The sequence below is a fragment of the Micromonospora psammae genome, assembly GCF_036902725.1.
Taxonomy (GTDB): Bacteria; Actinomycetota; Actinomycetes; order Mycobacteriales; family Micromonosporaceae; genus Micromonospora.
Map to the genome: position 1 here is coordinate 55,886 of NZ_JBAKHM010000016.1, position 55,127 is coordinate 111,012.

64 protein-coding genes and 1 riboswitch (2 of these 65 running past the window's edge) are annotated in these 55,127 nt (G+C 72.4%); of the genes, 11 read left to right on the forward strand and 53 right to left on the reverse strand.

The features are described from left to right. The 3 genes from V6U79_RS19295 to V6U79_RS19305 form a co-directional block, all read right to left on the reverse strand. Positions 1–190: the 5' portion of a type II toxin-antitoxin system PemK/MazF family toxin gene (locus V6U79_RS19295; RefSeq protein WP_334615370.1), read on the reverse strand. Its footprint begins 128 nt before the window's first position; 190 of the gene's 318 nt are visible here — the first part of the coding sequence; its start codon is at positions 188–190; its stop codon lies beyond the left edge, outside the window. Next, positions 156–413, reverse strand: coding sequence for a DUF6364 family protein (locus tag V6U79_RS19300; RefSeq protein WP_334529451.1), 258 nt, complete (start codon positions 411–413; stop codon positions 156–158). The genes V6U79_RS19295 and V6U79_RS19300 overlap by 35 nt, the downstream gene beginning before the upstream one ends. 101 nt (positions 414–514) lie before the next feature. Continuing rightward, positions 515–1,210, reverse strand: a complete 696-nt coding sequence (locus tag V6U79_RS19305; protein WP_334615371.1) for a class I SAM-dependent methyltransferase — start codon at positions 1,208–1,210, stop codon at positions 515–517. Between the two features lie 147 nt (positions 1,211–1,357). Between V6U79_RS19305 and V6U79_RS19310 the strand changes: the two genes are divergently transcribed. Genes V6U79_RS19310 through V6U79_RS19330 form a run of 5 tightly spaced genes read left to right on the forward strand, consistent with a single transcriptional unit; the run spans position 1,358 to position 9,027 of the window. Next, positions 1,358–3,571: a molybdopterin oxidoreductase family protein gene (locus tag V6U79_RS19310; protein WP_334615372.1), complete on the forward strand. Its 2,214-nt coding sequence runs from the start codon at positions 1,358–1,360 to the stop codon at positions 3,569–3,571. Continuing rightward, a complete protein-coding gene (locus tag V6U79_RS19315) occupies positions 3,568–5,004 on the forward strand; it encodes an FAD-dependent oxidoreductase (protein WP_334615373.1) in 1,437 nt (478 codons plus the stop codon). The genes V6U79_RS19310 and V6U79_RS19315 overlap by 4 nt, the downstream gene beginning before the upstream one ends. Positions 5,005–5,033: 29 nt before the next feature. Beyond that, positions 5,034–7,595: a nitrite reductase large subunit NirB gene (nirB, locus tag V6U79_RS19320; protein WP_334615411.1), complete on the forward strand. Its 2,562-nt coding sequence runs from the start codon at positions 5,034–5,036 to the stop codon at positions 7,593–7,595. Then, on the forward strand, positions 7,592–7,939 hold the full coding sequence (nirD, locus tag V6U79_RS19325) for a nitrite reductase small subunit NirD (RefSeq protein ID WP_334529439.1): 348 nt from the start codon (positions 7,592–7,594) through the stop codon (positions 7,937–7,939). Before nirB ends, nirD begins: the two co-directional genes overlap by 4 nt. Beyond that, positions 7,939–9,027 carry a uroporphyrinogen-III synthase gene (locus tag V6U79_RS19330; RefSeq protein ID WP_334529436.1) on the forward strand — a complete coding sequence of 363 codons (1,089 nt, stop codon included), beginning with the start codon at positions 7,939–7,941 and terminating at the stop codon, positions 9,025–9,027. The genes nirD and V6U79_RS19330 overlap by 1 nt, the downstream gene beginning before the upstream one ends. A gap of 74 nt (positions 9,028–9,101) precedes the next feature. Here V6U79_RS19330 and V6U79_RS19335 read toward each other — a convergent pair whose 3' ends face one another. The 4 genes from V6U79_RS19335 to V6U79_RS19350 form a co-directional block, all read right to left on the reverse strand. Next, on the reverse strand, positions 9,102–9,725 hold the full coding sequence (locus tag V6U79_RS19335) for a GTP-binding protein (RefSeq protein ID WP_334529433.1): 624 nt from the start codon (positions 9,723–9,725) through the stop codon (positions 9,102–9,104). After that, entirely contained in the window at positions 9,706–10,068 is a 363-nt protein-coding gene (locus V6U79_RS19340) for a DUF742 domain-containing protein (RefSeq protein WP_334529430.1), read from the reverse strand. Before V6U79_RS19340 ends, V6U79_RS19335 begins: the two co-directional genes overlap by 20 nt. A 91-nt stretch (positions 10,069–10,159) precedes the next feature. Beyond that, complete coding sequence (locus V6U79_RS19345; RefSeq protein ID WP_007465177.1) at positions 10,160–10,567, reverse strand: roadblock/LC7 domain-containing protein; 408 nt, start codon at positions 10,565–10,567, stop codon at positions 10,160–10,162. Further along, complete coding sequence (locus tag V6U79_RS19350) at positions 10,564–13,755, reverse strand: sensor histidine kinase (RefSeq protein ID WP_334615374.1); 3,192 nt, start codon at positions 13,753–13,755, stop codon at positions 10,564–10,566. The genes V6U79_RS19345 and V6U79_RS19350 overlap by 4 nt, the downstream gene beginning before the upstream one ends. 436 nt (positions 13,756–14,191) lie before the next feature. On the opposite strand from V6U79_RS19350, the gene V6U79_RS19355 reads away from it, so the two are divergent. Next, positions 14,192–15,373 carry an ABC transporter substrate-binding protein gene (locus V6U79_RS19355; protein WP_334615375.1) on the forward strand — a complete coding sequence of 394 codons (1,182 nt, stop codon included), beginning with the start codon at positions 14,192–14,194 and terminating at the stop codon, positions 15,371–15,373. A 40-nt stretch (positions 15,374–15,413) separates the two neighbouring features. Here the strand turns inward: V6U79_RS19355 and V6U79_RS19360 are convergent, their stop codons facing one another. Both V6U79_RS19360 and V6U79_RS19365 read right to left on the reverse strand, forming a co-directional pair. Next, positions 15,414–16,286 (reverse strand): ABC transporter permease, encoded by an 873-nt coding sequence (locus V6U79_RS19360; RefSeq protein ID WP_334528421.1) that lies wholly within the window; start codon positions 16,284–16,286, stop codon positions 15,414–15,416. 102 nt (positions 16,287–16,388) lie between these two features. Further along, positions 16,389–17,417 (reverse strand): ABC transporter substrate-binding protein, encoded by a 1,029-nt coding sequence (locus V6U79_RS19365; RefSeq protein WP_334528424.1) that lies wholly within the window; start codon positions 17,415–17,417, stop codon positions 16,389–16,391. A 265-nt stretch (positions 17,418–17,682) separates the two neighbouring features. Here V6U79_RS19365 and V6U79_RS19370 point away from each other — a divergent pair, with 265 nt between their 5' ends. The 4 genes from V6U79_RS19370 (at position 17,683) to V6U79_RS19385 (ending at position 22,584) form a co-directional block, all read left to right on the forward strand. Continuing rightward, the gene (locus tag V6U79_RS19370) at positions 17,683–18,468 is read left to right on the forward strand and encodes an ABC transporter ATP-binding protein (protein ID WP_334528427.1); all 786 of its coding nucleotides are present in this window, start codon (positions 17,683–17,685) and stop codon (positions 18,466–18,468) included. A gap of 2 nt (positions 18,469–18,470) precedes the next feature. After that, on the forward strand, positions 18,471–19,418 hold the full coding sequence (locus tag V6U79_RS19375; protein ID WP_334615376.1) for an LLM class F420-dependent oxidoreductase: 948 nt from the start codon (positions 18,471–18,473) through the stop codon (positions 19,416–19,418). Next, positions 19,415–19,717, forward strand: coding sequence for a cupin domain-containing protein (locus V6U79_RS19380; protein WP_334528431.1), 303 nt, complete (start codon positions 19,415–19,417; stop codon positions 19,715–19,717). The genes V6U79_RS19375 and V6U79_RS19380 overlap by 4 nt, the downstream gene beginning before the upstream one ends. Positions 19,718–19,782: 65 nt before the next feature. Continuing rightward, positions 19,783–22,584: a hypothetical protein gene (locus tag V6U79_RS19385; protein ID WP_334615377.1), complete on the forward strand. Its 2,802-nt coding sequence runs from the start codon at positions 19,783–19,785 to the stop codon at positions 22,582–22,584. Positions 22,585–22,673: 89 nt separating this feature from the next. Here the strand turns inward: V6U79_RS19385 and thiC are convergent, their stop codons facing one another. The 10 genes from thiC to V6U79_RS19435 all read right to left on the reverse strand — a co-directional run bounded on the left by thiC (position 22,674) and on the right by V6U79_RS19435 (position 32,275). Further along, positions 22,674–24,266: a phosphomethylpyrimidine synthase ThiC gene (gene thiC / locus V6U79_RS19390; protein WP_334528437.1), complete on the reverse strand. Its 1,593-nt coding sequence runs from the start codon at positions 24,264–24,266 to the stop codon at positions 22,674–22,676. Between the two features lie 17 nt (positions 24,267–24,283). Continuing rightward, positions 24,284–25,072: a bifunctional hydroxymethylpyrimidine kinase/phosphomethylpyrimidine kinase gene (thiD, locus tag V6U79_RS19395; protein ID WP_334615378.1), complete on the reverse strand. Its 789-nt coding sequence runs from the start codon at positions 25,070–25,072 to the stop codon at positions 24,284–24,286. After that, positions 25,069–25,704, reverse strand: coding sequence for a thiamine phosphate synthase (locus V6U79_RS19400; RefSeq protein ID WP_334615412.1), 636 nt, complete (start codon positions 25,702–25,704; stop codon positions 25,069–25,071). Before V6U79_RS19400 ends, thiD begins: the two co-directional genes overlap by 4 nt. Positions 25,705–25,847: 143 nt before the next feature. Continuing rightward, positions 25,848–26,627, reverse strand: coding sequence for a thiazole synthase (locus V6U79_RS19405; RefSeq protein WP_334615380.1), 780 nt, complete (start codon positions 26,625–26,627; stop codon positions 25,848–25,850). Further along, positions 26,624–26,824, reverse strand: coding sequence for a sulfur carrier protein ThiS (gene thiS, locus V6U79_RS19410; RefSeq protein WP_334528446.1), 201 nt, complete (start codon positions 26,822–26,824; stop codon positions 26,624–26,626). The genes V6U79_RS19405 and thiS overlap by 4 nt, the downstream gene beginning before the upstream one ends. Next, entirely contained in the window at positions 26,815–27,975 is a 1,161-nt protein-coding gene (gene thiO / locus V6U79_RS19415) for a glycine oxidase ThiO (RefSeq protein ID WP_334615381.1), read from the reverse strand. Before thiO ends, thiS begins: the two co-directional genes overlap by 10 nt. Next, a complete protein-coding gene (locus tag V6U79_RS19420) occupies positions 27,969–28,595 on the reverse strand; it encodes a thiamine phosphate synthase (protein WP_334528451.1) in 627 nt (208 codons plus the stop codon). Before V6U79_RS19420 ends, thiO begins: the two co-directional genes overlap by 7 nt. Then, positions 28,590–28,697, reverse strand: a riboswitch (TPP riboswitch). It overlaps the preceding gene by 6 nt. A gap of 222 nt (positions 28,698–28,919) precedes the next feature. Further along, positions 28,920–29,882, reverse strand: coding sequence for an aldo/keto reductase (locus V6U79_RS19425; RefSeq protein WP_334528453.1), 963 nt, complete (start codon positions 29,880–29,882; stop codon positions 28,920–28,922). A gap of 72 nt (positions 29,883–29,954) precedes the next feature. Further along, positions 29,955–31,631: an ATP-binding cassette domain-containing protein gene (locus V6U79_RS19430; RefSeq protein ID WP_334528455.1), complete on the reverse strand. Its 1,677-nt coding sequence runs from the start codon at positions 31,629–31,631 to the stop codon at positions 29,955–29,957. 41 nt (positions 31,632–31,672) lie between these two features. Further along, positions 31,673–32,275: a class I SAM-dependent methyltransferase gene (locus V6U79_RS19435; RefSeq protein ID WP_334528614.1), complete on the reverse strand. Its 603-nt coding sequence runs from the start codon at positions 32,273–32,275 to the stop codon at positions 31,673–31,675. 124 nt (positions 32,276–32,399) lie between these two features. Between V6U79_RS19435 and V6U79_RS19440 the strand changes: the two genes are divergently transcribed. After that, a complete protein-coding gene (locus V6U79_RS19440) occupies positions 32,400–33,509 on the forward strand; it encodes a hypothetical protein (protein WP_334615383.1) in 1,110 nt (369 codons plus the stop codon). Positions 33,510–33,665: 156 nt separating this feature from the next. Here V6U79_RS19440 and truA read toward each other — a convergent pair whose 3' ends face one another. From truA to fusA, 34 genes are all read right to left on the reverse strand, one after another. Next, positions 33,666–34,496 (reverse strand): tRNA pseudouridine(38-40) synthase TruA, encoded by an 831-nt coding sequence (truA, locus tag V6U79_RS19445; RefSeq protein WP_334615384.1) that lies wholly within the window; start codon positions 34,494–34,496, stop codon positions 33,666–33,668. Between the two features lie 67 nt (positions 34,497–34,563). Further along, positions 34,564–35,115, reverse strand: a complete 552-nt coding sequence (rplQ, locus tag V6U79_RS19450; RefSeq protein ID WP_334528463.1) for a 50S ribosomal protein L17 — start codon at positions 35,113–35,115, stop codon at positions 34,564–34,566. Between the two features lie 34 nt (positions 35,116–35,149). Further along, positions 35,150–36,172 carry a DNA-directed RNA polymerase subunit alpha gene (locus V6U79_RS19455; protein ID WP_007073009.1) on the reverse strand — a complete coding sequence of 341 codons (1,023 nt, stop codon included), beginning with the start codon at positions 36,170–36,172 and terminating at the stop codon, positions 35,150–35,152. 99 nt (positions 36,173–36,271) lie between these two features. Continuing rightward, positions 36,272–36,898, reverse strand: coding sequence for a 30S ribosomal protein S4 (gene rpsD / locus V6U79_RS19460; RefSeq protein ID WP_334528466.1), 627 nt, complete (start codon positions 36,896–36,898; stop codon positions 36,272–36,274). Positions 36,899–36,912: 14 nt separating this feature from the next. Further along, a complete protein-coding gene (rpsK, locus tag V6U79_RS19465) occupies positions 36,913–37,320 on the reverse strand; it encodes a 30S ribosomal protein S11 (protein ID WP_014440747.1) in 408 nt (135 codons plus the stop codon). 18 nt (positions 37,321–37,338) lie between these two features. After that, on the reverse strand, positions 37,339–37,719 hold the full coding sequence (rpsM, locus tag V6U79_RS19470; RefSeq protein ID WP_091079342.1) for a 30S ribosomal protein S13: 381 nt from the start codon (positions 37,717–37,719) through the stop codon (positions 37,339–37,341). A gap of 264 nt (positions 37,720–37,983) precedes the next feature. Next, complete coding sequence (gene rpmJ, locus V6U79_RS19475; protein ID WP_012015104.1) at positions 37,984–38,097, reverse strand: 50S ribosomal protein L36; 114 nt, start codon at positions 38,095–38,097, stop codon at positions 37,984–37,986. A 93-nt stretch (positions 38,098–38,190) separates the two neighbouring features. After that, entirely contained in the window at positions 38,191–38,412 is a 222-nt protein-coding gene (gene infA, locus V6U79_RS19480) for a translation initiation factor IF-1 (RefSeq protein WP_007073013.1), read from the reverse strand. A gap of 695 nt (positions 38,413–39,107) precedes the next feature. Then, the gene (map, locus tag V6U79_RS19485; RefSeq protein ID WP_334528475.1) at positions 39,108–39,959 is read right to left on the reverse strand and encodes a type I methionyl aminopeptidase; all 852 of its coding nucleotides are present in this window, start codon (positions 39,957–39,959) and stop codon (positions 39,108–39,110) included. Between the two features lie 94 nt (positions 39,960–40,053). Next, a complete protein-coding gene (locus tag V6U79_RS19490; RefSeq protein ID WP_334528477.1) occupies positions 40,054–40,707 on the reverse strand; it encodes an adenylate kinase in 654 nt (217 codons plus the stop codon). Beyond that, entirely contained in the window at positions 40,708–42,039 is a 1,332-nt protein-coding gene (secY, locus tag V6U79_RS19495; RefSeq protein WP_334528480.1) for a preprotein translocase subunit SecY, read from the reverse strand. A gap of 232 nt (positions 42,040–42,271) precedes the next feature. Beyond that, the gene (gene rplO, locus V6U79_RS19500) at positions 42,272–42,715 is read right to left on the reverse strand and encodes a 50S ribosomal protein L15 (protein ID WP_334528483.1); all 444 of its coding nucleotides are present in this window, start codon (positions 42,713–42,715) and stop codon (positions 42,272–42,274) included. Then, on the reverse strand, positions 42,715–42,897 hold the full coding sequence (gene rpmD / locus V6U79_RS19505) for a 50S ribosomal protein L30 (RefSeq protein ID WP_007073018.1): 183 nt from the start codon (positions 42,895–42,897) through the stop codon (positions 42,715–42,717). The genes rplO and rpmD overlap by 1 nt, the downstream gene beginning before the upstream one ends. Next, positions 42,897–43,511, reverse strand: a complete 615-nt coding sequence (rpsE, locus tag V6U79_RS19510) for a 30S ribosomal protein S5 (protein WP_334528488.1) — start codon at positions 43,509–43,511, stop codon at positions 42,897–42,899. Before rpsE ends, rpmD begins: the two co-directional genes overlap by 1 nt. A 33-nt stretch (positions 43,512–43,544) precedes the next feature. Next, positions 43,545–43,934 carry a 50S ribosomal protein L18 gene (gene rplR, locus V6U79_RS19515; protein WP_334615385.1) on the reverse strand — a complete coding sequence of 130 codons (390 nt, stop codon included), beginning with the start codon at positions 43,932–43,934 and terminating at the stop codon, positions 43,545–43,547. Beyond that, complete coding sequence (gene rplF / locus V6U79_RS19520) at positions 43,931–44,473, reverse strand: 50S ribosomal protein L6 (RefSeq protein WP_334528491.1); 543 nt, start codon at positions 44,471–44,473, stop codon at positions 43,931–43,933. The genes rplR and rplF overlap by 4 nt, the downstream gene beginning before the upstream one ends. Positions 44,474–44,489: 16 nt before the next feature. Then, positions 44,490–44,897 carry a 30S ribosomal protein S8 gene (gene rpsH, locus V6U79_RS19525; RefSeq protein WP_334528493.1) on the reverse strand — a complete coding sequence of 136 codons (408 nt, stop codon included), beginning with the start codon at positions 44,895–44,897 and terminating at the stop codon, positions 44,490–44,492. A gap of 118 nt (positions 44,898–45,015) precedes the next feature. Continuing rightward, the gene (locus V6U79_RS19530) at positions 45,016–45,201 is read right to left on the reverse strand and encodes a type Z 30S ribosomal protein S14 (RefSeq protein WP_007465272.1); all 186 of its coding nucleotides are present in this window, start codon (positions 45,199–45,201) and stop codon (positions 45,016–45,018) included. 1 nt (position 45,202) lies between these two features. Beyond that, on the reverse strand, positions 45,203–45,772 hold the full coding sequence (gene rplE / locus V6U79_RS19535; protein WP_334528495.1) for a 50S ribosomal protein L5: 570 nt from the start codon (positions 45,770–45,772) through the stop codon (positions 45,203–45,205). Beyond that, entirely contained in the window at positions 45,772–46,092 is a 321-nt protein-coding gene (gene rplX, locus V6U79_RS19540) for a 50S ribosomal protein L24 (RefSeq protein WP_334528496.1), read from the reverse strand. Before rplX ends, rplE begins: the two co-directional genes overlap by 1 nt. After that, on the reverse strand, positions 46,089–46,457 hold the full coding sequence (gene rplN / locus V6U79_RS19545) for a 50S ribosomal protein L14 (protein WP_007073026.1): 369 nt from the start codon (positions 46,455–46,457) through the stop codon (positions 46,089–46,091). Before rplN ends, rplX begins: the two co-directional genes overlap by 4 nt. A gap of 100 nt (positions 46,458–46,557) precedes the next feature. Next, positions 46,558–46,833: a 30S ribosomal protein S17 gene (rpsQ, locus tag V6U79_RS19550; protein WP_091608855.1), complete on the reverse strand. Its 276-nt coding sequence runs from the start codon at positions 46,831–46,833 to the stop codon at positions 46,558–46,560. Then, positions 46,830–47,066, reverse strand: a complete 237-nt coding sequence (gene rpmC, locus V6U79_RS19555; protein WP_013288628.1) for a 50S ribosomal protein L29 — start codon at positions 47,064–47,066, stop codon at positions 46,830–46,832. The genes rpsQ and rpmC overlap by 4 nt, the downstream gene beginning before the upstream one ends. Then, positions 47,066–47,491 (reverse strand): 50S ribosomal protein L16, encoded by a 426-nt coding sequence (gene rplP, locus V6U79_RS19560; protein ID WP_007465292.1) that lies wholly within the window; start codon positions 47,489–47,491, stop codon positions 47,066–47,068. The genes rpmC and rplP overlap by 1 nt, the downstream gene beginning before the upstream one ends. A gap of 3 nt (positions 47,492–47,494) precedes the next feature. Beyond that, a complete protein-coding gene (rpsC, locus tag V6U79_RS19565; RefSeq protein ID WP_088960256.1) occupies positions 47,495–48,364 on the reverse strand; it encodes a 30S ribosomal protein S3 in 870 nt (289 codons plus the stop codon). Next, a complete protein-coding gene (gene rplV, locus V6U79_RS19570; RefSeq protein ID WP_334528503.1) occupies positions 48,364–48,822 on the reverse strand; it encodes a 50S ribosomal protein L22 in 459 nt (152 codons plus the stop codon). Before rplV ends, rpsC begins: the two co-directional genes overlap by 1 nt. A gap of 40 nt (positions 48,823–48,862) precedes the next feature. Beyond that, a complete protein-coding gene (gene rpsS / locus V6U79_RS19575; protein WP_088647003.1) occupies positions 48,863–49,144 on the reverse strand; it encodes a 30S ribosomal protein S19 in 282 nt (93 codons plus the stop codon). 12 nt (positions 49,145–49,156) lie between these two features. Further along, positions 49,157–49,996 carry a 50S ribosomal protein L2 gene (gene rplB / locus V6U79_RS19580; RefSeq protein ID WP_334528506.1) on the reverse strand — a complete coding sequence of 280 codons (840 nt, stop codon included), beginning with the start codon at positions 49,994–49,996 and terminating at the stop codon, positions 49,157–49,159. Between the two features lie 12 nt (positions 49,997–50,008). Beyond that, complete coding sequence (gene rplW / locus V6U79_RS19585; protein ID WP_334528509.1) at positions 50,009–50,311, reverse strand: 50S ribosomal protein L23; 303 nt, start codon at positions 50,309–50,311, stop codon at positions 50,009–50,011. Then, positions 50,308–50,958, reverse strand: coding sequence for a 50S ribosomal protein L4 (rplD, locus tag V6U79_RS19590; RefSeq protein WP_334528511.1), 651 nt, complete (start codon positions 50,956–50,958; stop codon positions 50,308–50,310). Before rplD ends, rplW begins: the two co-directional genes overlap by 4 nt. Beyond that, on the reverse strand, positions 50,955–51,620 hold the full coding sequence (gene rplC / locus V6U79_RS19595; RefSeq protein ID WP_334528513.1) for a 50S ribosomal protein L3: 666 nt from the start codon (positions 51,618–51,620) through the stop codon (positions 50,955–50,957). The genes rplD and rplC overlap by 4 nt, the downstream gene beginning before the upstream one ends. 11 nt (positions 51,621–51,631) lie before the next feature. Continuing rightward, entirely contained in the window at positions 51,632–51,940 is a 309-nt protein-coding gene (gene rpsJ, locus V6U79_RS19600; RefSeq protein WP_007073037.1) for a 30S ribosomal protein S10, read from the reverse strand. 354 nt (positions 51,941–52,294) lie between these two features. After that, positions 52,295–53,488: an elongation factor Tu gene (tuf, locus tag V6U79_RS19605; protein ID WP_334528517.1), complete on the reverse strand. Its 1,194-nt coding sequence runs from the start codon at positions 53,486–53,488 to the stop codon at positions 52,295–52,297. 222 nt (positions 53,489–53,710) lie between these two features. Further along, positions 53,711–55,127, reverse strand: the 3' portion of a protein-coding gene (gene fusA, locus V6U79_RS19610; RefSeq protein WP_334528520.1) for an elongation factor G. Its footprint extends 680 nt past the window's final position; the window shows 1,417 of its 2,097 coding nt (coding positions 681–2,097); its start codon lies beyond the right edge, outside the window; its stop codon occupies positions 53,711–53,713.

The following is a 55,127-nucleotide window of genomic DNA, read 5'->3' on the forward strand; positions in this document are numbered from 1 at the left end:
GGCCCATCGGGACGGCCAGCGGGGAGTCGCGCAGCAACGACTCGTCGACCACCTCGACGACGATCACGATCGGCACGTCGGTGGAGTTGTAGACGTCGGAGCTGACCACCAGCCCGAGCCGTTCACGAGCGCCCTCGATGCGCCAGATCTCCCCCCTACGCAGCACGCGGCCGACCGCCGAAGAGGACATCGTCGACCATGCCGACCTCGCGGGCGTCGGCGATCGCGGCGGACTCCAGGTCCAGCCCGGCCCGGGCGACCGCCGCGGCGTGCGCGGTGAAGACCTCGCGGAGCGCCTTCTCCCGGGCCGCCTGGTCCATCCACGCGGAGAGGGAGAGCCCCTCGCGCTTGGCGAACCGGCGTGCCTCCTCGATCGTCTCGTCGGAGAACGACAGGGTCACCTTGGCAGTCATGCCGGGAAGACTACCCAAAGGTATGACCGCCAGTCATCCCGCTTCGCGCCGGTCGGTCAACGGCCCAAAACGCCTCGTCCGGAGCGGGCCGGCCGGCGGGCTCAGGCTCGCCGGCCGCCGAGGACGGCGAAGCGCCACGACTTGAAGAAGCAGTCGACGTCGACCAGCCCGGCCTCGGCGAGCCACCGGCACTGGTCGGCCACCGGCGCCGGCCGGTCGTGCCGCATCCGCTCCCGGGCGGCGGCCAGCTCGGCGTCCTCGGAACCGAGGGCGGTGGCCCGGGCCACCCAGACCTCGTCGTACCGGCGGTCGAGGGCGGGGGTGGGGCCGGCCACCTGCTCGGCGTTGACGAACACCCCGCCGGGCACCAGCGTGTCGGCGGCCCGCCGGTAGAGCGCCCGCTTGCCCGCGTCGTCGAGATGGTGGATGGCGAGCGCGGAGACCACCGCGTCGTACCGGCCCTCGGGCAGCGGGTCGGTCAGGTCGGCCAGCACCGTGCGGTGCGCCACGCCCCTGGCGGTCAACCGGTCGGCGGCCGCCGCGAGCATCCGCGGCGCGGCGTCCACCAGGGTCACCCGCACTCCCGGCACCGCCGCCGTCAGCAGCAGCGAGAGCAGCCCGGTGCCCGCGCCCAGGTCCAGCACCCACGGGGTACGCCCTGACTCCAGTGCCGCCCGCAGCGGTGGCGCGGCCACCTCGACCGCCGTGCCGTAGAAGTCGTCGAAGCAGGGCACGAGGCGCCGCCGCGCCTCGTCGTAGGTGCCCGCCACCGCGTCGAACGCCGCCGCCACATCCATCGGGGCCTCCCAGAATATGAGAAAACTGTCTCATATTGTAGGCCCCGCGGACCGGCCCCGCGCCCCCGTGAGGTGTGAGCCGCTCTTGACAGGACCGAAACAGCGGGGACCCGGAGCGGAAACCGCCCGGCGGCACGCTTCCCAGGCATGACAGAACGTGCCCGCTCCGCGACGCAGCCGGGGGTCGCACCCCGGGATGCGGAGACGCACTGCCCGTACTGCGCGTTGCAGTGCGGGATGGTCCTGCGGGACACCGGTGAGCGGGTCGAGGTGCTCCCCCGGCAGTTCCCCACCAACCGGGGCGGGCTCTGCCAGAAGGGCTGGACCGCCGCCGAGCTGCTGGACCATCCCGAACGGCTGACCACCCCGCTGCTGCGCGAGCCCGGTGGCGAGCTGCGCCCGGCCGGCTGGGACGAGGCGATGGCGCGGGTCGCCACCGGCATCCGGACCGTCCAGGCGGGACACGGACGGGACGCCGTCGCCGTCTTCGGCGGCGGCGGGCTCACCAACGAGAAGGCGTACGCCCTGGGCAAGTTCGCCCGGGTCGCGCTCCGGACCCGGCACATCGACTACAACGGCCGGTGGTGCATGTCCTCGGCCGCCGCGGCCGGCATCCGGGCCTTCGGCGTCGACCGGGGCCTGCCGTTCCCGCTGGCCGACCTCGGCCGGGCGCGGACCCTCCTGCTGGTCGGGGCCAACCCGGCGGAGACCATGCCGCCGCTGATGCGCCACCTGGCCGACCAGCGGCAGCGCGGTGGACGGCTGATCGTGATCGACCCCCGGGTGACCGCCACCGCCCGCCAGGCCGACCTGCACCTGCAACCGCTGCCCGGCACCGACCTCGCGGTGGCCAACGCGCTGCTGCACATCGCGCTCACCGAAGGGCTGGTCGACCGGGCCTACGTCGCCGCCCGTACCGAGGGCTTCGAGGAGGTGCGTCGCACGGTGGCCGGGTACTGGCCGGCCGAGGTCGAGCGGCTCTCCGGAGTCCCGGTCGCCGACCTGGAGGCGACCGCCCGGGCGCTGGGCACCGCCGACAGCGCGATCATCCTGACCGCTCGGGGCGCGGAACAGCACGCCAAGGGCGTCGACACCGTCAGCGCCTTCGTCAACCTGGCGCTCGCCCTCGGCCTGCCCGGCCGCCCCGGCTCCGGGTACGGCTGCCTCACCGGTCAGGGCAACGGACAGGGCGGCCGGGAGCACGGGCAGAAGGCCGACCAGCTGCCCGGCTACCGGAGGATCGACGACCCGGCGGCCCGCGCCCACGTGGCCGGGGTCTGGGGCGTCGACCCCGACGAGCTGCCCGGCCCCGGCGTGCCGGCGTACCGGTTGCTGGACTCGCTCGGCACCCCCGACGGACCACGGGCCCTGCTGGTCTTCGGCTCCAATCCGGTGGTCTCGGCCCCCCGCGCCGCCCGGATCACCGACCGGCTGCGCGGGCTGGACCTGCTGGTGGTCGCCGACTTCCTGCTCTCCGAGACGGCCGCGCTGGCCGACGTGGTGCTGCCGGTCGCCCAGTGGGCGGAGGAGGACGGCACGATGACCAACCTGGAGGGCCGGGTGCTGCGCCGCCGCGCGCTGCGCCCGCCGCCCCCCGGGGTCCGCACCGACCTGGCCGTCCTCGCCGACCTCGCCGCCCGCCTGGAAGCGGGGGCCCAAGGCACTCCCCTCGCGCAGGGCAAGGGCCCCCGGCCATCACCCCGCCCGGCCGGGGAGCCGGCGGCGGGCGGCGGGGCGGCAGCCGGCCACGGGCCGGCAGCGGAGCCGTTCCCGACCGACCCACGGGTGGTCTTCGCCGAGCTGCGCCGGGCCTCGGCCGGTGGCCCGGCCGACTACGCCGGGGTGAGCTGGGAGCGGATCGAGCGGGACGAGGGCGTCTTCTGGCCCTGCCCGGACCCGGACGGGCCGGACACACCTCGGCTCTTCGCCGACACCTTCCCCACCCCGGACGGCCGGGCCCGGTTCCACCCGGTGACCCACCGGCCCGCCGCCGAGGAGGTCTGCGCGGAGTACCCGCTGCACTTCACCACCGGGCGGGTGCTGGCGCAGTACCAGTCCGGCACCCAGACCCGGCGGGTCGACGCGCTGCGCCGGGCCGCCCCGGGCGCCTTCGTCGAGCTGCACCCCGACCTGGCCGACCGGCTCGGGGTGGCCGACGGCGACGAGGTGCGGGTCACCTCCCGCCGCGGCGAGCTGCGCGCGCCGGCCCGGCTCAGCACCGGGATCCGGTCGGACACCGTCTTCGCGCCGTTCCACTGGGCCGGCGCGGCCCGGGCGAACTCGGTCACCAACGACGCGGTCGACCCGATCTCCGGGATGCCCGAATTCAAGATCTGTGCCGTCCGGGTGGAGAAGGCATGAGCGGAAACGTGGTCATCGTCGGGTACGGCATGGCCGGCTCCCGGCTCGCCGCGGAGCTGCACGCCCGCGACGGCGACCGGAAGGTCACCGTGCTCGGGGCGGAACCGCACCGGGCGTACAACCGGATCATGCTCTCCACCCTGCTCGCGGGGAAGATCGGCGAGCCGGACGTGGAGCTGGCCGAGGTCGCCGGGCAGGGCACCGACGTGCGGACCGGGATCGCCGCCGTCGCGGTCGACCGGGCGGCACGCGAGGTCCGCACCGACGACGGCGACCGGATCTCCTACGACCACCTGGTGCTCGCCACCGGCAGCCGGGCCGTGGTGCCGCCGCTGCCCGGCCTGGACCCGGCCGACCTGCCGGAGCGGGTGGTCCCCTTCCGCACCCTGGCGGACTGCCGGCGGATCCTCGCCGCGGCCGAGGGCGCGCGCAGCGCGCTGGTGCTCGGCGGCGGACTGCTCGGGCTGGAGGCGGCCCGCGGGCTCGCCGCCCGGGGGCTCGACGTCGGCGTGGTGCACCCCCTGCCGTACCTGATGGAACGCCAGCTCGACCCGGCCGGCGCCGCCGTCCTGGCCGGCACCCTCGCTGGCCTCGGGGTGACCACCCACCTGGCGGTCGCGGCCACCGGGGTGACCGCGACCGGCAACCAGATCCGCCTCGACCTGGCCGACGGCCGCTCGCTCACCGCCGACCTCCTGGTGATCTCCTGCGGGGTACGCCCCGAGACCGCCCTGGCCGCCGCCGCCGGACTGGCGGTGCAGCGGGGGGTGGTGGTCGACGACCGGCTGCGCACCAGCGACCCGCACATCTCGGCGATCGGCGACTGCGCCCAGCACGACGGCGCGGTGAGCGGGCTCGTCGCCCCGGCCTGGGCACAGGCCCGGGTGGTGGCGCAGCTGGTCACCGGGGAGGACCCGGCGGCCCGGTACCGGCCCCGGCCGGTGGTGACCCGACTCAAGGCGGCCGGCGTCGACCTGGCCGCGATGGGCGACCCGACCGGTGGGCCCGGCGAGGAGCTGACCTTCACCGACCCGGCTCGGGGCACGTACGCCCGGCTGCGCATCCACGACGAACGGCTGACCGCCGCGATCCTGCTCGGCGACAACCCGTCGGTCGGCACGGTGGTGCAGCTCTTCGACCGGGGCGGACCGGTCCCGGCGGACCGCCGGGCGCTGCTGCTCGGCCGCTCCCTCGGCGCGACCGCGGCGGCCCCCGCCCAGTCCCCGGCGCTGATGCCGGACGCGGCGACCGTCTGCCAGTGCAACGACGTCAGCAAGGGCGCGCTGGTGGGCTGCTGGCGCGCCGGGGCCCGGACGGTCGACGACGTGGTCGCCTCGACCCGGGCCGGCACCGGCTGCGGCGGCTGCCGGGAGGCGGTCGCCGGCATCGTCGGCTGGCTGTCCGAAGTGGATTCCGTGGAGGTGACCGGATGACCGAACAGACACCCCGAGGAGGTGGCGCGATGACCGGCGGACGAGTGGTCGTCGTCGGCAACGGCATGGTCGGGCAGCGGTTCGTCGAGGCGCTGCGCGCCCGGGACGACCAGCGCCGCTGGCGGGTCACGGTGCTCGCCGAGGAGCGCCGGCCGGCGTACGACCGGGTGCGGCTCTCGGCGTTCTTCGACGGGGTCGGCGCCGACGAGTTGAACCTGCACACCCCCGACGACGGGGTGGAGCTGCGCCTGGGCGAGCCGGCCACCGGCATCGACCGGGCGCGGCGGGTGGTCACCACGGCCACCGGCGAGCACCGGTACGACGTGCTGGTGCTGGCGACCGGGTCTTACCCCTTCGTGCCGCCGGTGGAGGGAGCGGACCTGCCCGGGGTCTTCGTCTACCGGACCCTGGACGACCTGGAGGCGATCCGGGAGCACGCCCGGGGCCGGCGGGTCGGGGCGGTGATCGGCGGCGGCCTGCTCGGCCTGGAGGCGGCGAACGCGCTGCGGCTGCTCGGCCTGGGCACCCACGTGGTGGAGTTCGCGCCCCGGCTGATGCCGGTGCAGGTCGACGAGGCCGGCGGCGCGATGCTCCGCCGCTGGGTCGAGGAGCTGGGCGTCACCACCCACCTCGGGGTGGCGACCACGGCGCTGCGCCCCGGCCCGGACGGCGTGGTCGCCGCGCTGGAGCTCTCCGACGGCGGCACGGTCCACGCCGAGCTGGTCGTGGTGGCCGCCGGCATCCGCCCCCGCGACGAGCTGGCCCGGGCCGCCGGCCTGCCGCTCGGCCCGCGCGGCGGGGTGCTGGTCGACACCGCCTGCCGCACCGGGGACGGGCGGATCTGGGCGGTGGGCGAGTGCGCGGCGGTCGAGGGCACCTGCCACGGCCTGGTCGCCCCCGGGTATGCGATGGCGGAGGTGGTGGCCGACCGGCTGCTGGGCGGCTCGGCGACCTTCCCCGGGGCGGACACCGCGACGAAGCTGAAGCTGCTCGGGGTGGACGTCGCCTCGTTCGGTGACGCGCACGGCACCACCCCCGGCTGCCTGGACGTCACCTTCACCGACCCGGCCACCCGGTCGTACGCGAAGCTGGTCCTCTCCGACGACGCGCGGACGCTGCTCGGCGGGGTGCTGGTCGGGGACGCGAGCGCCTACCCGACGCTGCGGGCCAGCGTCGGCGGGCCGCTGCCCGCTCCCCCGCTGGCGCTGCTGGCGCCGGCCGGGGAGAGCGGCGGCGGGGTGGCCGCGCTGCCGGGCGCGGCGCAGGTCTGCTCCTGCAACGCGGTGACCCGGGACGACATCGACGCGGCGATCGCCGGTGGCGCCACGGACGTGCCGGCGCTGAAGGCGTGCACCCGGGCCGGGACGAGCTGCGGCTCCTGCGTGCCGATGTTGAAGCAGCTGCTCGACGCGGCCGGGGTGAAGCAGTCCGGCGCGCTCTGCGAGCACTTCGACGTGGGTCGGCAGGAGCTGTTCGACATCGTCCGGGTGCGGGGCGTCCGCACCTTCTCCCAGCTCGTCGCCGAGCACGGGCGGGGGCGGGGCTGCGACATCTGCAAGCCGGTGGTGGCCTCGATCCTCGCCTCGCTCGGCACCGGGCACGTGCTCGACGGCGAGCAGGCGTCGCTGCAGGACACCAACGACCACTTCCTGGCCAACCTGCAACGCGACGGCAGCTACTCGGTGGTGCCCCGGATCCCCGGCGGGGAGATCACCCCGGAGAAGCTCATCGTGATCGGTGAGGTGGCACGGGACTTCCGGCTCTACACCAAGATCACCGGCGGGCAGCGGATCGACCTGTTCGGGGCGCGGGTCGAGCAGTTGCCGCAGATCTGGCGCCGGTTGGTCGACGCCGGTTTCGAGTCCGGCCACGCGTACGGCAAGGCGCTGCGCACGGTGAAGTCCTGCGTCGGTGAGACCTGGTGCCGCTACGGCGTACAGGACTCGGTCGGGCTCGCCGTCGCCCTGGAGCTGCGCTACCGGGGCCTGCGCGCCCCCCACAAGATCAAGTCGGCGGTCTCCGGCTGCGCCCGGGAGTGCGCGGAGGCCCGCAGCAAGGACTTCGGCATCATCGCCACCGACACCGGCTGGAACCTCTACCTCGGCGGCAACGGCGGCTTCCGGCCCCGGCACGCCGACCTCTTCGCCACCGATCTGTCCACCGAAGCACTGATCACGCTGATCGACAGGTTCCTTATGTACTACATCCGCACCGCCGACCGCTTGCAACGCACCGCCGCCTGGATCGAGGCGCTCGACGGCGGCCTCGACCACCTGCGCGCGGTCATCGTGGACGACTCGCTCGGGCTCTGCGCCGAGCTCGACGCCGCGATGGCCGGGCACGTCTCGTCCTACTCCGACGAGTGGCGCGACGTGCTCGACGACCCGGAGCGGCTGCGCCGCTTCACCTCCTTCGTCAACGCCCCGGACGTGCCCGACCCGTCGATCACCTTCGCCGTCGAACGCGGCCAGCCGGTGCCCGCCGGCCGGGCCGCTCCCCCACCCCGCCCGAGCGCGCCGGGCGACCCGGCCGACGCGCCGCCCCGCCGCCGGCAACCGGTCACGCTGGGCCTGCCGGAGGTACGGCGATGACCGCGACGATGACGCTGACCTGGACGCCGGTCTGCCCCCTGGACCGGCTGGAGCCCGACCGGGGCGTCGCCGCCCTGGTCGACGGGGTGCAGGTGGCGCTCTTCCGCACCGGCGACGAGCTGTTCGCGGTCGACAACCTCGACCCGGTCGGCGGCGCGTACGTGATGTCCCGGGGCATCGTCGGCAGCCGCGGCGGCGCGCCGACCGTCGCCTCCCCCCTGCACAAGCAGGTCTACGACCTGCGCACCGGGCGCTGCCTGGACCTCGCCGAGGTGACCCTGCGCCGGCACGGGGTCCGCTGCCGGGACGGCGTCGTCGAGGTGCGGCTACGACAGGAGGAGTGATGCGGGACGAACTGGCCGGGTTCACCGTCGGGGTGACCGCCGACCGGCGGCGCGACGAGCTGGCCGCGCTGCTGGAGCGGCGTGGCGCCCGGGTGGTGCTCGCCCCGGCCCTGCGGATCGTGCCGCTGGCCGACGACACCGACCTGCGCGAGGCCACCCGGGCCTGCCTGGACCGGCCGCCGGACATCCTGATGGCGAACACCGGCATCGGGATGCGCGGCTGGCTGGAGGCGGCCGAGGGTTGGGGGCTGGCCGAGCCGCTGCGCTCCGTCCTCGCCCGGTCGTACGTGGTGGCGCGCGGGCCGAAGGCGCGCGGCGCGATCCGGGCGGCCGGCCTGCACGACCAGTGGTCCCCCTCCTCGGAGAGCTGCGAGGAGGTGGTCGACCACCTGTGCCGGCGCGGGGTGGCCGGGCAGGTGATCGCCATGCAGCTGCACGGCGACCGCCAGCCGGAGTGCACCGAGGCGCTGGAGGCGGCCGGGGCGACGGTGATCGAGGTGCCGGTCTACCGGTGGGCCCCGCCGACCGACCCAGCCCCGCTGCACCGGCTCATCGACCTGGTCGCCGGCCGGATGGTCGACGCCGTCACCTTCACCTCGGCGCCCGCGGCGGAGGCGCTGCTGCGGGCGGCCGGGGACCGCACCGAGACGGTGCTGGCGGCGCTGCGCGGGGACGTGCTGGCCAGCTGCGTCGGCGCGGTCACCGCGGAACCGCTGGTGCGGCGCGGGGTACCGGTCAGCGCGCCGGCCCGCGCCCGGCTCGGGGCACTGGTCCGGCAGATCGTCGACGAGCTGCCCCGGCGCGCGGTGACCGTCAAGGCGGCCGGGCACCTGCTGACCCTGCGCGGGCACGCCGCCGTGGTCGACGGTGAGCTGCGCCCACTCGCCCCCGCGCCGATGGCGGTGCTGCGGGCGCTGGCCGCCACCCCCGGCCGGGTGCTGTCCCGCACCGCGCTGCTGCGTACCCTGCCGCGCGGCGCGGACGAGCACGCGGTGGAGATGGCGGTGGCCCGGCTGCGGGTGGGCCTGCAGGCCCCCCGCGTCGTGCAGACCGTCGTCAAGCGCGGCTACCGACTCCGGGTCGAGTAGGACGGCCGGCCCGGCCCCGTCTCCGTGGCGGAGGCGGCGCCGGGCCGTCGACAGGTGCCCGGGGCGTGGGGCCGTCAGCCCACCGGCGCCGGGAAGCCGCGCCCGTGCTCGGCCTGGAGGCGGAGCATGGCGTGCTCGACCACCGTCACCAGCACCTGCTTGACCGACTCCCGCTGCCGGGCGTCGCACATCACCAGCGGCACGTCCGGCGAGATCGCCAACGCCTCCCGGATCTCCTCCACCTCGTAGTGCGGCGCGTCGTCGAACCGGTTCAGCGCCACCACGTACGGCAGGTTGCGGTTCTCGAAGTAGTCCAGCGGCGCGAAGGCGTCGGTGATCCGCCGGGTGTCCACCAGCACCGCCGCACCGACCGCACCCCGGATGATCTCGTCCCACATGAACCAGAAACGGGTCTGGCCCGGTGTGCCGAAGAGGTACAGGATCAGGTCCTGCGCCATGGTGATCCGGCCGAAGTCCATGGCGACCGTGGTGGTCTCCTTGCCCGGCACCTTCGACGGATCGTCGATGCCCACCCCGGCCGCCGTCATCAGCGCCTCGGTGGTCAGCGGTGTGATCTCGGAGATCGCCCCGACCAGGGTCGTCTTGCCCACGCCGAAGCCACCCGCGATCACGATCTTCGCGGAGATGATCTCCCGGCTGCGGTGCGCCCCGGCGGGGTCATAGTTCGCGAAGTCCACTTAGCACCCTTCCCAGCAGGTTCATCCGCTCCTCGTAGCCTTCGGCGGGAGCGGCAGTGTGTAGCGTCAGCAGGCCCTCGGCCACCAGGTCGGCGACCAGCACCCGGGTGACGCCCAGCGGCATCCGGGTGTACGCGGCGATCTCCGCCAGCGACTGTGCCCGGCCCTCGCAGACCGTGGCGATGCGGTACTTGTCGTGCCCGGCGAACCGCGATTCGGCGACCTGGGTGGGAGTCGCCGACAGCACCGCTTCCAGGGCGATGTCCCGGCTGGGCTCGGTCCGGCCCCGGGTGACCGCGTACGGGCGCACCAACGCCCCGCGCGGGTCCCGCCGTGGCTCCATCCGCGATCACCTCCTCCCCACCCGGGGTCACCGGCCCCGGAATTCGTCTCCCCGGCCGGGCGTGGTCACGCCCGGCCCCACCCGTCGTGCGCTACGAGCGCACCGCGTCCCGCGGCAGCGGGACCAGCGCGGCGCCCACCCGCTCGACCAGCAGCGCCATCTCGTAGCCGACCTGGCCCACGTCGCAGCTGCGGGCCGCGAGCACGGCCATCGACGACCCGTCACTGATCGACATCAGGAACAGGTAGCCGCTGTCCATTTCGATCACGGTCTGCAACACCCCGCCGGCGCTGAACATCCGGGCCGCACCCTCGGTCAGGCTCACCACGCCGGACGTGATCGCGGCCAGCTGGTCCGCCCGGTCCCCCGGGAGGTCCCGGGAGGAGGCGAGCAGCAGCCCGTCCGCGGACACCGCCACCACGTGGGCGATGCCCGCCACGCTGTCGGCGAAATTGGTGAGCAGCCAACCCATGTCCTGCATGGCCGCTGGCCTGTTCATCGGCTCGTCTCCTTGGTCGAGGTGCTGTTCTGGTCCGTACCGGCCGACCGACCGCGCTGCACGCCGCGGTGGTAGGCGGAGAGCAGGCCGCGTACTTCGTCGGGAGTGCGACGACTGCGGTCCCGGCCGCCCTTCGGTTCGATGCCGCCGGGTACGAGTTGGGCCTGCGGCACCCGCTTGGGCAGGCCGGATCGGGTGGTGCCGCCGGTGGCGGGCTCGGCGGCCCGGGTGGCCCGGGTCCAGCCCTCGTCCGCCGCGGTCCGCCACGCCTGCGAGTCCGGCGCCGCCGGCTGGGGGGCGGTCGGGGCCGGCGGCTCCGGCGTCGGGGCCACCGGCGGCGCGGGCGGCGCCGACGGTGGGACGTACGAGGGCGGCGGCGTGGCCGGCGCGGGCGTGGCCGGCGTCGTGCCGGCGGTCGCCGCCGCGGCCGGGACCCGGGTCGGCAGCGGCGCCCGGGTGGGCGTCGACGCGGCGGTGCTCTCCGGCTGGCGAGGCGCGGGGGCGGGCGGCTCGTCGAAGTTGGGCCGCTTGAAGATCGCGGTGGCGTCGTCGCCGTGGGAGCGGAACCAGACCGCCTCCATCTCCCGGAAGATCGGCGAGTCGGCCGGCGGGCTCGGCCGGGAGACCACCGGGGCGGCCGGCGGCGAGTACGACGCCACCGGTACGGCCGGGGCCGCGGCGAACGGCGTCGGGGCGGCCGGCGTCGGCGCCGCGGCGAACGGCGCCGGCGGTGCGCTCGGCGCCGCGGCGAACGGCGTCGGGGCGGGTGCGGGGACCATCGGTTCGGCCGCCACGCCGGCGACCGGCCCGGCCGCATGCACCCCGGCGGTGTCGCCGTTCGGGCTGCGCTTCGGCAACGGGGGAAGGGTGGGGTTCGCGGTGGTCGGCGCGTTCACCGAGAAGCCGTACCCGGACTCCGCCGGCCCGGACGAGGTGGGCACGGACGACGCCGGTACCGGGGAGGTCGGGGTGGCCGGCACGCCGGGAACCGCTCCACCGAGGTGCACCGCGCCGGCGGTGTCCCGGGCGTCGACCGGTGACTGCCACGGCGCCGAGGTCGGGGCGGGGGCGGGGGTACGCCACTGGTCGGTCAGGGTGGCCGCGCCGTTGTGCCCAACGGTCAGCGGATCGCCGTGGCCGGCCGGGGTCAGCGGGCCCTGCTCCACCGGCAGGGGTTGGCGCGGCCGGGACGGCACCTGGTCGCGGCCCCGGTTGGCCGGCAGCACCACGGTGGCGTTGGGGAGGGTCACCTGGGCGACCGTGCCCCCCTCGACGTTGCGGCGCAGCTCCACCCGGATGCCGTACCGGGAGGCGAGCCTGCTCACCACGGCCAGACCCATCAGCCGGAAGGCGGCGACGTCGACGCTCGGCGGCGCGGCCAGCCGGCGGTTGAGGGAGTCGAGCTGTTCCTCGGTCAGGCCGAGGCCACGGTCCTCGATCTGGATCAGCACGTAGTCGCGGATCCGCCGGCCGTCGGCGACCACGGTGGTGGTCGGGGGCGAGAACCGGGTGGCGTTGTCGAGCAGTTCGGCGACCAGCCGGACCACGTCGTTGACGGCGTGCGCGGCCACCGAGATGTCGGTGTCGACGGTGCCGAACTCGATCCGGTTGTAGAGCTCCACCTCGGACTGGGCGGCCCGCAGCACGTCCACCAGGAGCGCGTCCTCCCGCCGCGGCACCGCCGAGTCGGCGCCGGCCAGGACGAGCAGGTTCTCGTCGTTGCGGCGCATCCGGGTGGCGAGGTGGTCGAGTTCGAAGAGCTGGGCGAGGCGCTTCGGGTCCTCCTCGCCGCGTTCGATGGCGTCCAGCTCGCCGATCATCCGGTCGACCAGGGTCTGACTGCGCCGGGCCAGGTTGAGGAACATCGCCGAGACGCTGGTCCGCAGCGCCGCCTGCTCGGCGGCGACCCGGACGGCCTCCCGGTGCACCACGTTGAAGGCCAGGGCGACCTGCCCCACCTCGTCGCGGTTCTTCAGCCGGATCGGGTCCCGCACCTGGCGGACGATCTCCTCCACGCCGCCGTCGCCGAGGTTGCCCATGCTCTGCAACCGCTTGACCGCGTCCGGCAGGTCGTGGTTGGCCACCGAGAGGGCGCCCTCGCGCAGCCGGCGCAGCGAGTGGTTGAGGGAGCGGGCCAGCACCACCGCGAGGGTGACGGCGATGACCAGGGTGAGCAGCACCAGCAACGACTCGATGACGGCCTGCCGGACGACGTCGGCGCGGGCCTCCTCGGTCCGGGTGAGCAGGCGGTCCTGGAGCTGGAGCTCGGCCCACCGCATCAGGTCGTTGACGGCCCCGATCGAGGCGGTGGCGTCGGCCGCGCTGACCAGTGGACGCTGCCCCACCGACCGGGTGATGTCGGCGGACACCCGGTCGGCGAGCCCGACCGCGTCGCCGGAGACGGCGCTGTCCACCAGGGCCCGCTGGTCGGGCTCGGCGGTCAGGGTGAACGAGACCAGCGCCTCCTGCTGGCTGGTCAGGGTGGCGACGAACGAGGAGAACTGCTCCTCGTCGAGCCGGCCGGCGCTCAGGGCGGTGTAGGCGACCGCCTCCTCCTCGGCGACCGCCGCCTTGGCCCGGCTGAACGCGGCGACCGCGCGGCGGGCGTCGGCCAGGTCCTCCTGGCCGGCGAGCTGGGCCAGGGTGTCGCCGTACCCGACGAGGTCGGTGAGGATGATCCCGTACCGGAGGGTGGCCTCGGCGACGGGCATCTGCCGGCGGTCGAGGACCTCCTGGCGGGTGCCGTCGAGCGTCTCCAGGTGGTCGTCGATGACCGCGAGCTGGTCGCGGACGGCCGGGGGAACCTCCCCGATCCGGCCCCGCTCGGCCCGGTACTCGTCGATCCGCTGCCCGGTGGCCCGGACCCGCAGGTTGTAGTCGTCGGCCTTCTGCTGCGGGTCGGCCAGGTAGCCGGCCGCGGCCATCCGCTCCTTGTGCAGGTCCTGGGCCAGCGCCGAGACGTCGACGGAGAGCGCGGTCAGCGAGCGGATCCGGGTGGCGTCGTACGCCCCCTCGCCGGTGGAGACGAGTCGGATAGTTGCCAGAGCGATGACCGCGGCGACCGGGACGACCAGAATGAGGGCGAGCTTGGAGCGGATCCGGGCGTCCCGCAGCCGGGGCAGCCGTCGCCCCCGGTCACTCTCGGCGGCCTCACCGAATTCGGGCAGGGTCGTCGGTCCGGTGCTCACGACATCGCCTCCGTCGTTTCTTCCACGCCTGACCCGCCAACCCGTGCGTGGTGCAGCGGACACCGCCACGCGCGGCACGGCCGCGATTTCATCAGACGAGATCCTGTTTGGGAAGCCGCAGTGAGGCAGGAAACGGTCAACCCACGACCTGCACGCGATTTGCCCTCATTGCCGCGTACGCTCTGAACAGGCCATGTCACTCCAGAGTGGTCGCCCGCCTCTGCGGAGTGAGCGTTCGTAAACATCTGATGACCCCACGATGTGGGATCGCGATCCCGAAAACGCCGTGACCTTCCGCGCTTGACCGCAGCGGCCGGCATTGGCAAGGTTTTGCAGGCTTTCGCGCACACCGTACGGCAGACGATCCCGTTTCTCCACTGAGGACGGCTTAGCGGCGGTGACCGGGCAGCGCCCGCGCCGCACCTGGAGGAGAGAGTTGAGCCCCATCCGCTCCGCGACCATCGTGGCGCTCGCATCGGCCGTACTGGCCACCACGCTCACCGGCTGCTCGTTGGGCGCGGGACAGGAGGACACCAGCCCGATCGTCGTCGCGGTCGACCTCGAACTCTCCGGGGCCGCGGCTCCGATCGGCAAGGCGTACCAAAGGGCCCTGAAACTGAAGGTCGAGCAGCTCAACTCCTCCGGCGCGCTGGGCGAACGGAAGATGCGACTGGACATCAAGGACAATCGTTCCGACGCCAGTGAGTCGCTGCGCAACATCGGTGACTTCAGCAGCAATTCCAAGGTCAGCGCGATCATCATGGGCGGCTGCAACGAATGCGCGGTCGGCGCCGCCCGGACCATCAACGAGAAGCGCATTCCGACCATCGCGCTCGCCCCGTCCGGCGCGGTCGCCAACCCGGTCGCCGAGCGGCGGTACGTCTTCAAGCTGGCCCCGAACGCGGCCGACAGCGCCGGAGCGCTCACCTCGGAGCTGCGCCGCCGCAACATCCGCAAGGTGGGGGTGCTGCACAGCGACGACGACTACGGCCGGGAGGGGCTGAGCGCGCTCGACAAGGAGCTGGAGAAGGCCGGCATCAAGCTGCTGCGCAGCGAGTCCGTCCGGGGCACCGACACCGAGGTGAGCCAGCCGGTCCGCCTGCTGACCGCCCGCAAGCCCGACGCGCTGATCGTCTGGACCCCGCCGGAGCAGGCCTCGCTCGCCGCCACCAGCGCGCAGCAGGCCGGCTTCGCCGGGTCGCTCTTCCTCGACGCGGCCGCCGCCGGCGACCTGTTCCTCGGCTCCGCCGCCCGGTCCACCGAGAAGGCCACCCTGATCTTCACCCAGACCATGGTGATCGACGACGTGATCGCCACCACCCCGGCCAAGGCGGCCCGGCGGCAGTGGTTCCAGGACTACACCGCCCGGTTCGGTGGCTACAACGGGTTCTCGTCCTTCGCCGCCGACGCGGTGCAGTTGATCGCCGACGCGGCGCTGCGGGCCCGCCGCGCGGAGGGCACGGTCAACCGGGACGGCATCCGGGACGTGCTGGAGACGTCCCAGCTGGACGGCCTCTCCGGGCCGATCCGGATGACCCCGGACAACCACTCGGGCCTGATGCCCCAGGCGTTGACCACCCTGGTCGCCCGCGGCGGCCGCTGGCGCCTGGCCGGCTGAGCGGCGGTGTGGCCCCGCCGAGCGGCGGGGCCACACCGGTTCACCGGGCCGAGGTGGTCTCCCGGATCCACGGCAGGGCCAGCCGCTCGACCAGGGAGAGCGCCGAATAGAACAGGATGCTCATCACCGCGATCAGCACGATCGCGGCCCACGCGGTCGGGTACTCCCCGATGCCGTTGTACTGCAGGATCTGATAGCCCAGCCCCGGCTTGTCGGAGTAGAACTCGCCGATCACCGCGCCGATCGCGGCCAGCGGCATCGCCACCTTGAGCCCGACGAAGATCTGCGGCAGCGCGGCGGGGAAGCGCACCTTGCGGAACGACTGCCACCAGGAGGCGTTCAGCGACCGGGCCAGCTCGGCCAGGTCAGCCGGGGTGGTGGAGAGCCCGGTCGCGGTGGAGAGCACGATCGGGAAGAAGCAGAGCAGGAAGACCATGGTCAGGATCGGTTTCTCACCGAAGCCGACCGAGACGACCAGCAGCGGCCCCAGGGCGATCTTCGGCACCGCGTTCACCGCCACCAGCAGCGGCGCGAACATCCGCTCGGCGGTCCGGGACGCGGCCAGCGCCATCCCGATCAGGATCCCGGCGGCCGCCGAGAGCACGAAACCGACCAGCGTCATGGTCGCGGTGATGCGCAGGGCCGGCAGCAGCACGTCGGCCGCCGCGGTCAGGGCCCGCCACACCTCCTGGGGAGGCGGCAGGGACGCCGGGTGCACCAGCCCCAGCCCCGAGGTGACCAGCCACCAGACCGTCACCGCGACCAGCAGGCCGAGCAGCGGCAGGCCGACGGTCGCCGGGCCCACCCCCGGCCGCCGCCCGGCCGCGCCGGCCGGCGGGGTGGTCGGGGTCGCCGCCGCGCCCGCGGCATCCGTCCCGGCGGTGGGCTCCGGGCGGGTACGGATCTCCGTCACGATCTCTCCTCTCTCGCCGGCCCGGGGGGCCGGCACGCGACGGGGGTACGACCGCCGGTGGTCCCGGCCGGCCGCACCCCCGTGGCACTCCTCGCGCGTCGATCAGGCCTTCGGCGCGAGGCTGAAGTCGATGATCTGGTCCGGCGTCAGGTTCTGCTTGAGCGCGCCGGCGCCCTGCAGGATGGCGATGCTCTTGGCGACCCGGTCGCTGTCCAGGGTGCCCAGCGCGGTGCCGGAGTTGCTGGACCGGACGTACCCGGCCATCAGCTGGAGCTCGGCGCCGGCCGCCGCGGGAACGGTCGCCGGGACGTTCTTCTTCAGCAGGTCGGCGGCTTCCTGGGGGTTGGCCAGGCTGTACTCCAGGCCCTTGAGCAGCGCGGCGGAGAAGCGCTTGACCATCTCCGGCTTCTCCTTGGCGATCTTGCTGGAGGTGATCAGCACGTTGCCGTAGAGGTCCTGCATCACGTTGCTGTACGGCAGCACGACCGGCTTCTTCTTGGTCACCGCCTCGACGGTGGGCTGGCCGACCACGAACTGCCCGATGCCGTCGACGGCGCCGGAGGCGAGCGTGCCGATCAGGGTCTGCGCCTCGCCGTTGACCCAGGTCACCTTGGTGGCGTCGACGCCGGCGAGCCGGGCGTACGTCGGGAAGAGCTGCCGGACCACGGAGGTGGGGGTGTCGGCGAGCTTCTTGCCCTCCAGGTCCTTGGGCGAGGCGATGTTCTTGCCCTCGACGGTGACGACGGCGGCCATGGTGCGCTGCTGGATGGCCGCCACCGCGACGAAGTCCTTCGCCACCCCGTTGCCGAGCTGGAGCAGGCCGCCGGTCAGGTCGATCGGGCCGAAGTGGGCCTGGCCGCCGACGATGGTCTGGATGACCGAGCCGGTGCCCTGGCCGGGCTTGATCTCGACCTCGAAGCCGGCCTCCTTGAAGAAGCCCTTCTCCTTCGCCACCCAGGCGTACGAGTCACGGCCGAAGTTGCCGAACGAGGTGAGGTAGGTCACCTTCTCCAGCGCCTTGCCGTCGCCGCCCTTGGCGTCGGAGCTGTCATCGCCGCCGCTGCACCCCGAGACCAGGGCGAGGGCGGTGGCCAGGGCGGCCGCGGCGACCGTGCGGGTCAGCCTTCTCATCAGTGCACCATGTCCTTTCCGACCGGGTCATGCCACCCGGAAGGGGTTGTCGGTCCGGGGTGCCGGCGTGAGGGGGGAGCCGGCGCCACCGTCGTGAAGGGACTCTTCGCGGGCACAGCGTACGAGAGCCGCACCGCGACGACGCCAGTCGCATCGGGTTGCGGAACGGGAACAGGTAGGTCCACCCCGGACTGTCGGCAAGTGGGCCACGCCGGATAGCCTTTGTCGGATTCCTGATTGCCCACTCAGCGGAGGCCCGCCGGAGATGATCCGACTCGCGGATGTGTCGCGGACGTTCGACGGCCGCTCCGGGCGGGTCGAGGCGCTGCGGGGGATCGACCTGGAGGTCGCCGAGGGCGAGTTCGTCGCGGTGCTCGGCCGGTCCGGCTGCGGCAAGTCCACCCTGCTCCGCATGATCGCCGGCCTGCTCCCGGTCACCAGCGGGGAGATCACCGTCGCCGGCACCCCGATCACCCGGCCCCGGCGGGACATCGCGATGCTCTTCCAGCGGCCCGCCCTGCTGCCCTGGCGCACGGTGCTGGACAACGTCCTGCTGCCGGCCGAGATCTTCGGCTGGAGCCGGGCCAAGCACCGCGAACGGGCCCACCAACTGCTGGAGATGACCGGCCTCGGCGGCTTCGAGAAACGGCTGCCGCACGAGCTCTCCGGCGGCATGCAGCAGCGGGTGTCGCTGTGCCGGTCGCTGCTCGGCGAGCCCCGGGTGATGCTGATGGACGAGCCGTTCTCCGCCCTGGACGCGCTCACCCGCGAGGAGCTCTCCGGCGAGCTGCAACGGGTGCACATGGAGACCGGGGCGACCGTCGTCTTCGTCACCCACTCGATCGACGAGGCGGTGCTGCTGGCCGACCGGGTGGTGGTGCTCAGCCCGCGCCCCGGCCGGATCCGCGAGATCGTCGAGGTGGCCGTGCCCCGGCCCCGCACCCTCGGCCGCCACGAGCACCTCGCCGACGTCGCCCGGATCAGCGCCGAGCTGCACGAGCTGCTGATGGAGCGCGAGGCGCCGGCGCCCGCCGGTTCGGAAGGACGATGACCATGCGGGTGACCGTGTTCACCGAGCCGCACCGGGGCGCGGACTATGAGGATCAGCTCCGCTTCGCCCAGGCGGTCGAGGCCGGCGGGTTCGACGGCTTCTTCCGGGCCGACCACTACCAGTCGATGGGGGATGCGGGACTGCCCGGCCCGACCGACGCCTGGCTCACCCTGGCCGCGCTGGCCCGGGAGACCTCCCGGATCCGGCTCGGCACGCTGGTCACCTCGGCCACCTTCCGGCTGCCCGGACCCCTGGCCGTGATGGTGGCCCAGGTGGACCGGATGAGCGGGGGCCGGGTGGAGCTGGGCATCGGCGCCGGCTGGTACGAGCGCGAGCACACCTCGTACGGCATCCCGTTCCCCGCCGTCGGCGAACGCTTCGACCGGCTGGCCGAGCAGCTGGAGATCATCACCGGCCTCTGGCGTACCCCGGCCGGGCAGACCTACAGCCACGCCGGCGATCACTACCGGCTGGTCGACGCCCCCGCCCTGCCGAAGCCGGTGCAGGTGCCCGGCCCGCCGGTGATCGTCGGCGGGCGTGGCCCGAAGCGCACGCCCGAGCTGGCCGCCCGGTACGCCGACGAGTTCAACATGCCGTTCAAGTCGGTCGAGGAGACCGCCGCAGCGTACGAGCGGGTGCGCGAGGCGTGCGACCGGACCGGCCGGGCGGAGTCGGGGCGGGCGCCGCTGGTGCTCTCCGCCGGGGTGGTGGTGGCGATCGGCCGTACCGACGCCGAGGCCCGGCACCGGGCCGCGCCGCTGCACGTCAAGAGCGCCCTGCCGCCGGAGGACCCGGTGGTCGGCTCCCCCGCCCAACTGGTCGACCGGCTCGGCGAGTTCGCCGCGATCGGCGCCACCCGGGTGCACCTGCGCCTGATCGACTTCTCCGACCTCGACCACCTGGAGCTCATCGCCGCCGAGGTGCTCCCCCAACTGGACGGAATCCGATGACCGACACCGACCTCGAACTCGGTCCCGTGGGCCAGGAGATCGTCTTCGAGAACGACCGGGTGCGGGTGTGGCACATCCGGCTGGAGCCGGGCGAGCGGCAGCCGCTGCACCGGCACGACCACCCGTACCTGGTGGTGGCCGTCCAGGGCGCGAAGAACGTGGTGCAGACCATCGACGGCACCCGGATCGACGCCGACGAACCCACCGGCGGCGTGGTCTACCGCGACCCCGGAGCCGTTCACATGTTGACCAATGTCGGCGACACGACCTACCTGGCGCGCCTGGTGGAGTTGAAGTAACCCCAGGCTGCCGCCCCGCCGCGCCACAGTGGCGATCGGGCGCACCGGGCCGTAACGTGCCCGACATGGCCTTTCGGACGTGGGGCAGACTGCTGCTCACGGCACTCGGGGTGAGCGTGCTGGCCGGGGCCGGCCAGCTCGGCATCGCGTACGGGTTCGGCATCGTCCGGCTCACCGGCGCCTTCACCGACGTCAACCGGTGGCCGGCCCAGCTGGCCTGGGTCGGCTGGTTCGCGGTGAGCGCGGCCGTGGCCGGCGCTGTCGTGACCGGACGGTTGGCCCGGCGGGAGGGGTTGCCGGACGGCACCGGCGTACAGCTCGCGATCTCCGGCGTCGCCGCGCTGGGCGCCGTCGTGGTCGCCCCACTCTGCATGCAGCCCGCCCGGGCCGCCGAGCTGAGCACCCTCGACCCGGTCTGGGCGGTGGGCATCTGCGCGGTCGTCGGCGCGGTGGTCGGCGCGGGCGCCGCGTCGGCCGTGCTGCTCCGCCCGCCGCTGGGCTGGAACGTCGCGATGCTGACCGGCGTGGTCTGGCTGATCGCACTGGTCTCCGCCGCGCCGACGCTGCTCTCCACCGGACCGCTGCGCACCGTACGCCTCGGCGTGCTGGAGCCGACCTGGCTGGACCCCGACGCCGCGCAGCGGCTGGCGATGCTGCTGCTGCCCGCGCTGGCGCTGCTGGCCGGCGCGGTGACCGGTGGGCTGGCCCGGTGGCGGGGGCACGCGCCGCTGGTCGGTGGCGCCGCCGGGGCGACCGGTCCGGTGCTGCTCGCCTTCGCCTACCTCACCGCCGGTCCCGGTGACTCCGTCGACCGCTACCAACTGGCCCCGTACTACGGCGCGGTGATCGCGGTGGCGGCCGGCGCGCTCGGTTCGGCCGCCGCCACCCTGCTGCGGTGGCCGCTGGTGCCCCGCCGCGCCACCGGCGACGACGCGCTCGCCCCGACCGACATCCTGGCCCCGCTGCCCGCCGGGCCGGACGTGCCGGCCGCCGCTGGCGGGAGCCGTGCCGGCGTGGACCCGACCGGTGCCACGCCGGCCGACGACGCCGTCGCGACCCGGACCGGCCCGGCGACCCCGGCCCACTGGGACTGGCCGGTGGCGCCGGGCACCCCCGCGCCGGCGCCCGGCCCCGCCACCACCCGGGAGTCCACCGCCGGCCCGTCCCGCGACGTCCGCCCGGCCGACCCGTTCGACCGCCTTTCCCCGGGGGGACGACACCTCTCGGTGGTCCCCCCGTTCCCGATCGTCGCCGGTGACCCGACCCGGGTGACGGCGGCGGGCGACGCACCGGCCCGGCTGGACGACGCCGCGCCGGCCCGACCGGTGGAGTCGGGCACGGACGACCTGCCGCGGGTCGACCTGCGACCGCCCACGGCCACCGCCCCGGAACCCGCTGCGACGCCGGCCGTCCCCGACCCGGCCACGGACGTCCCGGCACCCGGCCCGGCGAGCCCGGTGGCGGCGTTCCCGGTCGCCGCCTCGACCGCCTCGTCCGCCTCGCCACCCGAGCCGACCGGCCGCTCGGCGACGCGGATCGCCCCCACTCCCTCGGCGGCCTCCGACGCCGATGCCGCGACCCCGCACGCGGAGGCCGCGACCCCGAGCCCGGATACCGCGACCCCGGGCCCGGATGCCGCGACCCCGAGCCCGGATGCCGCGACCCCGAGCCCGGATGCCGCGACCCCGAGCCCGGATGCCGCGCTCCTGGGCCCGGATGCCGCAGCCCCGGACGCGGCTGCCGCGGCCACGACGATCCCGGGTCCGGCGATCCCCGCCCCGGACCCGGCACCCCCCGCCGACGGCACCACCGCGCCGGACCCGACGACACAGCCCGACGCCCCAGGTCGTCCAGCGGATCGGGGCACCGCCGCGACCAGCACCACCGTGGCCGACACCACCGCTGCCGACACCACCGCGGCCAGCACCACCGCGGCCAGCACCACCGCGGCCGACACCACCGTGGCCGACACCACCGCGGCGGACCCGGCGGACCCGGCGGCGCAGGCCGGCGGGGCGCCCGACGAGGTGGCGGAGGGCGGCACGCCAGCGGCGCCGGCCGCCACGACGAAAGCGGCGGCCACCGCCCCGAAGCCGCGACCGAAGCGCACCCGCAAGCCCCGCTCGGCCGGCCCCGACGATCCGGCGGGCCGCGCTGCCGGCACCCCCGCCGAGCCGGCGCCCGCCGCCGCGGACGCGACCGACGCCACCCCGGCGGCACCGCCGTCGCCGACCGCCGCGCCGGCCCAGCAGGCGCCGCCCAGCGGTGCGGCGGCACCCACCCCGCCTCCGCTCTTCCCCGAGGGGTCACGTCCGGACGCCGCCGTGCCGGCCGTGCTCACGCCACCGCCGGCCACCGCCGCCAGGACGCCGGCCGCCCCGGAACCCCCGCCGGCCGTCGAGCCGGCGCCGCGCCCGCGGCACCGGGCACCCCTGCCCGACCTGAGCAGCGCGGGCAGTTGGCAGGCCTTCACCACCTCCCGGGCCACTCCGGCGCCGGACGGCGAGCCGCCTCTCCCGCCGGCACCGCGGGAGGTCCCCACGCCCGTCAACTTCCGGTGGGACCAGCCGGCCCCGACGGACGGCGGGCCGGAGGCGGACGCCACCGGCGCGGCGAGCCGGTCGCCGGACGGGGCCGAGCCGGCGTCCGGGAAGTCCCGGGGACGGCGGGGCCTGTTCCGCCGCAAGGGTTCCCGGGATGGTGAACCGGTCGCCGAGACGCCGGACGGGTCGGAGCCGCTGGCCGCGCAGGACGAGGAGTTCGTGGACTGGGTGACCGGGTTGAGCCGGCCGCTGGCCGACAACGAACCGGAGACGGAGAGCGCCCGCCGCTCACTACGCTCCTCCGGCCGCCACCACCGCGACTGACCGACGCTGCCGCTGTGTCGATCATGCAGTTGTGGTGGGCCATCGGTGCCGGATCGAGGCGTTCGCGGGGCACCACAACTGCATGATCGTCAGGCGAGCGGCAGGTAGACGCGGCTGCCGGAGGAGACGAACTCCTCCGACTTGTCCTTCATGCCGCGTGCGGCGTACTCCTTGAGCTCCTGGGTGATCTTCATGGAGCAGAACTTCGGCCCGCACATCGAGCAGAAGTGCGCGGTCTTCGCCGGCTCGGCCGGCAGCGTCGCGTCGTGGTACGACCGCGCGGTCTCCGGGTCCAGCGAGAGGTTGAACTGATCCTCCCAGCGGAACTCGAACCGGGCCTTGGAGAGCGCGTCGTCCCAGGCCTGCGCGCCGGGGTGGCCCTTGGCCAGGTCGGCCGCGTGCGCCGCGATCTTGTACGCGATCACGCCCGCCTTCACGTCGTCCCGGTCGGGCAGCCCCAGGTGCTCCTTCGGGGTGACGTAGCAGAGCATCGCGGTGCCGAACATGCCGATCATCGCGGCGCCGATCGCCGAGGTGATGTGGTCGTACGCGGGCGCGATGTCCGTGGTCAGCGGACCGAGGGTGTAGAAGGGTGCCTCGTGGCACCACTCCTGCTGGAGGTCCACGTTCTCCTTGATCTTGTGCATCGGCACGTGGCCCGGGCCCTCGATCATCACCTGGACGTCGTACTCCCAGGCGATCTTCGTCAGCTCGCCGAGGGTGCGCAGCTCGGCGAACTGCGCCTCGTCGTTGGCGTCCGCGATCGACCCGGGCCGCAGCCCGTCGCCGAGGGAGAACGTGACGTCGTAGCGGGCCAGGATCTCGCACAGCTCCCGGAAGTTGGTGTAGAGGAAGTTCTCCTCGTGGTGGGCCAGGCACCAGGCCGCCATGATGGACCCGCCCCGGGAGACGATCCCGGTGACCCGGTCCACCGCCAGCGGCACGTACGGCAGCAGCACCCCGGCGTGCACGGTCATGTAGTCGACGCCCTGCTCGGCCTGCTCGACGACGGTCTCCCGGAACACCTCCCAGCTCAGCTTCACCGGGTCGCCGCCGACCTTCTCCAACGCCTGGTAGATCGGCACGGTCCCGATCGGCACCGGAGAGTTGCGCACGATCGCCTCCCGGGTCTCGTGGATCCGCTTGCCCGTCGACAGGTCCATCACGGTGTCGGCGCCCCACCGGGTGGCCCAGGTCAGCTTCTCCACCTCCTCGGCGACGGAGGAGGTGACCGCCGAGGTGCCGATGTTGGCGTTCACCTTGACCAGGAACGCCTTGCCGATGATCGCCGGCTCGCACTCCGGGTGGTTGACGTTGAGCGGCAGCACCGCCCGCCCGGCCGCGATCTCGTCCCGGACGAACTCCGGCGCCATCGCCTCCCGGATCGCCACGAACTCCATCTCCGGGGTGACCACGCCGGCCCGGGCGTAGGCGAGCTGGGTGGGGCGCTTCCCGTCCGCGCCCGCGAGCGGGGTGCCCGCGCCCCGCACCGGGGCCACGTCCCCGCGCTCGGCGATCCACTCCCCGCGCAGCGGCGGCAGCCCGACCTCCGGGTCGGAGCCCGGCCCGGAGGTGTCGTAGAGGCGCAGCGGCGGGTTGTCCCCGGTCAGCTCCACCTCGGCGAACGGCACCCGGACGTCCGGCCGTGACCCCTCGACGTAGACCTTGCGACGTGCCTGCATGACAGCCTCCCTGGTGATCAACAGGACCAGCCGAAGTGGTCCAGCGGGCCGCGACCCGCGCCCAGCTCCCAATCCCGCGCGCCGGTCAGCGCGCGGGTGACGTACTCCTTCGCGGCGGCGACCGCGACCGGCACCGGATCGCCCGCCGCCAGCCGGACGGCGACCGCCGCCGAGAACGAACAGCCGGTGCCGTGGTTGTGCCGGGTGTCGACCCGGGGCGCGCGCAGCAGGGTGGTCGTGCCGCCACCGCTGAGCACGTCCACCGACTCGCCGTCGGCGTCCACGTCGCCGCCGGTCACCACCACGTGCGCCGCGCCGCCGGCCACGAGCGCCTCCGCCGCGACGACCATCTCCTCGACCGTGGTCACCGGGCGTCCGGTGAGGGCCGCGGCCTCCGCGCAGTTCGGCGTCGCCACCTCCGCGTACGGCAGGAGCCGCTCGACCGCCCCCACCACACCGAGCCGGTGCCCGCTGGTGGCGACCAGCACCGGGTCGACGACGAGGTGCGGCAACCGGCCCGCCTTCGCCGCCTCGGCCACGGCGTCGGCGACCGCCGGGGTGCCGAGCATCCCGGTCTTGACCGCGCGGACGGCGAAGTCGTCGAGCACGCTGTCGAGCTGTTCGGTGACGGTGCGCGGGGGCAGCGGCAGGACGGCGTCCACGCCCCGGGTGTTCTGCGCGGTCACTGCGGTGAGCACACTGGTGCCGTACGCGCCGAGGGCGGCGAAGACCTTCAGGTCGGCCTGGATGCCGGCGCCCCCGCCGGAGTCGGAGCCGGCGATGGTGAGCACGGTCGTGGGCGTCATCGCGCGTCTCCCGTGGTCGCTGCGGGCGGCTGTGCCGTCTCGACGGCCTCGCTCAGGGTGGCGGCTGCCGCGGCGGGGTCCTCGGCCCGCATGATCGCGCCGAGCACGGCCACGCCGGCGGCTCCGGCCTCGACGCAGGCGTGCACCCGGTCGGGGGTGTCGATGCCGCCGAGGGCGAGGACCGGCACGGGGCTGGCCCGGATCAGCTCGGCGAGCCCAGCCCGGTGCAGGGGTGGGCCGTAGCCGGGCTTCGTCCTGCTGGGGAAGACCGGTGAGACGGTGGCGTAGTCCTCGGTGGTGAGTCGGACCAGTTCGGCGCGGTCGTGGCAGGAGCGGCCGACCAGTCCGAGGGCCGGCGGCGGGTAGGGGCCGGCCGACGGCAGGTGGACGGCGTCGCCGTCGAGGGGATCGGGGCCAGCGACGATCAGGGTGCCGCCCGCCTCGGCGAGGAGGGGACGCAGCGCGGCGGCGAGCGCGGCGCGTTCGGCGCGGGGCAGGTCCTTCTCCCGCAGCACCACCCAGCGGGCTCCCCCGGCCACCGCCGCCGCCACCACCTCGGGCAGCGGTCGCCGGGCCTGCCAGCGGTCGGTGAGCACCACCAGCCCGGAGGGCCCCGCCGGGCGGGCGCCCACCGGCGGGGCGTCGGGCGCGGCGAGCCGCCCCGAACCGGCTCGCCGCGAGTCGACGCGCGGCCCGCCCGGGTGCGGAACCCCCACCCCGGCCACCGGCCCCGGCCCCGGCCCGCCGGCGGTGCGCCGCTGCGCCCGCGTCGCCGTCACAGCTCGGGCCTTCCCTCGTCCGAGGTGGAGGGGAGGGCGTGGAAGCGGCGGGTGATGCGGCCGGCGGCGTGCGCGAGGTGGCCGGCCTGCACGGCGTACCGCATCGCGGTGGCCATCGCCACCGGGTCGGCGGCCCGGGTGACGGCGCTGGCCAGCAGCACCGCGTCGCAGCCGAGTTCCATGGCGAGCGCGGCGTCGGAGGCGGTGCCGATGCCGGCGTCGAGGATCACCGGCACGTCGACGCTCTGCCGGATCAGCCGGATGTGGTGCGGGTTGTTCACGCCCAGCCCGGAGCCGATCGGCGCGCCGGCCGGCATCACGGCGGCGCAGCCCACGTCGGCCAGCCGGCGGGCCAGGATCGGGTCGTCCGAGGTGTACGGCAGCACGGTGAACCCGTCGGCGATCAGCTCCTCGGCGGCGCGCAGCAGCTCCACCCCGTCGGGCAGCAGGGTCCGCTCGTCGCCGATCACCTCCAGCTTCACCCAGTCGGTGTCGAACGCCTCCCGGGCCAGGTGGGCCACCTTGACCGCCTCACCCGCGGTGTAGCAGCCGGCGGTGTTCGGCAGCAGCCGCACCCCGCACCGGTCCAGCAGGTCCAGCAGCCCGCCCGCGGCGGTGGCGGCGGTGTCGACCCGGCGCAGGGCCAGGGTGACCAGCTCGGTGCCGGAGGCCCGGACGGCCTGCTCCAGCACGTGCAGGTTGGCCGCGCCGCCGGTGCCGAGGATCAGCCGCGACCCGAGGGTCACGCCCGCCAGCTCGAAGGCCATCCCGGTCACCCGCCCTGCGCGGCGCTGAGCACCTCGACCCGGTCGCCGTCGCGCACCGGGCTCGACGACCACCGGGACCGGGGCACCACCTCGCCGTTGACCGCGACGGCCACCCCGCGCTGCTGCGGGGTCACCTCCCGCACCACGTCCGCCACCGTCGCGCCGCCGGGCAGGGTCCGCCCGGCGCCGTTCACCGTCAACTCCACGTGCGCTCCTCCTCGGATGCGGATCGATCGGGACGCGGGCGGCGGGCCTCGACGGCAGGCGCCCGCCCGTCGCCGTCGCGCCCGGTGAACCGGGCCGGCGTGAAGGGCGCCAGCAGCGGGTCCGCCACGCCGGTGACGACCAGCTCGGTGATCAGGTCGGCGGTGACCGGGGTGAGAACGACGCCGTGCCGGTGGTGCCCGGTGGCGGCGAGCACGCCGGGCCGGCCGGGCAGCGCCCCGAGGATCGGCGCGTTGTCGGGGGTGCCGGGGCGCAGCCCGGCGGACGCCTCGGCCAGCTCGTACTCGGCCAGGTCGGGCACGAGGTCGACGGCGGCGCGGAGCAGCCGCAGCACCGCCCCCGCGGTCACCTCGGTGTCGGCCCGCTCCTCGACGGTCGCCCCGACGACCACCTCGCCGTCGGTGCGGGGCACCAGGTAGACCGACTCGCCGTCGGCGTACCCCCGGATCACGTGCCGCAGCTCCGGCGCGGTGCCGCCGGGCGCGCGCAGCCGCAGGACCTGCCCCTTCACCGGCCGGACCGGCAGGCCGGTGAGCGCGGCGGCGCCGCAGCCGGCGGCCACCACGGTGACCCGGGCGTCGACGTCGGCGAGCCGGGCCACCGCGCCGGGCACCAGCACCGCGCCGGCCCGCTCGGCCGCCGTGCGCAGCGCGGCGACCAGCCGGCGCGGGTCGACCTGGTGGTCGCCCGGCGCGACCGCGCCGCCGCGCACCCGCGGCGCCAACGCCGGCTCGCGCTCCCGCAGCTGCGAGGGGCGCAGCGGCGTGATCGGCAACCCCAACCCCTGCTGGTACGACCACAGCCGGCCCGCCTCAGCCAGGTCGTCACCGGTCAGCCCGACGACGAGGGTCCCCTCGGTCCGGTACCCGAGGTCGGTACCGGCGGCCTCGGCCAGCTCGGCGGCGAAGCCGGGCCAGCGGGCGGCCGACTCGGCGAGCAGGCCGGTCAGCTCGTGCTCCCCGAAGTACGCCTCGGCGACCGGCGACAGCATCCCGGCGGCGACGTGGGACGCGCCGGAGCCGGGGGCGGGATCGTGCACGACGACGCGCAGCCCGCGCGCGGCGCAGCGCCACGCGATCGCCAGCCCGACCGGTCCCGCCCCCACCACGGCGACGTCCGGTCGGGTCAGCACGTCAGGGCCCCGAGCAGTTCAGCGGTGGCCCGCCCGGGATCGGCGGCCCCCGACAGCGCCCCGACCACCGCCACCCCGTACGCCCCGGCGGCGCGCAGCGCCGGCACCGACGCGGCGGTGACCCCGCCGATGGCGATCACCGGCACGGCGACGGCCCCGGCGACGGCGCGTACCCCGTCGGGGCCGATCGGCGGCGGCAGCCCGGCCTTCGTGGTGGTGGCGTGGCAGGGGCCCACGCCCAGGTAGCTGGCCCCGGCGGCGACCGCCCCGGCGGCGGCGACCGGTTCCCGGGCGGTGGCACCGAGCACGGCGGCCGGGCCGAGCACCCGGCGGGCCGCACCGACCGGCAGGTCGTCCGCGCCCACGTGGCCGCCGGCGGCGGCGACCGCGAGCGCCACGTGCAGCCGGTCGTTGACCAGGCACGTCGCCCCGTACGGCGCGCAGAGCGCGACCACCCGGCGGGCCAGCTCGTACGCCTGCCGGTCGGTGGCGTCGTCGCCCACCCGGACCTGTACGACCAGCTCGGCGCGGGCCACCGGCAGGGCGGCCCGCAGCACGGCGAGCGGGTTCCGCCCGGGCCGGGTGTCGGTGATCAGATGCAGTCGTCCCAGGGACGGCACGGCAACACTCCTCCCTGCGCCGGCATTACCCGGATCAGGTTCGACGGTCGGGGGCTTCAGCCCCCCTCTCAGCCCGGTGCACCGGGCTCCCGTGGGTCACTTGCGGCCATACCGTACGACGGATCCGCCGTCCCGCCAAGAGCGCGCTTCGCTTTTTCCACCCACCGTCCCGTGTCGACGGCGGGGCAGCGGGTGACGGTCCGGTCACAGCATGCTGTCCGGATGCCCTCGCCGCCCCGGGTTCCGCGCCGCGGGCGCAGCGGAAGGCGGGGCGGCGGGAGGCGGGAGGCGGGGCGGCAGGTGACGTGTCCGGCGGGCTGGCGGTCAGAGGATGGCGTCGAGGGCGTCCTGGTCCTCGTCGGTGGGCTGCCAGGTGCCGGCCTCGGCGTTCGCGCGCACCTGCTCCGGCGTGGTGGCACCGGCGATCACCGAGGTCACCGCCGGGCGGGCGGCCAGCCCGCCGATCGCCACCTGGAGCATGCTCAGCCCCCGCTCGGCGGCGTACGCCTCGATCGCCTCGATGGTGTCCCAGTCCGCGGCGGCGAGGCGCTGGGCGTACCGGCCGCCGCCGGAGAGCCGGCTGCCGGCGGGCGGGGCCTGGTCGCGCCGGTACTTGCCGGTGAGCAGGCCGTTGGCGAGTGGGAAGAAGGGCAGCATGCCGAGGCCGAACCGCTCGCAGGCGGGGATGACCTCGGTCTCGACGGAGCGTTCCACCAGCGAGTAGTGGTTCTGCGCCGAGATGAAGCGGGCCCGCCCGGTGGAGGAGGCGACCCAGTCGGCGTCGGCGATCTGCCAGCCGGCGAAGTTGGAGTTGCCGAGATAGCGCACCTTGCCGGCGCGGACCAGGTCGTCCAGCGCGGAGAGCGTCTCGTCGATCGGGGTGCCGGGGTCGGGCTCGTGCATCTGGTACAGGTCGATGTGGTCGGTGCCGAGCCGGCGCAGCGACGCCTCGACCGCGCGGGCGATGTAGCGGCGGGCACCCCGGGCGCCGTGGTCCGGCCCGTTGAGCCCGTGCATGTCCATGCCGAACTTGGTGGCCACCACCACGTCGTCCCGGCGTCCCTTGAGCGCCTGGCCGAGCAGTTCCTCGGAGGCGCCCTGCGGTTCGCCGTAGATGTCGGCGGTGTCGAAGAAGTTGATCCCGACGTCCAGCGCGGCGTCGACCACCGCCCGGGTCCCGTCGAGGTCGAGCTTGCGGCCGAAGTTGTTGCAGCCGATGCCGACGACGGACACCACGAGCCCGGAGTCGCCCAGTCGGCGGTAGGTCATCTCAGTCACGAGATCCACCCTATGCCGACCGGGAGCCGCCGGACGGACGACCGCCCCGCCCCGGACGACCGCCGTCCCGGTCGGGGAGGGTCAGCGCACGTCCCAGACCGGCTCCGGCGTCTCCACCACCTCGCCGTCGCCGCCGAAGAGCACGAAGCGGTCGAAGGAGCGGGTGAACCAGCGGTCGTGGGTGACCGCGACCACCGTCCCGGAGAACGCGGCCAGCCCCGCCTCCAGCGCCTCGGCGGAAGCCAGGTCGAGGTTGTCGGTCGGCTCGTCGAGGAGCAGCAGCGTCGCCCCGGAGAGTTCCAGCAGCAGCACCAGGAAGCGCGCCTGCTGGCCGCCGGAGAGGGTGCCGAAGCGCTGGTCGCCCTGCGCGGCCAGTTCGTACCGGCTGAGCGCGGCCATCGCGGCGTGCCGGTCCATCCCGGCCCGGTGCTCGTCGCCCCGCCAGAGGATCTCGACGAGGGTCTTCGCCATCAACTCCGGCCGGTCGTGGGTCTGCGAGAAGTGCCCGGGACGGACCCGCGCGCCGAGCCGGGCCACCCCGCCGTGGGCGACGGGGGCCAGCGCCGCCGCGCCGACCGGGGTCTGCGCCGGGTCGGGGTCGGTGCCGCCGCGGGCCAGCAGCCGCAGGAAGTGCGACTTGCCCGTCCCGTTGGCGCCGAGCACGGCGACCCGGTCGCCGTACCAGAGTTCCAGGTCGAAGGGGTAGGTCAGGCCGTCGAGCTCGAGCTGGTCGCAGATCACCGCGCGCTTGCCGGTCCGCCCGCCGGCCAGGCGCATCCGGATGTCCTGGTCCTTCGGGGGTACGGGCGGCGGCCCGGCCTCCTCGAACTTGCGCAGCCGGGTCTGCGCGGCCTGGTACCGCGACGCCATTCCCGAGTTGTACGCGGCCTTCTGCTTGTACATCAGCATCAGCTCGCGCAGCTTCTCGTGTTCCTCGTCCCACCGCTTGCGCAGCTCGTCGAGGCGGTCGTGCCGGGCCACCCGGGCGCTGTGCCAGCTGGCGAAACCGCCCGGGTGCACCCAGGCGCTGCCGCCCTCGACGGCGACGACCCGGTCGGCGGTCTGCGCCAGCAGCTCCCGGTCGTGCGAGACGTAGAGCACCGACTTGCCGGACTCCTTCAGCCGCGCCTCCAGCCAGCGTTTGCCCGGCACGTCGAGGAAGTTGTCCGGTTCGTCGAGGAGCAGCACCTCCTCGGGGCCGCGCAGCAGCAGCTCCAGGGCGAAGCGTTTCTGCTGGCCACCGGAGAGGGTCCGGACGGGACGGTCCCGGGCGGCGTCCCAGGGCAGGTCGAGGACGATGGTGGTGACGGTGTCGAAGAGCACCTCGGCGTCGTACCCGCCGGTCTCGCCCCAGGCGGCGAGCGCGTCGGCGTACGCGAGCTGGGCCTTGCCCGCGGCGGTGCTGTACTTGCCGCGCACCTCGGCCGCCCGCATGGCGGCCTCGGTGTCGGCGAGCCGGCGGCCGGCGTCGCGCAGCGCCGCCGGGGCGAGCGAGAGCGCCAGGTCGGCGAGCGTCGACTCGTCGCCGATCATGCCGATGAACTGCCGCATCACGCCGAGCCCGCCGAACCGGGCGATCGCCCCGGTCTTCACCGGCAGGTCGCCGGAGACCATCCGCAGCAGCGTGGTCTTACCGGCGCCGTTCGGACCGACCAGGGCGACCTTGGCGCCCTCACCGACCCGGAACGACACGTCGGCGAAGAGCTCCCGACCGTCGGGCAGCATGTGCCCGACCCCTGCCACGTCCACGTATCCCACGCCGGAATCCTGCCCGAGCGGGCGGGCCGGGCGACACTCGATTACCGGGTGACGCGCAGCACCCGGTAGCCCTTCTGGCTGGCGTGCCGCTCGACCTGCCAGCCGGCGTCGACCAGCCAGCGGTGCAGCGAGTCGCCGCCGAGGTGGCGGGCGACCACCAGCCAGGCGACGCCGTCCGGGGCGAGCCGGGGCAGCCAGCGGCGCAGCAGCTCGTGCAGCTCGTCCTTGCCGATCCGGATCGGCGGGTTGGACCAGATCTGGGCGAACGTGACGTCCGCCGGCACCTCGTCCGGGGCGACCGCGTGGACCCGGTCGGCGGCGCCGACCCGGGCGGCGTTCGCGGCGGTGAGGGCGCGGGCGCGCTCGTTGACGTCGACCGCCCAGACGGTGGCGCCGGGTGCGAGGTCGGCCAGCACGCAGCTGATCGGCCCGTAGCCGGAGCCGATGTCGAGCAGGTCACCGGTGGCGCCGGTGGGCAGCTCCGCCTTGCGCAGCAGCACGGCGGTACCGGGGTCGAGTCGGGCGGCGGAGAAGACGCCGCCGGCGGAGGCGAGGGTGTAGTCGCGCCCGGCGACGGAGAACTCGACCTCCCGCGGGTGGGCCGCGGTGGTCGGTTCAGCGGTGAAGTAGTGGTCGCCGGTCACGTCCGGCATTCTCCCACCGGCCGTCGGGCCGGTCGCGGCCGCCTCGGCGACCGGGACGACGCGCCACGCGCCGGAATTTCCCATTATTACCCTCTAAAGTGACAATGAGTCCTACTCTGGCGACATGGTGTATCGGTACGAGTCCGATGAGGACGCCTTCGTGGAGTACCCGCGGTCCGGGTCGGACCTGCCGGAGATCGCCCCCGGCCCGCCCGCGCCGGCCGGGCCCTCCCCGTCCCGCTTCCCCACCCCGTCGCTGCCGCGGGCCGTCCCGCCGGCGCCACCGGCACCCCCGGCGGTCGAACCGGTCCCGGTTCCGGTCCGCGCGTCCGTCCAGCTTCCACTCGAGCCCACCACCCCGGGGCACGCCCCGACCGAACCGCCGGACCTGCCCCGGTCCCGCCGCCCCGACTCCGGACGCGACGGAGGCCGGTTCTGGCAGGTGATCGTCGGCGGCGCCGCCGTGCTGGTGCTGCTCGCGCTCGGCGGGATCGGCGCGACCGCCCTGCTGGGCGACCGCACCGCTGACCCCGATTCCGAGCCGACCGCCCCGATCGCCCAGCAGCCCGGCGCCGCCCCGACGACCGAGCCGCCCGGCCAGGCCCTCGACTCCCGGGACACCGACCGGCAGCCGCTGACCGCCAAGGAGGTCTTCCCCGGCCGGAAGCTGGTGGTGGCCGACGGGGAGCCGGCGTACGACGTGCTGAGGACCCAGTCCAGCCGCAACTGTGCGGTGGCGGCCACCGGCGAGATCGCCGACCTGCTGGACCGGCTGGGGTGCACTCAGGTGGTCCGCGGCACGCTGCGCTCCCCCGACGACGAGCACCTGGTCACCGCCGGCCTGTTCAACCTGACCGACCTGGCCAACGCGCAGCGGGCCCGGGACCGGATCCGGGAACTGCTCGACGACCGGGAGGGTCGCTTCCGCGGCATGCCGGCCGGTGAGGACACCGAGTCGGTGGCCACCGCCGCCGCCCGGGTGGGCTGGCAGGTACGCGGCCACTACCTCGCCTACTCCGTGGTCACCCGGGCCGACGGCGGTGCCGTGCCGGCCGGCGACAACGCGGTACGCGAGGTGATCTACGACATGATCGAGCTGCACCTGAACAAGGGCGTGCTGGACCGGCGGGCGGCGGCCGGCGTCGCGGTCCAGCCCGGCGCGGAGACGTCGGAGCCCACCGCGACGCCGCGCGGCACCGACCCGACCAGCGGCGGGGAGTTGCCCGGCAACTGAGCCGGCACGCGCGACGAGGGCCCGGTCCGGAGCACGGACCGGGCCCTCGTCACGTCGCCCACCCGACGTCGACCCGGGCCGAGCGCCAGGTCCGGGATTCGGCGGGACCTCGGCCGGCGGAGGCCCGGGCCCGACAGGATCCGGACCGGCGGCGGTTCAGGACTCGGCGGGCACCCGCAGCCGGCGGGTGAGGTCGGCGCGGCGGGCGTACTCCGCCGGGTCGTCCGGGTAGCCGACGGCGACCAGGGTGAGGCCGTTCGCGGGGGCGACGGTCACCTCGCTCGAGCGTTCCCGCCGGGTCAGCAGGCCGGCCGGCCAGTCGACCGGCCGGCGACCGTCCCCGGCGACCAGCATCGCGCCCACCAGGCTGCGCACCATCGCCTGGCAGAAGGCGTCGGCCTGGACGGTGGCGACCAGGATCCCGTCCGGGTCGCGCCGCCAGTCCAGCCGGGTCACCTCGCGCAGCGTGGTGGCGTTCTCCTTGCGCCGGCAGTACGCGGCGAAGTCGTGCTCCCCCACCAGGCCGGCGGCGGCGGCGTTCAACGCCGCCAGGTCCAGCGGCCGGGGCCAGGCCAGGGTGTCGTGCCGGCGCAGCGGCTCGGCGCCCCAGGAGGCGTCGGTGACCCGGTACTCGTAGCGGCGGAAGGTCGCCGAGAACCGGGCGTCGAAGTCGGCCGGCACCTCGGTCATCGCCCGCACCCGGACGTCGGTGGGGAGCAGCCGGGCCAACCGGCGCAGCAGCCGGCCGTCGTGCTCCCGCCAGACCGTGGTGGGCAGGTCGAGGTGGCAGACCTGACCGGTGGCGTGCACCCCGGCGTCGGTCCGGCCGGCCACGGTCAGCCCGGTCGCGGTGCCCGCCCCGAGGACCAGGTCCAGCGTCTCGACGAGCACCCCGGCGACCGTACGCCGGGTCGGCTGGGCGGCCCAGCCGGAGAAGCCGGTGCCGTCGTAGGAGACGTCCAGCCGCAGCCGGGTCCGCTCGTCCACCTCGTACCTCCAGTTACGGGTCGGGCCCGGCACCCCGTGGGGGTGCCGGGCCCGACGTTGCCCTTGATCAGGCCTTGTTCTCGTTGGCCTCGTCGCTGTCCTCGCGGGCAGCGTCGGTGTCACCGGAGGCCGAGATCGGCGGCTCGGCGTCCTGGTCGGCCGGGGCCGGGTTCTCCTCGGCCGGGGCGAGCGCCTCGACCTTGTCCTGCTGCGCGGCCTTGCGGGCGGCGGTCTTCTTGTTCACCTTCGGCTCGGCGACCTGAAGCTCCTCGACCAGCTCGATGACGACCATCGGCGCGTTGTCACCCTTGCGCGGACCGGTCTTCACGATCCGGGTGTAACCGCCGGGGCGGTTGGCGTACCGGGGCGCGATCTGGTCGAACAGGGCGTAGACCGTGTCCTTGTCCTTCACGACGCCCAGCACCCGCCGCCGCGCGGCCAGGTCACCGCGCTTGGCCTTGGTGATGAGCTGCTCGGCCAGCGGACGCAGCCGCCGGGCCTTCGTCTCGGTGGTCTTGATCTTGCCGTGCTGGAACAGCGCGGTGGCCAGGTTGGCCAGCATCAGCCGCTCGTGCGCGGGGCTGCCGCCGAGGCGGGGGCCCTTGGTGGGCGTGGGCATGCTTGGTGCTCCTCAGGTGTGGCGGCAGCGCGGACTAGAGCTGCTCGGTCTCGCGGTAGTCGTCGGTGTCGTAGTCGGCCTCGCCGAAGGCGTCCACGACGTGCGCCGGGTCGAAGTTCGGGGCCGAGTCCTTCAGCCCGAGTCCCATCCCGGCGAGCTTCATCTTGACCTCGTCGATCGACTTCTGACCGAAATTCCGGATGTCGAGGAGGTCGGCCTCGGTGCGCCCGATCAGCTCACCAACGGAGTTGATGCCCTCGCGCTTGAGGCAGTTGTAGGAGCGGACGGTGAGGTCCAGCTCCTCGATCGGCAGGGCCAGGTCCGCCGCGAGCTGGGCGTCCTGCGGGGACGGCCCGATGTCGATGCCCTCAGCGGTCTCGTCCAGCTCCCGGGCCAGGCCGAAGAGCTCCACCAGCGTCGAGCCGGCGGAGGCCAGCGCGGTACGCGGGCCCATCGACGGCTTGGTCTCGACGTCGATGATCAGCCGGTCGAAGTCGGTGCGCTGCTCGACACGGGTGGCCTCGACGCGGTACGTCACCTTCAGCACCGGCGAGTAGATCGAGTCGACCGGGATCCGGCCGATCTCGGCGCCGGCCTGCTTGTTCTGCGCCGCCGTCACGTAGCCGCGACCCCGCTCGACGGTCAGCTCCATGTCGAGCCGGCCCTTGCCGTTGAGGGTGGCGAGCTTCAGGTCCGGGTTGTGCACCGACACGCCGGCCGGGGGCTGGATGTCACCCGCGGTCACGTCGCCCGGGCCCTGCTTGCGCAGGTACATGCTGACCGGCTCGTCGTGCTCGGAGCTGACGCACAGCTCCTTGATGTTCATGACGAGCTCGACCACGTCCTCCTTGACCCCGGGGATCGTGGTGAACTCGTGCAGCACACCGTCGATCTTGATCGAGGTGACCGCGGCACCCGGGATGGACGACAGCAGCGTGCGCCGCAGCGAGTTGCCCAGGGTGTAGCCGAAGCCGGGCTCCAGCGGCTCGATGGTGAACCGGGAGCGGGTCTCGTTGATCGACTCTTCGGAGAGAGACGGTCGCTGGCTGATGAGCATTTCTTCTCTTCTCTTCCGGGGCGCCCGCTATTTGACGCCCGCCACACAAACTGTTCCGGTGGCCCGCCCCGGAAGGCGGGCCACCGCAACGAGCCCTGCTTACTTGGAGTAGAGCTCGACGATCAGCTGCTCCTGGACCTGCGTGTCGATGACCTGCCGGGCCGGGAGGGAGTGCACGAGGATCTTCATCTGGCTGGGGATAGCCTCCAGCCAGGCCGGCACCGACCGGGAACCGGCCTGGGCCTGCGCCACGACGAACGGGGTGAGCTCCTTGCTCTTGCCCCGGACCTCGATGATGTCGTGCTCCTTGACGCGGAACGACGGGATGTCGACCTTCTTGCCGTTCACGGTGAAGTGGCCGTGCTTGACCAGCTGGCGGGCCTGGTCGCGCGAGCTGGCGTAGCCGGCCCGGTAGACCACGTTGTCCAGCCGCGACTCGAGGATCTGCAGGAGGACCTCGCCGGTCTTGGCCTTCTTGCCCACGGCCTCCTCGTAGTAGCCGCGGAACTGCTTCTCCAGCACGCCGTAGACACGACGGGCCTTCTGCTTCTCACGGAGCTGGAGCAGGTACTCCGTCTCCTTGGTGCGGCCGCGGCCGTGCTGCCCGGGCGGGAACGGCCGGGACTCGAACGGGCACTTCGGACCATCGCACTTGCTGCCCTTGAGGAACAGCTTCATCTTCTCCCGCCGGCAACGGCGGCAGTCAGCACCGGTGTAACGAGCCATCTCTCTCTAACCTCTCAGACCCGGCGACGCTTCGGCGGACGGCAACCGTTGTGCGGCTGCGGGGTGACGTCGGAGATCTGACCGACCTCGAGCCCGGCTGCCTGCAGCGAACGGATGGCGGTCTCCCGGCCGGAGCCGGGTCCCTTGACGAACACGTCGACCTTGCGCATGCCGTGCTCCATCGCCCGACGCGCGGCGGCCTCGGCGGCCAGCTGCGCGGCGAACGGGGTCGACTTGCGCGAGCCCTTGAAGCCCACCTGGCCGGAAGAGGCCCAGGAGATGACCGCACCGGTCGGGTCCGTGATGGACACGATGGTGTTGTTGAAGGTGCTCTTGATGTGCGCCTGCCCGTGGGCGACGTTCTTGCGTTCCTTGCGCCGGACCTTCTTGACGGCGGCTCCGGCACGAGCCTTCGGTGGCATAAGTCTGTGCGCTCCTAGTTACTTCTTGCCGGGCTTCTTCTTGCCGGCGACGGTCCGCTTCGGGCCCTTGCGGGTCCGCGCGTTGGTCTTGGTCCGCTGGCCACGCACGGGCAGGCCCCGGCGGTGCCGGATGCCGGCGTAGCAGCCGATCTCGACCTTGCGGCGGATGTCAGCGGCGACCTCGCGGCGCAGGTCGCCTTCAACCTTGTAGTTGCCCTCGATGTGGTTGCGGAGCTGGACCAGCTCCTCATCCGTGAGGTCCCGAACGCGCTTGTCCGGCGAGATGCCGGTAGCGGTGAGCGTCTCCAGGGCGCGGGTACGACCGACCCCGAAGATGTAGGTGAGCGCGATCTCCATCCGCTTCTCGCGGGGGAGGTCGACGCCGACTAGACGTGCCATGTGCGGGCGTACTCCTCGTGATGTGTGGCGGAGGTGTGGACCCGTCCCACCCCGCTACCGGCCGTCCCCTCCTTCCGGCGCTGTCAGCGCCGGCGACCGGGAACGGTCGTGCCCGAGCGGGCCCCGGCCTCCGACCGGGGGTCAACCACGATGAAGTACGCGCTGCGTACCGCTCGCGGCTGGGACGAGTTGGTGATGTGTGTGTCGCGGGATCCGCGGCCCGGGCCTGTGCCGCCGTCCGCTCGTCGCGGTCGGCGGTACGGCTCAGCCCTGGCGCTGCTTGTGGCGCGGGTCGGCGCAGATGACCATGACCCGGCCGTGCCGGCGGATAACCCGGCACTTGTTGCAGATCCTCTTGACGCTCGGCTTGACCTTCACGGTTGCCTTACTTCCCATCTGGCCCGGCGGCGCGACGATGCGCGACACCGGACGTCGAAGACGGACACGGGGACGTCCCGGCCGCCGTCAGGATTACTTGTAGCGGTAGACGATGCGCCCGCGGGTCAGGTCGTACGGCGAGAGTTCGACGACGACCCGGTCCTCCGGCAGGATGCGGATGTAGTGCTGCCGCATCTTGCCACTGATGTGAGCCAGCACCTTGTGGCCGTTCGCGAGCTCCACCCGGAACATAGCGTTCGGCAGGGGCTCGATGACCCGACCCTCGATCTCAATGGCTCCGTCTTTTTTCGGCATGTCCTCCGCTGTCCTGACGTCGGTTACTCCGGACGGCCCACAACGTCTTACACGGATGACCGATCGAGATCGACCATCCGAGCCAGCCGCGGCTCCGGCTCCCACCGAAGCGCAGGGTGGGCATGCCGGAGTGGACGCTGTGCGCCGATCTGAAAGTGTACGCCCGCGTGCGGGCCGTCGCCAAACCGGCCGCCCGTCGCCGCGCCGGACCACCTGAAAGGCGACATTCCGGGACCGTCACCCCAGCCCGCCCTCACCACGCCCCCGGCCCTTCGCGCCGGCTGTGCCCGACGACACCCCCGGACCCGCCCGGCCACGCTGGAGATCACCTTCGGTGAGGCAGCCCCGGACCCGCCCCGCCAGTCGAAGATCATGCTCGATCCCGGAACGAGTGGCATCCCACCGGACCCGAAGCCACTCTTCCCGGATCGAGCACGATCTTGGCGTAGATCCCGCCGGCGCCCGGGTCCGGGGGTCCGGGGTCCGGGGGCCGAGGCCGCCTTGGGCCACAGGGCTGCCTGGGTGGTCCGACGGCGGGACCCGCGAAGGCAGCCAGGGACCGCCGGGCCTCCGCGACGCCCGGGGCCACCGAGGCGATCGAGGCCACTGGGGCCATCAGGGCCGCCGAGGTCATCGAGGCCACCGAGGCCACCGGGCCGCCGAGGCCATCGGAGCCGTCGAGGCGACCGGGGCGGTCAGACCGCCGGGGAGTCGGCGGGCTGGCGGGCGGTGACCAGGTCGCCGAGCCGCGCGCGGCCGCCGTCCGCCGCGGTCAGCACCCACACCCCGTCGGGGAGCAGGGCCATGGTGTGCTCCACGTGCACCGCCATCGACCCGTCGCGGGTGACCACCGTCCAGCCGTCGGCCAGCTCGGCCGTACGCGGCGAACCCATGGTGATCATCGGCTCGATGGCCAGCGCCATGCCCGGCACGAGGCGGGGCCCCTTGCCGGGGCGGCCGTGGTTGAGCACGTGCGGGTCCTGGTGCATCTCGGTGCCGATGCCGTGCCCGCCGTACCCGTCGACGATGCCGTACCGGCCGCCCTTGCGGACCGCGTTCTCCACCGCGTGCGAGATGTCGGTGAGCCGTCCCCGGCCGCTGGCCGCGCCGCGCGCCGCGGCGGCGATACCGGCCCACATCGAGTCCTCGGCCACCGCGGCCATCTTCAGCAGCGCCGGGTCCACCTCGCCCACCCCGACGGTGATCGCGGCGTCGCCGTGCCAGCCGTCGAGCACCGCGCCGCAGTCGATGGAGATCAGGTCGCCGTCGCGGAGCACCTGCTGCGCCGACGGGATGGCGTGCACCACCTGCTCGTTGACCGAGGAGCAGATCGAGGCGGGGAAGCCGTGGTAGCCCTTGAACGAGGGGACCGCCCCGGCCGCACGGATCGTCGACTCGGCGATCTCGTCCAGGTCGGCGGTGCTGACCCCGGGGGCGACGGCCTCGCGCATCCGGCGCAGGGCCTCGGCGACCACCAGGCCGGCGGCCCGCATCTTCTCGATCTGGTCAGGGGTCTTCAGCTGGATGTCCAGCTGGGGACGACGCATGGAGCGATTACCTTTCGTTGCCGGACAGCGAACAGCGGGGCACGTCGCACGTACCCCGCTGTTGCCACTCTATCCGCCGGATCCCGGCGGGACGTCAGCCGCCGTACGAGCGCAGCGCGTCGATGGCACGGACCGTGACGTCCTCCACCGGACCGGTCGCGTCGATCCCGACCAGCTTGCCCTGCGCGCCGTAGTAGTCCACCAGCGGCGCGGTCTTCTCGGCGTACTCCCGCAGCCGGGCCGCGATGGTCTCCGGCTTGTCGTCGTCGCGCTGGAACAGCTCGGCGCCGCAGCGGTCGCAGATGCCCTCGCGCGTCGTCGCGTCGAACTCGACGTGCCAGATCTTGCCGCAACCCCGGCAGGTGCGCCGGCCGGAGAGCCGCCGGATCACCTCGTCGTCATCGACGACCAGCTCCAGCACCAGGTCCAGCGCGGTGCCCAGGTCGGCGAGGAGCTTGTCCAGCTCGGCGGCCTGCGGCGTGGTCCGCGGGAAACCGTCGAGGAGGAAGCCCTCACCGGCGTCCGGCTCGGCGAGCCGGTCCCGCACCATGTTGATGGTGACGTCGTCCGGGACCAGCTTGCCGGCGTCCATGTACCGCTTGGCCTCGACGCCCAGCGGCGTGCCCTGCGAGACGTTCGCCCGGAAGATGTCCCCGGTCGAGATCTTCGGCACCGAGAGGTGTGCGGCGATGAACTCCGCCTGTGTGCCCTTGCCCGCGCCCGGCGGGCCAACCAGAACGAGTCGCATCTACCGCAGGAACCCTTCGTAGTTCCGCTGCATCAGTTGGCTCTCGATCTGCTTCACGGTCTCCAGACCGACGCCGACCATGATGAGCACAGCGGTGCCGCCGAACGGGAAGTTCTGGAACTGCTCGCTGTTCAGCCAGATGAAGAAGAAGTTCGGCAGGATCGCCACGATGCCCAGGTAGAGCGCGCCCGGCAGGGTGATCCGACTGAGGATGAAGTCCAGGTAGTCGGCGGTCGGCTTGCCGGGGCGGATGCCCGGCACGAAGCCGCCGTACTTCTTCATGTTGTCCGCGACCTCGGTCGGGTTGAACGTGATCGACACGTAGAAGTACGTGAAGAAAATGATCAACAGGAAGTAGAGCGCGATGTAGATCGGGCTGCTCGGGTCGACCAGGTTGTTCTGGATCCACGCCTGGGTCTTGCCCGGGTTCGTCTGGTCGAAGAACTGCAGCGCCAGCTGCGGCAGGTAGAGCAGCGACGAGCCGAAGATGACCGGGATGACACCCGCCTGGTTGACCTTCAACGGGATGTAGGTCGAGGTGCCGCCGTACATCCGCCGGCCGATCATCCGCTTGGCGTACTGCACCGGGATGCGGCGCTGCGCCTGCTCGATGAAGCAGACCGCGGTGATGACCAGCAGGACCAGGACGAGCACCAGGGAGAACTTGGCCCAGCCCTCGTTGGCCTTGATCTTCCAGCCCTCGCTGGGGAGGCGGGCCGCGATCGAGGTGAAGATGAGGACGGACATGCCGTTGCCGACGCCGCGGTCGGTGATCAGCTCACCGAGCCACATCACCATGCCGGTGCCGGCGGTCATCGTCATGACCACGAGGGACAGGGTCAGCCAGTCCGGGATGCCGGTCCCCTGCGGGATGATCGGGAACTGGTCGCAGCGGTTCTGGAAGAGCTGCCCGGAGCGGGCCAGCGCCACGAACGCCGACGACTGGAGCACGCCCAGGCCGAGGGTGAGGTAGCGGGTGTACTGGGTGATCTTCGCCTGGCCGGCCTGCCCCTCCTTGCGGAGGTGCTCCAGCCGGGGGATGACCACCGTCAGCAGCTGCAGGATGATCGACGCGGTGATGTAGGGCATGATGCCCAGCGCGAAGACCGAGAGCTGCAGCAGCGCGCCCCCGGAGAAGAGGTCCAGCAGGTTCAGCACCCCGGTGCTGCCACCGTCCTGGATGGTGTCGAGACACTTCTGCACGTTGCCGTACGAGACGCCGGGGCTGGGCAGAGCGGCGCCGAGCCGGTAGACCGCGATGATGCCTACTGTGAACAGCAGCTTCTTGCGCAGGTCAGGCGTACGGAACGCACTGAGAAAGGCGGACAGCAACTTCTTCCTCCTGCGCGAGGCGGGCCGCCGGTGAACCCTGGCGGGGCGGGGTGGGTGTCGGGCGAGTGCCCGATATCCATAGCTGGGATGGGACTCTAACAGCCCGATCCCGGTCCGGGCAGACGTGCCCGGCTACATAAACCGAATCCGATGTTACCCGGCGCACACGGGCCAGGTAGACCATGGCGCCCGCCCAGTTGGGGACAACTGAGCGGGCGCCATGGGTTCTGACCTACAGCTCGGTGACGGAGCCACCGGCAGCGGTGATCTTCTCCTTGGCCGACGCGCTGAACGCGTGCGCCGACACCTGGAGAGCCACACCGTTGACGTCGCCGGTCCCGAGGACCTTGACCAGCTGGCCCTTGCGGACCGCGCCGGCCTCGACCATCTCCAGCGGGCCGACCTGGCCGCCGTTCGGGAAGAGCTCGGCGAGCCGGTCCAGGTTGACCACCTGGAAGACGACCTTGAACTTGTTCTTGAAGCCCTTCATCTTCGGCAGGCGCATGTGGATGGGCATCTGCCCACCCTCGAACGCCGGCGAGATGTTCTTGCGGGCCTTGGAACCCTTGGTACCGCGACCGGCGGTCTTGCCCTTGGAGCCCTCACCGCGACCCACCCGGGTCTTCGCGGTCTTGGCACCCGGGGCCGGGCGCAGGTGGTGAACCTTGATCGTCATTACTCGACCTCCTCGACCTTCACGAGGTGGTTGACCGCGAAGATCATGCCGCGAATTTCCGGCCGGTCCTCCTTGACCACCACGTCGTTGATCCGCTTCAGACCGAGCGAACGCAGCGAGTCACGCTGGTTCTGCTTGGTACCGATCTCGGACCGGACCTGGGTGACCTTCAGGCGCGCCATCAGGACGTCACCCCCGCCCGAGACGCCAGCATGGCGGCCGGCGCGACGTCCTCGACCGGCAGACCACGACGGGTCGCGACGGCCTCCGGGGACTCGAGCCCCTTCAGCGCCGCCACCGTGGCGTGCACGATGTTGATCGGGTTGGACGAGCCGAGGCTCTTGGAGAGCACGTCGTGGATGCCCGCGCACTCCAGGACGGCACGCACCGGACCACCGGCGATGACACCCGTACCGGCCGAGGCCGGCTTGAGCAGCACCACACCGGCGGCGGCCTCACCCGTGATCGGGTGCGGGATCGACTGGCCGATCCGCGGCACCTTGAAGAAGTGCTTCTTGGCCTCCTCGACACCCTTGGCGATCGCCGCGGGCACCTCCTTGGCCTTTCCGTAACCCACGCCGACGGTGCCGTCGCCGTCGCCCACGATCACGAGGGCGGTGAAGCTGAAGCGACGACCACCCTTCACGACCTTGGCGACGCGGTTGATCGCGACGACCCGCTCGAGGTGCGGGGTCTTCTCGACGGGCGCGTTTCCGCGGCCGCCCTCACGGCGGTTGTCGCGGCGACCACCCTCGTTGCCACCGGACCCGCCGCCACGGCGCTGTTGACCTGGCATCAGCAGCCTTCCTTATCTCTCGTGACGGGGTTTCTAGAACTCGAGCCCGGCTTCGCGGGCGGCGTCGGCAAGCGCGGCGACCCGCCCCGCGTACCGGTTGCCACCGCGGTCGAAGACGACCTTGGAGACGCCGGCGGCCTTCGCCCGCTCGGCGAGCAGGGCGCCGACCTTGCCGGCCAGGGCGCTCTTGTCGCCCTCCGTGCCGCGCAGCGTGGCGTCCAGGGTCGAGGCCGACGCAAGGGTGTGACCCTTGGTGTCGTCCACGATCTGGGCGACGATGTGCCGCAGGGAACGGGTGACCACCAGGCGGGGACGCTCGGCGGTGCCGCTGACGTTCTTGCGGACCCGGAAGTGCCGGCGCGCACGCCCGACGGCACGCTTGGCGGCGACGCCGCGGCGGCGCTTGAGCAGCGTGGCGCTCACTTCTTACCTGCCTTTCCAGCCTTGCGGCGGATGACCTCGCCCTGGTACTTCACGCCCTTGCCCTTGTAGGGCTCCGGCGGGCGGATCTTCCGGATGTTGGCGGCGACCTCACCGACCTGCTGCTTGTCGATGCCGGCCACGTGGAACAGCGTCGGCTTCTCCACCGTGAAGGTGATGCCCTCCGGCGCGGGGACCAGCACCGGGTGCGAGAACCCGAGCGCGAACTCCAGATCCTTGCCCTTGGCGGTCACCCGGTAACCGGTGCCGGCGATCTCCAGGCTCTTGCGGTAGCCCTCGGTCACGCCGACGATCATGTTGGCGACCAGGGTACGGCTCAGGCCGTGCAGCTCCTTGGCCTTACGCTCGTCGTTCGGCCGGTTCACGTGCAGCTGGCCGTCCTCGGCCCGCTCCGCGGTGATCGGCTCCGCGAGCGTGTGCTTGAGCTCGCCCTTCGGGCCCTTGACCTTGACGGTCTGGCCGTCGATCGTGATGTCGACGCCGGAAGGCACCGGGATCGACTTACGTCCAATACGCGACATTTCTACCTGTCTCCCGTTACCAGACGAAGGCGAGGACTTCCCCGCCAACGCTCCGCTTGCGGGCCTGCCGGTCGGTGAGCAGCCCCTGGGACGTCGAAATGATCGCCACGCCCAGCCCACCGAGCACCCGCGGGAGCTCGTCCGACTTGGCGTAAACCCGGAGACCGGGCTTGGACACGCGCTTGATGCCGGCCAGGCTCCGCTCGCGGTTCTGGCCGTACTTCAGCTCGACGACCAGTCGCTTGCCGACGGCGCCCTCCTCGGGCTCCTCGGCCGCCCAGGTGGCGATGTAGCCCTCGGCCTTCAGGACCTCGGCGATGTTCGCCTTGATCTTGGAGTAGGGCATCGTCACCCGGTCGTGGTACGCCTGGTTGGCGTTACGCAGACGCGTGAGCATGTCTGCGATCGGGTCGGTCATCGTCATGGATTTCGTCAGCCTTTCTCGCCGGGGTTCCCGGGGCGATGCGCCCCGGGCCTACGGCGAAGAGCAATACATGATCGGTGCAACGGGGCCCCGGCCGTGAGCCGGGGCGTGGTCGCCCTTACCAGGAAGCCTTGGACACGCCCGGCAGCTCACCGCGGTGGGCCATCTCCCGGATGCACACCCGGCAGAGACCGAACTTGCGGTAGACCGCCTTCGGACGCCCGCACCGCTGGCAGCGGGTGTACGCGCGAACCGAGAACTTCGGCTTCGCGGCCGCCTTGATGATCAGCGCCTTCTTGGCCATCTCAGTTCTCCTTGAACGGGAAGCCCAGGAGCTTGAGCAGCGCCCGGCCCTCGTCGTCGGTCGTGGCGGTCGTGACCACCGTGATGTCCATGCCCCGCTGACGATCGATCCGGTCCTGGTCGATCTCGTGGAACACCGACTGCTCGGTCAGACCGAACGTGTAGTTGCCGTGACCGTCGAGCTTGCGCCCGTCGAGACCGCGGAAGTCGCGGATACGCGGCAACGCGATCGACAGCAGCCGGTCCAGGAACTCCCACATCCGGTCGCCGCGCAGGGTCACCTTCGCACCGATCGGCATGCCCTCACGCAGCTTGAACTGCGCGATGGACTTGGTCGCCCGCCGCACCTGCGGCTTCTGGCCGGTGATCGTGGCGAGGTCGCGGACCGCGCCGTCGATCAGCTTGGCGTCGCGAGCGGCCTCGCCGACACCCATGTTGACGACGATCTTGACCAGCCGCGGAACCTGCATGGGGTTCGCGAAGCTGTGCTGCTCCCGCAGCTGCGCCACGATCTCGTTACGGTACCGCTCCTTGAGGCGCGGCATGGTCTTGGTTTCGGTAGCCGTGGTCATCACAGGTCCTTACCGGTGCTACGCGCGATGCGGACCTTCTGGCCATTGTCGTCGATCCGGTACCCGACGCGGGTCGGCTTACCGTCGGAGTCCAGGACCTGCACGTTGGAAACGTGGATCGGGGCCTCCTGGGTGACGATGCCACCGGTCTTGGCGCCACGCTGGGTGGTGCTGATGCGGGTGTGCTTCTTGACCCGGTTCACGCCCTCGACCAGGACCTTGTCCTGCCGCGGGTAGGCCGCGATGACCTTGCCCGTGGCACCCTTGTCCTTGCCGGCGATGACGACGACCGTGTCGCCCTTCTTGACCTTCACGGTCACAACACCTCCGGCGCGAGGGAAATAATCTTCATGAACCGCTTGTCCCGCAGCTCCCGGCCCACCGGGCCGAAGATGCGGGTACCGCGCGGGTCCCCACCGTCCTTGATGATGACGGCGGCGTTCTCGTCGAAGCGGATGTACGAGCCGTCCGGCCGCCGCTTCTCCTTGGCGGTGCGGACGACGACCGCCTTGACGACGTCGCCCTTCTTCACACCGGCACCCGGGATCGCGTCCTTGACCGTGGCCACGATGACGTCGCCGATGCTCGCGTAGCGCCGACCGGAGCCACCGAGAACCCGGATGCACAGGATCTCCCGGGCACCCGTGTTGTCGGCGACGCGCAGTCGCGACTCCTGCTGAATCACGTCTATCTCCTATGTCTGCCGGTTCTCCGGCCGCCCTCACGGGCGGCCGGAGCCTGGCGGAACCTGCGCCCGACAGACGCCGGGCGAGCTCGAGCCTTCGCTACTTGGCCTTTTCCAGGATCTCCACGATCCGCCAACGCTTGGTGGCGGACAGCGGCCGGGTCTCCATGATCAGGACCCGGTCGCCGATGCCGGCGGCGTTCTGCTCGTCGTGGACCTTCAGCTTGCTGGTCCGGCGCATGATCTTGCCGTACAGCGCGTGCTTGACCCGGTCCTCGACCTCGACCACGACGGTCTTTTCCATCTTGTCGCTGACCACGAGGCCCTCACGCACCTTACGGCGGGCCCGCGCGGTGGCGGTGGTGTTCTCGCTCATGATGCAGTCACCTCAGTCGGCGCGGCCGAGAGACCCAGCTCGCGCTCACGCATGATCGTGTAGATCCGGGCGATCTCCCGACGGATGACCTGCAGCCGCCGGTTGTTGTCCAGCTGCCCGGTTGCGGCCTGCACGCGGAGGTTGAACAGCTCCGCCTTGGCCTCGCGCAGCTTCGTGACCAGCTCCTCCTCGGAGAGCTCACGCAGCTCGGAAGGCTTGACGCCAGCTGCCATCAGGATTCACCCACTTCGCGCGTAACAATGCGGCACTTCATCGGGAGCTTGTGGATCGCGCGACGCATCGCCTCTCGCGCGATCTGCTCGTTGGGGAAGGACATCTCGAAGAGAACCCGCCCCGGCTTGACGTTGGCGACCCACCACTCGGGCGAACCCTTACCGGAACCCATCCGGGTCTCGGCCGGCTTCTTGGTCAGCGCCTGGTCCGGGAAGATCGTGATCCAGACCTTGCCACCACGCTTGATGTGGCGGGTCATCGCGATACGCGCCGACTCGATCTGGCGGTTCGTCACGTACGCCGGCTCGAGAGCCTGGATCCCGAACTCGCCGAACACCACCCGGTTACCACCCTTGGACGCGCCACTGCGGTCCGGGTGGTGCGGCTTGCGGAAGCCCTTCGGGGGCTTGCGCGGCATCAGCATCTGTCAGCCCTCCTGCTGCGTTTCTGCCGGAGCAGCCGCGGCCGAGGCGACAGCAGCGCTGTCGATCGGCTCGCCGCTCGGCGTCTCGGCCTGCTGAGCGATGGTGGTCGCAGCAGCCCGGCCGGCCTCGGTGCCGCCGGCGGTCGTGCCGGACGAACCCGACCGGCCACGGCGCGGCCGCTCGGGGCGGTCGCCGCGGTCACGGCGCGGGCGGGACGGACCGGCCTCGGCCGGAGCCTCCCGGCCCGGGACGGCGTCGCCCTTGTAGATCCAGACCTTCACGCCGATGCGGCCGAAGGTGGTACGGGCCTCGAAGAAGCCGTACTCGATGTTGGCCCGCAGCGTGTGCAGCGGGACCCGACCCTCGCGGTAGAACTCCGTGCGGCTCATCTCGGCGCCGCCGAGGCGACCCGAGACCTGGACGCGGATGCCCTTGCAGACCGGGTTCTTCATGGCCGACTGCATGGCCTTGCGCATCGCCCGACGGAAGCTGACCCGGCTGGAGAGCTGCTCGGCAACGCCCTGGGCGACCAGCTGCGCGTCCGACTCGGGGTTCTTCACCTCGATGATGTTCAGCTGCACCTGCTTGCCGGTGAGCTTCTCCAGCTCGCCGCGGATCCGGTCGGCCTCCGCACCCTTACGGCCGATGACGATGCCCGGCCGGGCGGTGTGGATGTCGACGCGGACCCGGTCCCGGGTGCGCTCGATGTCGACCTTGGAGATGCCGGCGCGCTCGAGGCCCTTGGACATCATGCGGCGGATCTTGACATCCTCGCCGATGTAGTCCTTGTAGAGCTTGTCCGCGAACCAGCGGGACTTCCAGTCGGTCGAGATGCCGAGCCGGAATCCAGTGGGGTGAACCTTCTGACCCATTACTCGGCGCCCTCCGTCTTGCTCTCCGTCTCAGCGGCCTCGGCCTGCTTCGCCGGGGCGGCCTTCTTCGCCGCGGACTTCTTCGGCGCGGCCGGCGCGACCGCCTCGACCGCCACGGTGATGTGGCAGGTGCGCTTGCGGATCCGGTACGCCCGGCCCTGCGCCCGCGGCCGGAACCGCTTCATGGTCGGGCCCTCGTCGACGAACGCCTCACTGACGAGCAGCGCGTCGGGGTCCAGCCGCTCGTTGTTCTCCGCGTTGGCGATCGCGCTCGCGAGCACCTTGTACACCTGCTCGCTCGCAGCCTGCGGCGCGAACTGCAGCACCGTGAGCGCCTCCTTCGCGGGCAGGCCGCGGACGAGGTTGACCACCCGGCGCGCCTTCATCGGCGAGATGCGCACGTGCCGCGCAACCGCCCGCGCGCCCGGAAGCACCGGAGCGTCGCCCTTTCCTGGCATCGCTGTAACCCCTTGTTCCTCTATCCGTATGCCCGCGGCGTCAGCGCCGACGGCTCTTCCGGTCGTCCTTCTCGTGACCCTTGAACGTGCGGGTCAGCGCGAACTCGCCGAGCTTGTGCCCGACCATCGCCTCGGTCACGAACACCGGGACGTGCTTGCGTCCGTCGTGCACGGCGATCGTGTGACCCAGCATCTCCGGGATGATCGTCGAGCGCCGCGACCAGGTCTTGATGACGTTCTTCGAGCCCTTGTCGTTCTGCGTCTCCACCTTCTTGAGCAGGTGGTCGTCGATGAACGGGCCCTTCTTCAGGCTGCGAGGCATGTCTTATCTCCCTCAGCCGCGCTTACGCGTGGCGTAGCGGCGGCGGACGATCAGCCGGTCACTCGGCTGGCCCTTACGACGGGTGCGGCCCTCGGGCTTACCCTGCGGGTTGACCGGGTGGCGACCACCGGAGGTCTTGCCCTCACCACCACCGTGCGGGTGGTCGACCGGGTTCATCGCGACACCACGGACGGTCGGGCGCTTGCCCTTCCACCGCATCCGGCCGGCCTTGCCCCAGTTGATGTTCGACTGGTCGGCGTTGCCGATCTCGCCGACGCTGGCGCGGCAGCGCACGTCGACCCGCCGGATCTCGCCGGACGGCATGCGGAGGGTCGCGTACACGCCCTCCCGGCCGAGCAGCTGGATGCCGACGCCGGCCGAGCGGGCCAGCTTGGCGCCGCCACCCGGACGGAGCTCCACGTTGTGGATCGTGGTACCGACCGGGATGTTGCGCAGCGGCAGGTTGTTGCCCGGCTTGATGTCCGCGCCCGGACCCGACTCGACGCGGTCGCCCTGCTTCAGGTCCTTCGGCGCGATGATGTAGCGCTTCTCGCCGTCGGCGTAGTGCAGCAGCGCGATGCGCGCGGTGCGGTTCGGGTCGTACTCGATGTGCGCGACCTTCGCCGGGATGCCGTCCTTGTCGACCCGCTTGAAGTCGATGAGGCGGTACTGGCGCTTGTGGCCGCCACCGTGGTGCCGGGTGGTGATCCGGCCGTGGGCGTTGCGTCCGCCCTTCTTCGGCAGCGGAGCCAGCAGCGACTTCTCCGGCGTCGACCGGGTGATCTCGGCGAAGTCGGCGACGCTGGAGCCACGCCGGCCCGGCGTCGTCGGCTTGTACTTACGGATAGCCATTGTCTACACCCCTCAGCTGACCGGGCCGCCGAAGGCCTCGATACGGTCACCGTCAGCCAGCTTGACGATCGCCCGCTTGGTCGCCTTGCGCTGACCGAAGCCGGTCTTGGTGCGCTTGCGCTTGCCCTCGCGGTTGAGCGTGTTGACCGTCAGAACGCGGACGTTGAAGATCTGCTGTACAGCGATCTTGATCTCGGTCTTGTTCGCGTCCGGGTGCACCAGGAAGGTGTACCAGTTCCGGTTCAGCTCGCTGTAGCTCTTCTCCGAGACGACCGGCGCGAAGATGATGTCGCGCGGATCGGCGATCGTGCTCACTTGCCACCCTCCTCGGTGGTCTCGGCGGGAACGCCCAGGAACTCGTCCAGGGCCTCCTTGGTGAAGACCACGTCGTCGGCCACCAGCACGTCGTACGTGTTGAGCTGGCCGGCCTCGATCAGGTGCACCCGCGGCTCGTTACGCAGCGACACCCAGTTCAGCTCGTCGGTGCTGCTCAGCACGACCAGGACCCGACGGGCCTCGGTCAGCTTCGCCAGCGTGGCCAGCGCGGCCTTGGTCGACGGCTTCTCGCCCGAGACGAACGCCTCGACGACGTGCACCTGGCCGGCGCGAGCCCGGTCGGAGAGGGCGCCACGCAGGGCGGCGGCCTTCATCTTCTTCGGGGTGCGCTGGCTGTAGTCGCGCGGGACCGGGCCGTGCACCACGCCACCGCCGGCGAACTGCGGCGCGCGGATCGAGCCCTGCCGGGCACGACCGGTGCCCTTCTGCTTGTACGGCTTCTTGCCGCCACCGGCGACCTCGCCGCGGGTCTTGACCTTGTGGGTGCCCTGCCGGGCCGCCGCGAGCTGGGCCACCACGACCTGGTGCATCAGCGCGACGTTGGCCTGGACGTCGAAGATGTCGGCGGGCAGCTCGACGGAGCCGCTCTTGCCGCCTTCGACGGTGAGGACGTCAACGGTGGTCACTTGGCCGCACCGCCCTTCTTCGCCTTGGTCTTGGCCGCGGTACGGACCAGGACCAGCGCGCCCTTGGGGCCGGGAATGGCGCCACGGACGAGCAGGAGGTTGTTCTCGGTGTCGATCGCCTGGACGGTCAGGTTCTGGACGGTGTAGCGGACGCCACCCATCCGACCGGCCATCCGGACGCCCTTGAAGACGCGACCCGGGGTCGACGCTCCACCGATGGAGCCGGGCGAGCGGTGCTTGCGCTCGACACCGTGGCTGGCGCGCAGACCGTGGAAGCCGTGCCGCTTCATGACGCCGGCGAAGCCCTTGCCCTTGGTCTTGCCGGTGACGTCGATGGTGACGCCGGCCGGGAACTCCTCGACCGTGACCTCCTGGCCCAGCGAGTAGTCCGCGGCGTCCGCGGTGCGCAGCTCGACGATGTGCCGGCGCGGCGCCACGTCCGCCTTCGCGTAGTGCCCGCTGATCGGCTTCTTGACCTTGCGCGGGTCGATCGTGCCGTAGGCGAGCTGGACCGCGGAGTAACCGTCCTTCTCGGCGCTACGAACCTGGCTGACGACGCACGGGCCGGCCTGAACCACGGTCACCGGGACAACACGGTTGTTGTCCCAGACCTGGGTCATGCCGAGCTTTGCGCCCAGGATCCCCTTGACTTGCCTGTCCATTTGTCCGGTCCCTACAGCTTGATCTCGATGTCGACGCCAGCCGGCAGGTCGAGGCGCATGAGCGAGTCGACCGTCTTCGGGGTCGGGTCGATGATGTCGATCAGCCGCTTGTGCGTGCGCATCTCGAAGTGCTCGCGCGAGTCCTTGTACTTGTGCGGCGAGCGGATAACGCAGAAACGGTTGATCTCCGTGGGCAGCGGCACCGGGCCCGCGACCTGCGCCCCGGTACGCGTCACCGTCTCGACGATCTTCCGAGCCGAGGAGTCGACGACCTCGTGGTCATAGGCCTTGAGCCGGATGCGGATCTTCTGTCCCGCCATGGTGGCTTCTGTTCCTTCTCTCGATGCCGCTGTGTTGCGGGCGCCTGTACCGGCTGGCACAGGCCCACTTCGCCGACCCCCGCGGTCGGGCGTGTCGCGCCCTCGGGTCAGGCTCCGCCCCGGGACTCCGGAGCGATTCTCAGACCTCGCGGTGGGTCTAGACGCCGATCGCATCACAGCGATCTGGACGCCGTGCGAGGGTGGTTGACCGCCAGGGGCGATCAACCACCCTACGCGCGACTGTTGGCCTCCCGGAGGTCCAGCATTTCACCGGACGCAGGTGACTAACCGTCGTTACGCAACCTGACTAGTATGCCGCACTACCGGCGGCAACGCTAATCGGGGTTACCTAGCTCACTTGATGATCTTGGTGACGCGACCAGCGCCGACCGTACGACCACCCTCGCGGATCGCGAACTTGAGGTTCTCCTCCATGGCGATGGGCTGGATCAGCTTCACCGTCATGGTGGTGTTGTCGCCCGGCATGACCATCTCGGTGCCCTCGGGCAGCGTGACGACGCCGGTGACGTCCGTGGTCCGGAAGTAGAACTGCGGACGGTAGTTCTGGAAGAACGGGGTGTGCCGGCCGCCCTCCTCCTTGGAGAGGATGTAGACGGTCGCCTCGAACTCCGTGTGCGGGGTCGTGGTGCCCGGCTTGACGACCACCATGCCGCGCTCGACGTCCTCGCGCTTGATGCCACGCAGCAGCAGACCGACGTTCTCGCCCGCGCGGGCCTCGTCGAGCAGCTTGCGGAACATCTCGATGCCGGTGCAGACCGTCTTCTGCGACTTCTCGCGGATACCGACGATCTCCACCTCCTCGTTCGGCTTGAGGATGCCGCGCTCGGCGCGACCGGTGACGACGGTGCCACGACCGGTGATCGTGAAGACGTCCTCGATCGGCATGAGGAACGGCTTCTCGGTCTCGCGCTCCGGCTGCGGGATCGCGGTGTCGACCGCGGTCATCAGGTCCAGGAGCTTGCCGGTCCACTCGGGGTCACCCTCGAGGGCCTTCAGCGCCGAGACCCGGACGACCGGCAGGTCGTCACCCGGGTACTCCTGCGAGGAGAGCAGCTCGCGCACCTCGAGCTCGACGAGCTCCAGGAGCTCCTCGTCGTCGACCATGTCGCTCTTGTTGAGCGCCACGACGATGTACGGCACACCGACCTGACGGGCCAGCAGCACGTGCTCGCGGGTCTGCGGCATCGGGCCGTCGGTCGCCGCCACCACCAGGATCGCGCCGTCCATCTGCGCGGCACCGGTGATCATGTTCTTGATGTAGTCGGCGTGACCGGGGCAGTCGACGTGCGCGTAGTGACGCGCCTCGGTCTGGTACTCGACGTGCGCGATCGAGATCGTGATGCCGCGGGCCTTCTCCTCCGGCGCCTTGTCGATCTCGTCGAACGGCGTGTACGGGTTCAGGTCCGGGAACTGGTCGTGCAGGACCTTGGTGATGGCCGCCGTCAGCGTCGTCTTACCGTGGTCGATGTGACCAATGGTGCCGATGTTGACGTGCGGCTTAGTCCGCTCGAACTTCGCCTTCGCCACTGGTGTCCTCCTGTGGACTTCTTGGTTCGTTCGCCCCGGCGCGCCGGACGGCGCTTAGGACTCTGTCGACAGCCTTTCCGGCCTGACGGCCGGAGAGCTTTGGTGGGTTCTGCGGCGATGAAGCCTACAGGCCCGGTCTCACACAACCCGACCGAGGTGGCCGCGGGCGGGGATTCCCTCCCGCGACCGGCCCCGGATCATCGGATCAAACTCAGATGAGCGTCACTCACCCGTCGCCTTGGCGATGATCTCCTTCGCCACGCTCTGCGGAACCTCGGCGTAGGAGTCGAACTGCATGCTGTAGCTAGCCCGGCCCTGGGTCTTCGACCGCAGGTCGCCGACGTAGCCGAACATCTCCGACAGCGGCACCAGAGCCCGGACGATGCGAGCGCCGCTGCGCTCCTCCATCGCCTGGATGATGCCCCGCCGGGAGTTGAGGTCGCCGATGACGTCACCCATGTTCTCCTCAGGAGTGGTGACTTCAACGGCCATCATCGGCTCGAGGAGCGCGGGGTCGGCCTTGCGGGCCGCCTCCTTCATCACCATCGAGCCGGCGATCTTGAATGCCATTTCCGACGAGTCGACCTCGTGGTACTGGCCGTCCAGCAGCGTCAGCTTGACACCCACCAGCGGGAAGCCGGCGAGAATGCCGTACTGCATCGCGTCCTGCGCACCCGCGTCCACCGACGGGATGAACTCCCGGGGGATACGACCACCGGTGACGGCGTTCGCGAACTCGTAGGTCGGCGACTCGTTGTCCAGCGGCAGCGGCTCGATGCTCACGATGACGCGGGCGTACTGGCCGGAACCACCGGTCTGCTTCTTGTGGGTGTACTCGATCTTCTCCACCTTGCGGCGGATCGTCTCGCGGTACGCCACCTGCGGCTTACCGATGTTCGCCTCGACGTTGAACTCGCGGCGCATCCGGTCGACCAGGATGTCCAGGTGCAGCTCGCCCATGCCGGAGATGACCGTCTGGCCGGTCTCCTCGTCCAGCTTGACGCGGAAGGTGGGGTCCTCCTCGGCCAGCCGCTGGATGGCGGTGCTGAGCTTCTCCTGGTCGGCCTTGGTCTTCGGCTCGATGGCGACCTCGATGACCGGCTCCGGGAAGGTCATCGACTCCAGGATGACCGGGTTCGCCGGGTCGCACAGGGTGTCACCGGTGGTGGTCTGCTTGAGACCCTGCACCGCGATGATGTCGCCAGCCTGGGCCGAGCTGCGCTCTTCCCGCTTGTTGGCGTGCATCTGGTAGATCTTGCCGATCCGCTCCTTGCGGTCCTTGGTGGAGTTGACCACCTGGGTACCGGTCTCGACCACGCCGGAGTAGACCCGGACGTAGGTGAGCTTGCCGAGGTGCTTGTCGGTCTGGATCTTGAAGGCCAGGCCGGAGAAGGGCTCCGACTTGGACGGCTTCCGCTGCATCGGGGTCTCGCCGTCGGTGGCCGTACCCTCGATCGCCGGAACGTCCAGCGGCGACGGCAGGAAGTCGACGACGGCGTCGAGCATGGGCTGCACGCCCTTGTTCTTGAACGCCGAGCCGCAGAGCACCGGGTTGGCCTTGCTGGCGATGGTGGCCCGACGGATGGCGGCCTTGATCTCCTCGACGGAGATCTCGTCGCCCTCCAGGTACTTCTCCATC

Coding starts and splice junctions, on each gene's coding strand:
- V6U79_RS19300 (WP_334529451.1), bottom strand. CDS start 413: ATGACTGCCAAGGTGACCCTGTCGTTCTCCGACGAGACGATCGAGGAG.
- V6U79_RS19305 (WP_334615371.1), bottom strand. CDS start 1,210: ATGGATGTGGCGGCGGCGTTCGACGCGGTGGCGGGCACCTACGACGAG.
- V6U79_RS19310 (WP_334615372.1), top strand. CDS start 1,358: ATGACAGAACGTGCCCGCTCCGCGACGCAGCCGGGGGTCGCACCCCGG.
- V6U79_RS19315 (WP_334615373.1), top strand. CDS start 3,568: ATGAGCGGAAACGTGGTCATCGTCGGGTACGGCATGGCCGGCTCCCGG.
- nirB (WP_334615411.1), top strand. CDS start 5,034: ATGACCGGCGGACGAGTGGTCGTCGTCGGCAACGGCATGGTCGGGCAG.
- nirD (WP_334529439.1), top strand. CDS start 7,592: ATGACCGCGACGATGACGCTGACCTGGACGCCGGTCTGCCCCCTGGAC.
- V6U79_RS19330 (WP_334529436.1), top strand. CDS start 7,939: ATGCGGGACGAACTGGCCGGGTTCACCGTCGGGGTGACCGCCGACCGG.
- V6U79_RS19340 (WP_334529430.1), bottom strand. CDS start 10,068: ATGGAGCCACGGCGGGACCCGCGCGGGGCGTTGGTGCGCCCGTACGCG.
- V6U79_RS19345 (WP_007465177.1), bottom strand. CDS start 10,567: ATGAACAGGCCAGCGGCCATGCAGGACATGGGTTGGCTGCTCACCAAT.
- V6U79_RS19365 (WP_334528424.1), bottom strand. CDS start 17,417: ATGAGAAGGCTGACCCGCACGGTCGCCGCGGCCGCCCTGGCCACCGCC.
- V6U79_RS19370 (WP_334528427.1), top strand. CDS start 17,683: ATGATCCGACTCGCGGATGTGTCGCGGACGTTCGACGGCCGCTCCGGG.
- V6U79_RS19375 (WP_334615376.1), top strand. CDS start 18,471: ATGCGGGTGACCGTGTTCACCGAGCCGCACCGGGGCGCGGACTATGAG.
- V6U79_RS19380 (WP_334528431.1), top strand. CDS start 19,415: ATGACCGACACCGACCTCGAACTCGGTCCCGTGGGCCAGGAGATCGTC.
- V6U79_RS19385 (WP_334615377.1), top strand. CDS start 19,783: ATGGCCTTTCGGACGTGGGGCAGACTGCTGCTCACGGCACTCGGGGTG.
- thiC (WP_334528437.1), bottom strand. CDS start 24,266: ATGCAGGCACGTCGCAAGGTCTACGTCGAGGGGTCACGGCCGGACGTC.
- thiD (WP_334615378.1), bottom strand. CDS start 25,072: ATGACGCCCACGACCGTGCTCACCATCGCCGGCTCCGACTCCGGCGGG.
- V6U79_RS19440 (WP_334615383.1), top strand. CDS start 32,400: ATGGTGTATCGGTACGAGTCCGATGAGGACGCCTTCGTGGAGTACCCG.
- rplQ (WP_334528463.1), bottom strand. CDS start 35,115: ATGCCCACGCCCACCAAGGGCCCCCGCCTCGGCGGCAGCCCCGCGCAC.
- V6U79_RS19455 (WP_007073009.1), bottom strand. CDS start 36,172: ATGCTCATCAGCCAGCGACCGTCTCTCTCCGAAGAGTCGATCAACGAG.
- rpsD (WP_334528466.1), bottom strand. CDS start 36,898: ATGGCTCGTTACACCGGTGCTGACTGCCGCCGTTGCCGGCGGGAGAAG.
- rpsK (WP_014440747.1), bottom strand. CDS start 37,320: ATGCCACCGAAGGCTCGTGCCGGAGCCGCCGTCAAGAAGGTCCGGCGC.
- rpsM (WP_091079342.1), bottom strand. CDS start 37,719: ATGGCACGTCTAGTCGGCGTCGACCTCCCCCGCGAGAAGCGGATGGAG.
- infA (WP_007073013.1), bottom strand. CDS start 38,412: ATGCCGAAAAAAGACGGAGCCATTGAGATCGAGGGTCGGGTCATCGAG.
- map (WP_334528475.1), bottom strand. CDS start 39,959: ATGCGTCGTCCCCAGCTGGACATCCAGCTGAAGACCCCTGACCAGATC.
- V6U79_RS19490 (WP_334528477.1), bottom strand. CDS start 40,707: ATGCGACTCGTTCTGGTTGGCCCGCCGGGCGCGGGCAAGGGCACACAG.
- rplO (WP_334528483.1), bottom strand. CDS start 42,715: ATGACGATCAAGGTTCACCACCTGCGCCCGGCCCCGGGTGCCAAGACC.
- rpmD (WP_007073018.1), bottom strand. CDS start 42,897: ATGGCGCGCCTGAAGGTCACCCAGGTCCGGTCCGAGATCGGTACCAAG.
- rpsE (WP_334528488.1), bottom strand. CDS start 43,511: ATGCCAGGTCAACAGCGCCGTGGCGGCGGGTCCGGTGGCAACGAGGGT.
- rplF (WP_334528491.1), bottom strand. CDS start 44,473: ATGTCGCGTATTGGACGTAAGTCGATCCCGGTGCCTTCCGGCGTCGAC.
- rpsH (WP_334528493.1), bottom strand. CDS start 44,897: ATGACGATGACCGACCCGATCGCAGACATGCTCACGCGTCTGCGTAAC.
- V6U79_RS19530 (WP_007465272.1), bottom strand. CDS start 45,201: ATGGCCAAGAAGGCGCTGATCATCAAGGCGGCCGCGAAGCCGAAGTTC.
- rplE (WP_334528495.1), bottom strand. CDS start 45,772: ATGACCACGGCTACCGAAACCAAGACCATGCCGCGCCTCAAGGAGCGG.
- rpsQ (WP_091608855.1), bottom strand. CDS start 46,833: ATGAGCGAGAACACCACCGCCACCGCGCGGGCCCGCCGTAAGGTGCGT.
- rpmC (WP_013288628.1), bottom strand. CDS start 47,066: ATGGCAGCTGGCGTCAAGCCTTCCGAGCTGCGTGAGCTCTCCGAGGAG.
- rplP (WP_007465292.1), bottom strand. CDS start 47,491: ATGCTGATGCCGCGCAAGCCCCCGAAGGGCTTCCGCAAGCCGCACCAC.
- rpsC (WP_088960256.1), bottom strand. CDS start 48,364: ATGGGTCAGAAGGTTCACCCCACTGGATTCCGGCTCGGCATCTCGACC.
- rplV (WP_334528503.1), bottom strand. CDS start 48,822: ATGCCAGGAAAGGGCGACGCTCCGGTGCTTCCGGGCGCGCGGGCGGTT.
- rpsS (WP_088647003.1), bottom strand. CDS start 49,144: ATGCCTCGCAGCCTGAAGAAGGGCCCGTTCATCGACGACCACCTGCTC.
- rplB (WP_334528506.1), bottom strand. CDS start 49,996: ATGGCTATCCGTAAGTACAAGCCGACGACGCCGGGCCGGCGTGGCTCC.
- rplC (WP_334528513.1), bottom strand. CDS start 51,620: ATGGACAGGCAAGTCAAGGGGATCCTGGGCGCAAAGCTCGGCATGACC.
- rpsJ (WP_007073037.1), bottom strand. CDS start 51,940: ATGGCGGGACAGAAGATCCGCATCCGGCTCAAGGCCTATGACCACGAG.